This window comes from Mycobacterium sp. NPDC050041 (genome assembly GCF_049541695.1).
Lineage (GTDB): Bacteria > Actinomycetota > Actinomycetes > Mycobacteriales > Mycobacteriaceae > Mycobacterium.
Genome location: NZ_JBMVDG010000002.1, coordinates 844,706 through 901,381 on the forward strand (window position 1 = coordinate 844,706; position 56,676 = coordinate 901,381).

Annotated in this window: 55 protein-coding genes and 1 tRNA gene (2 of these 56 only partly in view); 33 read left to right on the top strand and 23 right to left on the bottom strand. The window is 69.2% G+C overall.

Annotated elements, in window-relative coordinates; genetic code table 11:
- The 3 genes from ACPCHZ_RS09470 to ACPCHZ_RS09480 all read left to right on the top strand — a co-directional run.
- Window positions 1–1,219 carry the 3' portion of a vWA domain-containing protein gene (locus tag ACPCHZ_RS09470; protein WP_423484483.1) on the top strand. 761 nt of this gene lie to the left of the window's left edge, so 1,219 of the gene's 1,980 nt are visible here — the last part of the coding sequence; its start codon lies off the left edge, out of view; the stop codon is at window positions 1,217–1,219.
- Between the two features lie 92 nt (window positions 1,220–1,311).
- Entirely contained in the window at window positions 1,312–2,679 is a 1,368-nt protein-coding gene (locus tag ACPCHZ_RS09475) for a DUF222 domain-containing protein (RefSeq protein WP_423484484.1), read from the top strand.
- Between the two features lie 44 nt (window positions 2,680–2,723).
- Window positions 2,724–3,041, top strand: coding sequence for a hypothetical protein (locus tag ACPCHZ_RS09480; protein ID WP_423484485.1), 318 nt, complete (start codon window positions 2,724–2,726; stop codon window positions 3,039–3,041).
- A gap of 30 nt (window positions 3,042–3,071) precedes the next feature.
- Here ACPCHZ_RS09480 and ACPCHZ_RS09485 read toward each other — a convergent pair whose 3' ends face one another.
- On the bottom strand, window positions 3,072–3,530 hold the full coding sequence (locus tag ACPCHZ_RS09485) for a thiol-disulfide oxidoreductase DCC family protein (RefSeq protein ID WP_423484486.1): 459 nt from the start codon (window positions 3,528–3,530) through the stop codon (window positions 3,072–3,074).
- Between the two features lie 189 nt (window positions 3,531–3,719).
- Between ACPCHZ_RS09485 and ACPCHZ_RS09490 the strand changes: the two genes are divergently transcribed.
- Window positions 3,720–5,024 (top strand): PE-PPE domain-containing protein, encoded by a 1,305-nt coding sequence (locus ACPCHZ_RS09490; protein ID WP_423484487.1) that lies wholly within the window; start codon window positions 3,720–3,722, stop codon window positions 5,022–5,024.
- Here ACPCHZ_RS09490 and ACPCHZ_RS09495 read toward each other — a convergent pair whose 3' ends face one another.
- From ACPCHZ_RS09495 to ACPCHZ_RS09525, 7 genes are all read right to left on the bottom strand, one after another.
- Window positions 5,025–5,606, bottom strand: a complete 582-nt coding sequence (locus ACPCHZ_RS09495) for a DUF1707 SHOCT-like domain-containing protein (protein WP_364975017.1) — start codon at window positions 5,604–5,606, stop codon at window positions 5,025–5,027.
- Between the two features lie 248 nt (window positions 5,607–5,854).
- Window positions 5,855–6,622, bottom strand: a complete 768-nt coding sequence (locus tag ACPCHZ_RS09500) for an enoyl-CoA hydratase family protein (protein WP_423484488.1) — start codon at window positions 6,620–6,622, stop codon at window positions 5,855–5,857.
- On the bottom strand, window positions 6,622–7,782 hold the full coding sequence (locus ACPCHZ_RS09505; RefSeq protein ID WP_423484489.1) for an acyl-CoA dehydrogenase family protein: 1,161 nt from the start codon (window positions 7,780–7,782) through the stop codon (window positions 6,622–6,624). Before ACPCHZ_RS09505 ends, ACPCHZ_RS09500 begins: the two co-directional genes overlap by 1 nt.
- Window positions 7,779–9,758 carry a biotin carboxylase N-terminal domain-containing protein gene (locus tag ACPCHZ_RS09510; RefSeq protein ID WP_423484490.1) on the bottom strand — a complete coding sequence of 660 codons (1,980 nt, stop codon included), beginning with the start codon at window positions 9,756–9,758 and terminating at the stop codon, window positions 7,779–7,781. Before ACPCHZ_RS09510 ends, ACPCHZ_RS09505 begins: the two co-directional genes overlap by 4 nt.
- A gap of 5 nt (window positions 9,759–9,763) precedes the next feature.
- Window positions 9,764–11,359: an acyl-CoA carboxylase subunit beta gene (locus ACPCHZ_RS09515; RefSeq protein WP_423484491.1), complete on the bottom strand. Its 1,596-nt coding sequence runs from the start codon at window positions 11,357–11,359 to the stop codon at window positions 9,764–9,766.
- Window positions 11,356–12,504 carry an acyl-CoA dehydrogenase family protein gene (locus ACPCHZ_RS09520; RefSeq protein ID WP_423484492.1) on the bottom strand — a complete coding sequence of 383 codons (1,149 nt, stop codon included), beginning with the start codon at window positions 12,502–12,504 and terminating at the stop codon, window positions 11,356–11,358. The genes ACPCHZ_RS09515 and ACPCHZ_RS09520 overlap by 4 nt, the downstream gene beginning before the upstream one ends.
- A gap of 73 nt (window positions 12,505–12,577) precedes the next feature.
- On the bottom strand, window positions 12,578–14,257 hold the full coding sequence (locus tag ACPCHZ_RS09525; protein WP_423484697.1) for an acyclic terpene utilization AtuA family protein: 1,680 nt from the start codon (window positions 14,255–14,257) through the stop codon (window positions 12,578–12,580).
- Between the two features lie 163 nt (window positions 14,258–14,420).
- Here ACPCHZ_RS09525 and ACPCHZ_RS09530 point away from each other — a divergent pair, with 163 nt between their 5' ends.
- The 9 genes from ACPCHZ_RS09530 (at window position 14,421) to ACPCHZ_RS09570 (ending at window position 22,295) form a co-directional block, all read left to right on the top strand.
- Entirely contained in the window at window positions 14,421–14,831 is a 411-nt protein-coding gene (locus tag ACPCHZ_RS09530) for a hypothetical protein (protein WP_423484493.1), read from the top strand.
- Window positions 14,832–14,945: 114 nt separating this feature from the next.
- A complete protein-coding gene (gene rpmF, locus ACPCHZ_RS09535) occupies window positions 14,946–15,119 on the top strand; it encodes a 50S ribosomal protein L32 (RefSeq protein ID WP_364975001.1) in 174 nt (57 codons plus the stop codon).
- A 69-nt stretch (window positions 15,120–15,188) separates the two neighbouring features.
- Window positions 15,189–15,875: a response regulator transcription factor gene (locus ACPCHZ_RS09540; protein ID WP_423484494.1), complete on the top strand. Its 687-nt coding sequence runs from the start codon at window positions 15,189–15,191 to the stop codon at window positions 15,873–15,875.
- A complete protein-coding gene (locus ACPCHZ_RS09545; RefSeq protein ID WP_423484495.1) occupies window positions 15,875–17,374 on the top strand; it encodes a HAMP domain-containing sensor histidine kinase in 1,500 nt (499 codons plus the stop codon). The genes ACPCHZ_RS09540 and ACPCHZ_RS09545 overlap by 1 nt, the downstream gene beginning before the upstream one ends.
- A 142-nt stretch (window positions 17,375–17,516) precedes the next feature.
- Window positions 17,517–18,896: a S1C family serine protease gene (locus ACPCHZ_RS09550; protein ID WP_423484496.1), complete on the top strand. Its 1,380-nt coding sequence runs from the start codon at window positions 17,517–17,519 to the stop codon at window positions 18,894–18,896.
- A 23-nt stretch (window positions 18,897–18,919) separates the two neighbouring features.
- Entirely contained in the window at window positions 18,920–19,462 is a 543-nt protein-coding gene (locus ACPCHZ_RS09555; protein WP_364976710.1) for a MogA/MoaB family molybdenum cofactor biosynthesis protein, read from the top strand.
- Window positions 19,463–19,585: 123 nt separating this feature from the next.
- Window positions 19,586–19,744 (top strand): hypothetical protein, encoded by a 159-nt coding sequence (locus ACPCHZ_RS09560; RefSeq protein ID WP_423484497.1) that lies wholly within the window; start codon window positions 19,586–19,588, stop codon window positions 19,742–19,744.
- 387 nt (window positions 19,745–20,131) lie between these two features.
- Window positions 20,132–20,773 carry an MspA family porin gene (locus tag ACPCHZ_RS09565; protein ID WP_364974987.1) on the top strand — a complete coding sequence of 214 codons (642 nt, stop codon included), beginning with the start codon at window positions 20,132–20,134 and terminating at the stop codon, window positions 20,771–20,773.
- Between the two features lie 886 nt (window positions 20,774–21,659).
- Window positions 21,660–22,295, top strand: a complete 636-nt coding sequence (locus tag ACPCHZ_RS09570; protein ID WP_364974985.1) for an MspA family porin — start codon at window positions 21,660–21,662, stop codon at window positions 22,293–22,295.
- Between the two features lie 64 nt (window positions 22,296–22,359).
- On the opposite strand, the gene mscL is transcribed toward ACPCHZ_RS09570, so the two are convergent.
- Window positions 22,360–22,785, bottom strand: a complete 426-nt coding sequence (gene mscL / locus ACPCHZ_RS09575; protein ID WP_423484698.1) for a large-conductance mechanosensitive channel protein MscL — start codon at window positions 22,783–22,785, stop codon at window positions 22,360–22,362.
- 274 nt (window positions 22,786–23,059) lie between these two features.
- Here mscL and ACPCHZ_RS09580 point away from each other — a divergent pair, with 274 nt between their 5' ends.
- Entirely contained in the window at window positions 23,060–23,467 is a 408-nt protein-coding gene (locus tag ACPCHZ_RS09580) for a hypothetical protein (protein ID WP_364974982.1), read from the top strand.
- A gap of 60 nt (window positions 23,468–23,527) precedes the next feature.
- Here ACPCHZ_RS09580 and ACPCHZ_RS09585 read toward each other — a convergent pair whose 3' ends face one another.
- From ACPCHZ_RS09585 to ACPCHZ_RS09600, 4 genes are all read right to left on the bottom strand, one after another.
- Entirely contained in the window at window positions 23,528–24,190 is a 663-nt protein-coding gene (locus tag ACPCHZ_RS09585) for an SAF domain-containing protein (RefSeq protein WP_423484498.1), read from the bottom strand.
- A gap of 64 nt (window positions 24,191–24,254) precedes the next feature.
- A complete protein-coding gene (locus ACPCHZ_RS09590) occupies window positions 24,255–24,629 on the bottom strand; it encodes an FmdB family zinc ribbon protein (RefSeq protein ID WP_423484499.1) in 375 nt (124 codons plus the stop codon).
- Window positions 24,630–24,715: 86 nt separating this feature from the next.
- Window positions 24,716–25,510, bottom strand: coding sequence for an SDR family NAD(P)-dependent oxidoreductase (locus ACPCHZ_RS09595; protein ID WP_423484500.1), 795 nt, complete (start codon window positions 25,508–25,510; stop codon window positions 24,716–24,718).
- Window positions 25,511–25,555: 45 nt separating this feature from the next.
- Entirely contained in the window at window positions 25,556–26,140 is a 585-nt protein-coding gene (locus tag ACPCHZ_RS09600; RefSeq protein ID WP_423484501.1) for a 5-formyltetrahydrofolate cyclo-ligase, read from the bottom strand.
- 68 nt (window positions 26,141–26,208) lie between these two features.
- Between ACPCHZ_RS09600 and ACPCHZ_RS09605 the strand changes: the two genes are divergently transcribed.
- The 11 genes from ACPCHZ_RS09605 to ACPCHZ_RS09655 all read left to right on the top strand — a co-directional run bounded on the left by ACPCHZ_RS09605 (window position 26,209) and on the right by ACPCHZ_RS09655 (window position 38,931).
- Window positions 26,209–27,120 (top strand): UTP--glucose-1-phosphate uridylyltransferase, encoded by a 912-nt coding sequence (locus ACPCHZ_RS09605; RefSeq protein ID WP_423484502.1) that lies wholly within the window; start codon window positions 26,209–26,211, stop codon window positions 27,118–27,120.
- 48 nt (window positions 27,121–27,168) lie between these two features.
- Entirely contained in the window at window positions 27,169–28,440 is a 1,272-nt protein-coding gene (glp, locus tag ACPCHZ_RS09610) for a gephyrin-like molybdotransferase Glp (protein ID WP_423484503.1), read from the top strand.
- Between the two features lie 10 nt (window positions 28,441–28,450).
- Window positions 28,451–29,104, top strand: a complete 654-nt coding sequence (locus ACPCHZ_RS09615; protein ID WP_423484504.1) for a GNAT family N-acetyltransferase — start codon at window positions 28,451–28,453, stop codon at window positions 29,102–29,104.
- Between the two features lie 165 nt (window positions 29,105–29,269).
- Window positions 29,270–30,379, top strand: coding sequence for a gephyrin-like molybdotransferase receptor GlpR (gene glpR, locus ACPCHZ_RS09620; RefSeq protein ID WP_423484505.1), 1,110 nt, complete (start codon window positions 29,270–29,272; stop codon window positions 30,377–30,379).
- A 47-nt stretch (window positions 30,380–30,426) separates the two neighbouring features.
- A tRNA-Ala gene (locus tag ACPCHZ_RS09625) sits at window positions 30,427–30,499 on the top strand.
- A gap of 137 nt (window positions 30,500–30,636) precedes the next feature.
- Entirely contained in the window at window positions 30,637–31,422 is a 786-nt protein-coding gene (locus tag ACPCHZ_RS09630; RefSeq protein WP_423484506.1) for a hypothetical protein, read from the top strand.
- Window positions 31,423–31,634: 212 nt separating this feature from the next.
- Window positions 31,635–33,050 (top strand): cytochrome P450, encoded by a 1,416-nt coding sequence (locus ACPCHZ_RS09635; RefSeq protein ID WP_423484699.1) that lies wholly within the window; start codon window positions 31,635–31,637, stop codon window positions 33,048–33,050.
- On the top strand, window positions 33,047–35,182 hold the full coding sequence (locus ACPCHZ_RS09640; protein ID WP_423484507.1) for an Rv1355c family protein: 2,136 nt from the start codon (window positions 33,047–33,049) through the stop codon (window positions 35,180–35,182). Before ACPCHZ_RS09635 ends, ACPCHZ_RS09640 begins: the two co-directional genes overlap by 4 nt.
- Window positions 35,183–35,206: 24 nt before the next feature.
- Entirely contained in the window at window positions 35,207–37,081 is a 1,875-nt protein-coding gene (locus ACPCHZ_RS09645) for a putative bifunctional diguanylate cyclase/phosphodiesterase (RefSeq protein WP_423484508.1), read from the top strand.
- 9 nt (window positions 37,082–37,090) lie between these two features.
- The gene (locus tag ACPCHZ_RS09650) at window positions 37,091–38,089 is read left to right on the top strand and encodes a GNAT family N-acetyltransferase (protein ID WP_423484509.1); all 999 of its coding nucleotides are present in this window, start codon (window positions 37,091–37,093) and stop codon (window positions 38,087–38,089) included.
- Entirely contained in the window at window positions 38,086–38,931 is an 846-nt protein-coding gene (locus tag ACPCHZ_RS09655; protein ID WP_423484510.1) for a shikimate 5-dehydrogenase, read from the top strand. The genes ACPCHZ_RS09650 and ACPCHZ_RS09655 overlap by 4 nt, the downstream gene beginning before the upstream one ends.
- Window positions 38,932–38,941: 10 nt before the next feature.
- On the opposite strand, the gene ACPCHZ_RS09660 is transcribed toward ACPCHZ_RS09655, so the two are convergent.
- A complete protein-coding gene (locus ACPCHZ_RS09660; protein ID WP_423484511.1) occupies window positions 38,942–39,646 on the bottom strand; it encodes an LpqN/LpqT family lipoprotein in 705 nt (234 codons plus the stop codon).
- A gap of 380 nt (window positions 39,647–40,026) precedes the next feature.
- On the opposite strand from ACPCHZ_RS09660, the gene ACPCHZ_RS09665 reads away from it, so the two are divergent.
- A complete protein-coding gene (locus ACPCHZ_RS09665) occupies window positions 40,027–41,661 on the top strand; it encodes a PE-PPE domain-containing protein (RefSeq protein WP_423484512.1) in 1,635 nt (544 codons plus the stop codon).
- Between the two features lies 1 nt (window position 41,662).
- Here the strand turns inward: ACPCHZ_RS09665 and ACPCHZ_RS09670 are convergent, their stop codons facing one another.
- Window positions 41,663–41,935, bottom strand: a complete 273-nt coding sequence (locus ACPCHZ_RS09670) for a hypothetical protein (protein ID WP_423484513.1) — start codon at window positions 41,933–41,935, stop codon at window positions 41,663–41,665.
- Window positions 41,936–42,058: 123 nt separating this feature from the next.
- Between ACPCHZ_RS09670 and ACPCHZ_RS09675 the strand changes: the two genes are divergently transcribed.
- The gene (locus tag ACPCHZ_RS09675; protein ID WP_423484514.1) at window positions 42,059–42,718 is read left to right on the top strand and encodes a DUF5642 family protein; all 660 of its coding nucleotides are present in this window, start codon (window positions 42,059–42,061) and stop codon (window positions 42,716–42,718) included.
- A gap of 28 nt (window positions 42,719–42,746) precedes the next feature.
- Window positions 42,747–43,397: a DUF5642 family protein gene (locus tag ACPCHZ_RS09680; RefSeq protein ID WP_423484515.1), complete on the top strand. Its 651-nt coding sequence runs from the start codon at window positions 42,747–42,749 to the stop codon at window positions 43,395–43,397.
- A 3-nt stretch (window positions 43,398–43,400) separates the two neighbouring features.
- Here the strand turns inward: ACPCHZ_RS09680 and ACPCHZ_RS09685 are convergent, their stop codons facing one another.
- The gene (locus ACPCHZ_RS09685) at window positions 43,401–43,997 is read right to left on the bottom strand and encodes an alpha-ketoglutarate-dependent dioxygenase AlkB (protein ID WP_423484516.1); all 597 of its coding nucleotides are present in this window, start codon (window positions 43,995–43,997) and stop codon (window positions 43,401–43,403) included.
- 33 nt (window positions 43,998–44,030) lie between these two features.
- Window positions 44,031–44,462, bottom strand: a complete 432-nt coding sequence (soxR, locus tag ACPCHZ_RS09690; RefSeq protein ID WP_364974901.1) for a redox-sensitive transcriptional activator SoxR — start codon at window positions 44,460–44,462, stop codon at window positions 44,031–44,033.
- A 45-nt stretch (window positions 44,463–44,507) separates the two neighbouring features.
- Here soxR and arcA point away from each other — a divergent pair, with 45 nt between their 5' ends.
- Entirely contained in the window at window positions 44,508–45,716 is a 1,209-nt protein-coding gene (gene arcA, locus ACPCHZ_RS09695) for an arginine deiminase (protein WP_423484517.1), read from the top strand.
- Between the two features lie 74 nt (window positions 45,717–45,790).
- Here arcA and ACPCHZ_RS09700 read toward each other — a convergent pair whose 3' ends face one another.
- Both ACPCHZ_RS09700 and ACPCHZ_RS09705 read right to left on the bottom strand, forming a co-directional pair.
- Entirely contained in the window at window positions 45,791–46,645 is an 855-nt protein-coding gene (locus tag ACPCHZ_RS09700) for a hypothetical protein (RefSeq protein ID WP_423484518.1), read from the bottom strand.
- Between the two features lie 117 nt (window positions 46,646–46,762).
- Window positions 46,763–48,304 (bottom strand): dolichyl-phosphate-mannose--protein mannosyltransferase, encoded by a 1,542-nt coding sequence (locus tag ACPCHZ_RS09705; protein WP_423484519.1) that lies wholly within the window; start codon window positions 48,302–48,304, stop codon window positions 46,763–46,765.
- A gap of 24 nt (window positions 48,305–48,328) precedes the next feature.
- Here ACPCHZ_RS09705 and rsmI point away from each other — a divergent pair, with 24 nt between their 5' ends.
- On the top strand, window positions 48,329–49,168 hold the full coding sequence (gene rsmI / locus ACPCHZ_RS09710) for a 16S rRNA (cytidine(1402)-2'-O)-methyltransferase (protein WP_423484520.1): 840 nt from the start codon (window positions 48,329–48,331) through the stop codon (window positions 49,166–49,168).
- Here the strand turns inward: rsmI and ACPCHZ_RS09715 are convergent.
- The 4 genes from ACPCHZ_RS09715 to metG all read right to left on the bottom strand — a co-directional run bounded on the left by ACPCHZ_RS09715 (window position 49,138) and on the right by metG (window position 54,133).
- Window positions 49,138–50,391 carry an aminodeoxychorismate synthase component I gene (locus ACPCHZ_RS09715; protein ID WP_423484521.1) on the bottom strand — a complete coding sequence of 418 codons (1,254 nt, stop codon included), beginning with the start codon at window positions 50,389–50,391 and terminating at the stop codon, window positions 49,138–49,140. The two genes, rsmI and ACPCHZ_RS09715, sit on opposite strands and share 31 nt — an antisense overlap.
- Window positions 50,392–50,410: 19 nt before the next feature.
- Window positions 50,411–51,313, bottom strand: coding sequence for an RNA polymerase sigma-70 factor (locus tag ACPCHZ_RS09720; RefSeq protein ID WP_423484522.1), 903 nt, complete (start codon window positions 51,311–51,313; stop codon window positions 50,411–50,413).
- Window positions 51,310–52,482 (bottom strand): NAD(P)/FAD-dependent oxidoreductase, encoded by a 1,173-nt coding sequence (locus ACPCHZ_RS09725; protein ID WP_423484523.1) that lies wholly within the window; start codon window positions 52,480–52,482, stop codon window positions 51,310–51,312. The genes ACPCHZ_RS09720 and ACPCHZ_RS09725 overlap by 4 nt, the downstream gene beginning before the upstream one ends.
- A 103-nt stretch (window positions 52,483–52,585) precedes the next feature.
- On the bottom strand, window positions 52,586–54,133 hold the full coding sequence (metG, locus tag ACPCHZ_RS09730) for a methionine--tRNA ligase (RefSeq protein ID WP_423484524.1): 1,548 nt from the start codon (window positions 54,131–54,133) through the stop codon (window positions 52,586–52,588).
- Between metG and ACPCHZ_RS09735 the strand changes: the two genes are divergently transcribed.
- From ACPCHZ_RS09735 to rsmA, 3 genes are all read left to right on the top strand, one after another.
- Entirely contained in the window at window positions 54,126–55,001 is an 876-nt protein-coding gene (locus ACPCHZ_RS09735) for a TatD family hydrolase (protein WP_423484525.1), read from the top strand. The two genes, metG and ACPCHZ_RS09735, sit on opposite strands and share 8 nt — an antisense overlap.
- Before the next feature lie 88 nt (window positions 55,002–55,089).
- Window positions 55,090–56,217, top strand: coding sequence for a transglycosylase family protein (locus ACPCHZ_RS09740; protein WP_423484526.1), 1,128 nt, complete (start codon window positions 55,090–55,092; stop codon window positions 56,215–56,217).
- A protein-coding gene (gene rsmA / locus ACPCHZ_RS09745) for a 16S rRNA (adenine(1518)-N(6)/adenine(1519)-N(6))-dimethyltransferase RsmA (RefSeq protein WP_423484700.1) crosses the window boundary here: on the top strand, window positions 56,214–56,676 show its 5' portion. 422 nt of this gene lie beyond the right edge of the window; only the first 463 of its 885 coding nucleotides appear in the window; its start codon is at window positions 56,214–56,216; the stop codon falls past the right edge of the window. Before ACPCHZ_RS09740 ends, rsmA begins: the two co-directional genes overlap by 4 nt.

Genomic DNA, 56,676 nt, shown 5'->3' on the forward strand with positions numbered 1-56,676 from the left:
GCAGGCCTTCGGGTCGCCGTCGCTGATGAACGCGCTCAACAAACTCGATTCACACCTGCAGGCCGCACGACCGGGTGAGGACTGGTCGGGTTCGTCGGAGTTCTCCGGCGACAACCCCCTCGGGATGGGGGAGGGCGCGCAGGCGCTGGCCGACATCGGCGAGCTCGAGCAGCTGGCCGAGCAGTTGTCGCAGAGCTACGCGGGCGCGTCGATGGACGACGTCGACCTCGACGCGCTGGCCCGTCAGCTCGGTGACGACGCCGCCGTCGACGCGCGCACCCTCGCCGAGTTGGAGCGGGCGCTGCTCAACCAGGGTTTCCTCGACCGCGGGTCCGATGGCCAGTGGCGGCTCTCGCCCAAGGCGATGCGTCAGCTCGGCCAGACGGCGCTGCGCGATGTGGCGCAACAGCTTTCGGGGCGTCACGGCGAACGCGACACCCGGCGAGCCGGCGCAGCCGGTGAGCTGACGGGCGCGACGCGGCCGTGGCAGTTCGGCGACACCGAGCCGTGGAACGTGACCCGCACGCTGACCAATGCCGTGCTGCGCAGCGCAGGCACGGGCGTGGCGGAACCACCGCTGCACATCACGGTGGAAGACGTCGAGATCTCAGAAACGGAGACCCGCACGCAGTCCGCGGTTGCGCTGCTGGTGGACACGTCCTTCTCGATGGTGATGGAGAACCGCTGGCTGCCGATGAAGCGCACGGCGCTGGCGCTGAACCATCTGGTGAGCACGAGGTTCCGGTCCGATGCGCTCGAGATCATCGCGTTCGGCCGGTACGCCAGGACCGTGAGCGCGGCCGAACTGACGGGCCTGGAGGGCGTTTACGAGCAGGGCACCAACCTGCACCACGCGCTCGCGCTGGCGTCGCGGCATCTGCGCCGCCACCCGAATGCCCAGCCGGTGGTGCTGGTGGTCACCGACGGTGAGCCGACGGCGCACCTCGAGGATTTCCGCGACGGCCAGGGCGGCGGCGCTCAGGTGTTCTTCGACTATCCGCCGCATCCGCGCACGATCGCACACACCGTGCGGGCGTTCGACGAGGTCGCGCGCCTCGGCACGCAGGTGACGATCTTCCGGCTGGGCAGCGATCCGGGCCTGGCGCGGTTCATCGACCAGGTGGCGCGGCGGGTCGGCGGTCGGGTCGTGGTGCCCGATCTCGACGGCCTCGGTGCCGCAGTGGTCAGCGACTATCTGTCGTCGCGCCGCCGCAGGTAGGTTTTCAAGACCTCGAAAAAACTTGCGCCACTTGCGTTTCAGCTGTCACAAACGCGGCGGATCTGTCGGTGGGTCGAACTAGTGTTCGATGCATGGACAGGGCGGATGTGGTCACGGCACTGCAGGCGTGGGATGACGCCCGCGCCGGGTTGGCCGCCCTGCCTCTTGATGCGTTGACCGGGGCGGAGTTGGTGGCGGTCTATGAGCGCCGCCAGCTCGGACTGCGCCAGGAAGCCGCGCTCGATCACACCGTGCTGGCCACCCTCGCTGAACGCTTCACCGCCGCGGACTTCGGCGGCACCGGCCTGAAAGACGTGTTGGCCCAGCGGTTGCACCTCGACACCGCCGATGCGAAGCGACGCCTCGACGCTGCCGGCACCCTCGGACCGCGGTGGACGTTCACCGGCGAGGAACTCCCCGCGCAGTGGGACCATACGTCGGCCGCCTTGGCGAAAGGGCTGATCGACCCCGCGCACGTCGAGGTGATTCGCAAGTTCTTCACCAAGCTTCCGCCATGGGTCGACGAGGCGGCCTGCGCCGACGCCGAGCGCGACCTCGCGCGGTGGGCGCAGGGCATGTGCCCGGAGGATCTGCAAAAGCTCGCCGACTATCTGGTCGAGGTCATCGACCCTGACGGCGCCGAACCCGACCACGACACCCAACAAGCCAAACGCAGTCTGAAGATGGGTCGCCAGCGCCGCGACGGGATGACCCCCATCAGTGGGCACCTCGATCCGGAAGCCCGCGCCCTGTTCGAAGTCGTATTCGCCAAGCTGGCGGCCTCCGGCACCAACCTGCCCGCCGATCCCGGTGCCGGCGAGGCGAACAGCGCCGAAGCATTCGGCGGCGACCCCCGCACCCGCGACCAGCGCCAGCACGATGCAGTGAAGACCGCCCTACGCGATGTCGTCGGATCCGGGGCGCTGGGTCAGATCAACGGGCTGCCGGCCACGATCGTGGCCACCACCACGGTCGGCGACCTCGAATCCGGTGCCGGGTACGCCCACACCGCAGGCGGTACCAAACTGCCGGTGCGCGACCTGATCCGGCTGGCCGGCCGATCCCGGCACTACCTGGCGGTGTTCGACGACCACACCGAAGAGATCCTCTACCTCGGCCGCGCTCGGCGCTGCGCCACCACCGCCCAACGGTTGGCGTTGTTCGCCCGCGACCGGGGTTGCACCCGCCCCGGTTGCACCGCCCCCGCCTACCGCACGCAGGCCCACCACGCCGCACGCGACTGGGCCGACGGCGGACGCACCGACATCGACGAACTCGCCCTGGCCTGCCAACCCGACAACAACCTCATCGAACAAACCCAATGGAGCACCCGCCGCAGAAGCGGCCGGACCGAATGGCTCCCCCCACCACCACTCGACACCGGCCAGCACCGCATCAACCACTACCACCACCCCCGCCGCCACCTCACCCACCGAGACGACGACGCCGAACCGGCATAGCCACCCGGGATTTCGGACTGTGTGTTCGGGCGTACGCTGCATTCATGAGCAGAGCGGCCGTGCAGAGCGCTACTGCGTCCGTGGCCATGGCGGCAGCGGGTGTCGTTGCGGGCTATGGCTTCTGGATCGCGACAATGTTCGCGCTGATCCCGCTACTGCTGTTTCTGGTCTTCGGTGTCGCACCGTTCGTCGCGCTGCTCGGCGCGGCCGCCATCGCTTGGTGTACCGCGCACCGCGCGTGTGCAGCGCCGCAATGGGCGCAACGGCACCGGTATGCGTTCTGGTCCGGCGCACTCGGCTTCCTGGTGTACCTGTGCGTGCAGACGGTGATCCGGCTGCCGGGCAGTGAACCGTTCTGGTGAGATTCGCGCCGATTAAGTTGAGCCGCAGCCTCAGTCGATGAAGCGCGCCCGCACCTCGGGGGCGGGTATCGGACAGGTGTCGTGCTTGCCGAACACCCGGTAGCGGATCGAGGCGAACCAGTCGTAGAAACGGTCGCGGGCCCCGGCGGGTACGGCCCGGCCGGCCAGAAACAGCTTCCACGGCCCACCCAGGTAGTCGGCGACCCGAAGAAGGCCGGCGGTGCGGATGCTGACGCGTTCCTCGGCAGAGCCCGGCTGCTCGACGAACACCATCGAGTCGACGTCGCGCAGTTCCGGGTGTCGGGCGATCACACCTTCGGCGAACTCGCCCTGCAGCGGCGCGAACCGCAGCGGTCCGTTCTTGTCGTAGCGCAGGATCGTCTGGATGCCGCGATTGCAGATCCCGCACACCCCGTCGTACAGGAGCACCGGCGCGGGCCCGCTGGTCGCGGTGTTGTCGACGGCGGCGGCGCGCGATTCTTCAGCCACTGTCCGCTCCTTTCGTTCGCTGCAACTCAGTATTCCCCGCTCCGCGCGGCGGCAACCGGGCCGAGCGTGTGACGGTGGCGACGTGTTGCTTGCGCCGGCAATCGTCTAGCTCGCACGCAATTTCCAGTTCGCTCGTTGTGGGGGTTCGTGCGGTAGTTTGCTCACAGAAATGTGCGCGAGGGGGCGGTAGTGGCAAAGCATCGGGTGAAGTCCGGCCGGCGGGGGTCGGGCCGGGTCGGACCGGCCGTGGTGGGCGGCGCGGCCGTGGTGACGGCAGCGGCGGTCAGTGGCGTCGCCGTGACGGCGCCCGGCTCGGTCGCTGCGCCGAACGTCGAGTTGGCGGCACTGGTGATCGAGGGCAGCTCCACCAACCCCACCGGGGACGGCATCCGCGGGTTCTACGGCAACAAGTTCGACCGCCCCGACGTCACCCAGGTCAGCTTCTTCACCGGGCCGTTCGGCGTCTACGACGCACTGAAGGCCAACTCCGGCGAGGACAACGTCGTGCTGTCGTCGGGCTGGGGCGCCGCGAACGTCAGCCTGCTCCTGAGCTACCTGGAGGCCACGAACTCGGCCGATCCCGACCTCACGACGCCGCTGTACATCCTCGACAACAACGTCGCCCGGCCCAACGGCGGCTTCGGCACCCGCTATCCGGTGTTCGCCGTCATCGGGGTGAACCCGATCCCGACACCGGAGCAGCCTGGCGTCAAGGTGGTCGACGTCGGCTACGAGTACGACATCAACGGCAACACACCGGCGTACGTGCTGAACCCGGTCGCGATGGCGAACTCGTTGGCCACGTACTTCGACAACCGGCTCAACCAGAACGAGGTGAATCTCCCGGTCGACGAGGACGGCGACCTGGACTACACCGATACGAACTGCGACGCGGCGTGCCAGAGCGAGGTCGCCGACGGCGCCGAGCGCGAGTTCACGCTGAAGACGGGCGAGACCGTGCGCGTCAAGAAGGTCGAGGGCACCACCTACATCAGCTATCGCACCGACGGCCTGCCGCTGCTGCAGCCGCTGCGCCAGTACGGCGGCGAGCCCGGCGACCGATTCGCCGACGCCGTCGAGCCGGCACTGAAGGCCGCCGTCGACTACGGCTATCCGGACAACGACGCGCTGGCGAACCCCGACAGGTACGAGCCCGCGCGGCTGGTGCCGACCGCGAAGGAGACGCAGACCTTCGCTCGCGACTTCAATCAGGGCGTGCGCGACGGGCTGGGGACGCTCGACAACGCACCGGACACCACGACCGGCCGCACCACGACACCCCGCACGACGCAGCTCACGACGAAGAAGGCGACGCCTCAGATCGAGGAGAGCACGGACCCGTCGCCCACCAAGGCGGATCAGAAGAAGCGCTCGAGCGATCCGGTCGGCTCAGCGATCAAGCGGACGATCCACCGGCTCACCAAGCCGTCACGCGTGAAGAACGACTCCGACACCGACGCCCGGTCGGAGAAAGACTCGTCGCCGGACGAGTGATCAGCCTTCTTTGCGCTTCCTGCGCTTGACGCCGACGCTGCCCCACAGCGAGAAGCCACGCACCCGCACACACGGCGCGCCGGGAGATCCCTCACCCTCCACGTTGTGGTCGAAGGAGCCCATCACGCCGACACCCTGCAGGTCGACGTTCACCTCCGGCGGAACCAGGATCGTCTGTCCGCCGAAGATCGAGTACGAGCGGATGTCCACCTCGGGTGCGGTGAAATCGGCGTAGCGCAGGTCGACGACTCCGCCGCCGAACAGTGCGAACGTCGTCAGCCGACGCGGCACGTTCCAGCGGCCGCGCCGCTCGAAGCCGCTCATGATCGCCATCAGCACCGTCGAGGGCGCAGGCCGGCATGGGCCGGTTCCGCGCGGGCTGACCATCGCGCCGGGGAGGTCGGCGCTCAGCAACGCCAGCTCGTCGTAGGTCTTCGCGGCGTACGCCTTGGTGAGTCGACTCTCGTACTCGCTCATCGGCAGCCGACCCTGAGAAGCCGCGTCCGTCAGGATCTGCGCCACCTGAATGCGATCGGTGTCAGCAGCACGCGTGGAGCCGTTTTGCGACGTTGGGCTGCTCATAACACCACGAGCCTACGACTAACACTGGTACATGCAAGGGTGTTGGCCGAAATGTAGTGTGACGGTTCTCGGCGAACCAGCTAGCCCATCGAACTATTTGCGGTTTCGGGTAGGTCGAATCGGAAAGACGATTCGTTTTTCCTGCTGGTCAGCGATCGATCCGCGGCGCTGTGGTAACCCAGGACTCGTCGTCGCGGCGGTGCGAAATTCACCACATCCGGCGACGGAGTGGTACCGGTGTACCGGTCTCACCGTGCCCATCGCGGCGGTCGTTTCTCCAGGAACGCCATCATTCCCTCGTGCGCCTCCTCCGAGACGAACAGTTCGGCCGACTGCGCGGTCAACATCTCGGCGTCGCGGTCGAACGCCGCGAGGATCGCCGCCGTCGTCAGCCGCTTCGAGGCGGCCAGCCCCTGCGGCGAACCCCGGCCGATCTCGGCGGCCAGCGCTGCCACCTCCACCTCGACGTCCTCGGCGGCCACACTGATCAACCCGATCTCGGCGGCCCTGGCCGCACCGAACTTCTCACCCGTCACGAAGTACCGCCCCGCCGCCCGCGGCGCCATCTTCGGAAGCAGCGTGAGCGAGATGATCGACGGCGCCACACCGATGCGCGCCTCGGTCAGCGCGAAGGTGCTCTGCGCGCCGGCCACCACGATGTCGCACGCCCCGATCAGTCCCATACCGCCGGCGCGGACGTGCCCGTCCACCGCGGCGATCACGGGGACCGGCAGTTCGAGGATGGCCCGCAGCAGATCGGTCATCTCGCGGGCCCGCCCGGCGGCGAGGTCCGAGGGGTCGCGACCGGCAGCCTCGCTCAGATCTGCGCCTGCGCAGAAGGTGCCGCCGGTGTGGCCGAGCACCACCACCCGCACATCGGCGTCGGCCGCCGCCGCGCGCATCCCTTCGTGCAGACCTGCGACCAGTGCCGTGGACAGGGCGTTGCGGTTGTGCGGCGAGTCCAGCGTCAGCCGCGCCACGCCGCCGTCGACCGCGTACCGGACGAGCTCACCCATCAGTAGGACCGCGGCAGGCCCAGCGAGGTCTGCGCAACGAAGTTGAGGATCATCTCGCGGCTCACCGGCGCGATGCGGGCCAACCGGGATGCGACCAGCACCGAGGCGATCCCGTACTCCTTGGTCAGACCGTTTCCGCCGAGGGACTGCACCGCCTGGTCGACCGCCCGCACCGACGCCTCGCCCGCGGCGTACTTGGCCATGTTGGCGGCCTCCGCGGCGCCGCCGTCGTCACCGGCGTCGTACAGACTTGCCGCCTTCTGCATCATCAGCTTGGCCAGCTCGATCTCGATGTGGTTCTGCGCCAGCGGATGTGAGATGCCCTGATGCGCGCCGATCGGCGTCTTCCACACCTGGCGGGTCTTGACGTAGGACACGGCCTTGTCGATCGCGAACCGGCCCATGCCGACCGCGCTCGCCGCACCCATGATCCGCTCAGGATTCAGGCCGGCGAACAACTGCGCGATCGCCGCGTCCTCGGATCCCACCAGCGCGTCGGCAGGCAGGCGTACGTCGTCGAGGAACAACTGGAACTGGAACTCCGGGCTGACGATCTCCATCGGGATCTTCGTGTAGCTCAGTCCGGGACTGTCGGTGGGCACCACGAACAGCGCGGGCTTGAGGTTGCCGGTCTTGGCCTCCTCGGTGCGCCCGACCACGAGCACCGCCTGCGCCTGGTCGACGCCCGAGATGTAGACCTTCTGGCCGGACAGGATCCAGTCGCTGCCGTCGCGGCGCGCGGTCGTGGTGATCCTGTGCGAGTTCGATCCGGCGTCGGGTTCGGTGATCGCGAACGCCATCGTGATCGAACCGTCGGCGATGCCGGGGATCCAGCGCTTCTTCTGTTCCTCGGTGCCGTACTTCGAGATGATCGTGCCGTTGATCGCGGGGGAGACCACCATCATCAGCAGCGCCGAGCCGCCGGCGGCCATCTCCTCCATCACCAGCGCCAACTCGTACATGCCCGCGCCGCCGCCGCCGTACTCCTCGGGCAGGTTCACGCCGATGAAGCCGAGCTGCCCGGCCTCGCGCCACAATTCGTCGGTGTGCCGGCCCGCGCGCGCCTTCTCCAGGTAGTAGTCCTGGCCGTAGTTGGCGACCATCGCGGCGACGGCCTTGCGCAGCGCCTGCTGTTCCTCGGTCTCGACGAATCCGGTCATGCTTCTCCTCCTGCGGTCTCGTCCGGCGCGGACACCCGTGCCAGTACGGCGCCCACCTCGACCTGCTGGCCGGGTTCGACGTTCAATTCGGCGAGCACACCGTCGCCGGGCGCGGCCAGCGTGTGCTCCATCTTCATCGCCTCCAGCCACACCAGCGGCTGGCCGGCTGTGACGGTGTCGCCGACCGCGGCGCCGACACGCACCACCGAGCCGGGCATCGGCGCCACCAGCGAGCCGTGCGCGATCGCGGCGCCGGGATCGGGGAAGCGTGGCAGTGCGACGAGTTCGGTTGCGCCCTGCGGAGAGTCGACGAACACGGCGTCTCCGTAGCGGGCGACGTCGAACGGCCGCTCGACACCGTCGACCTCGAGCACCACCCGTCCCGGCGTCGCGGACACCAGCGCCACGTCGTCCTGATCGGGCAGTTCCACGGCGCCGCGGCTGAACCGGTAGCGCACCTCGTGCTCGACGTCGGCCGTGTCGCGGTAACGCCGGGCCTGATGACCCGACGCCAGATTGCGCCATCCGCTGGGTGCGGCCGCGAATGCCGTCGCGGCACTGCGGTTACGGGCCGCATCGGCCAACGTGGCCGCGACCGCCGACAGCGCGGTCGTCCGGTCGTCGCCCGGCGGCGCGGCGAGCGCGGCCAGTCCGTGGGTGTCGAAGAACGCGGTGTCGGTCGCGCCGTCGACGAATGCGGGGTGGCGCAGCACGTTGACCAGCAGGTCGCGGTTGGTGCGGACACCGTGCAGTCGCGTGCGCGCGAGCGTGTCGGCCAGGATCGTCGCGGCGTGCCGACGGGTCGGCGCATAGGAGATGACCTTGGCCAGCATCGGGTCGTAGTAGATGGACACCACCGAGCCGTCGACGATCCCGGTGTCGACCCGCACCCCAGCCCGCGTCAGCCGGTCGAACTGCACCGGGGCGCCGGGCACCTCGAATCGGTGCACCGTGCCTGCCTGGGGCTGCCAGTTCTTCGCGGGGTCCTCGGCGTAGAGCCGCGCCTCGATCGAATGCCCCTGTGCGACGGGCTGTTCGGCGGGCAGCCTGCCGTCGTCGGCGACGAGGAGCTGCAGCTCGACGAGGTCGAGTCCGGTGGTCGCCTCGGTGACGGGGTGCTCGACCTGCAGGCGGGTGTTCATCTCGAGGAAGAAGAAGTCACCCTGCTCGTCGGCCATGAACTCGACGGTGCCCGCCCCCGTGTAGGCGATCGCCTCGGCGGCCAGCCGGGCCGCCTCGAACAGCTTGTCCCGCATGCCTGGGATGCGTTCGACGAGCGGCGACGGCGCCTCCTCGATGATCTTCTGGTGCCGCCGCTGAATCGAGCATTCGCGTTCGCCGACCGCCCACACCGTGCCGTGCGCGTCGGCCATCACCTGCACCTCGACGTGGTGGCCCGCGGCGAGGTAGCGCTCGCAGAACACCGTCGGGTCGCCGAAGGCCGACTGCGCCTCCCGGCGTGCCGCCTCGACCTCGCCCGGCAGGTCGGCCAGGTCGCGCACCACGCGCATACCCCGGCCGCCGCCACCCGCCGACGCCTTGATCAGCACCGGGAGTTGAGCGGCCGTCACGGTCTCCGGATCGAGCTCGTCGAGCACCGGCACGCCGGCGGCCGACATCATCTTCTTCGCCTCGATCTTGCTGCCCATGGCCTGCACCGCGGCCACCGGCGGGCCGATCCAGGTGAGGCCGGCGCCCTGCACGGCGGCAGCGAAATCCGCGTTCTCCGAGAGGAAGCCGTAGCCGGGGTGGACGGCGTCGGCGCCCGCAGCCTGCGCGGCCGCGATCAACTGGCGGGCGTCGAGGTACCCGCTCGTCCCCTCGAGCCGCACCCGTGCGTCGGCCTCGGCGACATGCGGGGCGGCGGCGTCGGGATCGGTGTACACCGCGACGGTGCCGATGCCCAGGCGGCGGCAGGTGGCGAACACCCGGCGGGCGATCTCACCGCGGTTGGCGACCAGCACTCTGGTGATCATCGCGCTCACATCCTGAAGACGCCGAAGTTCGACGTCCCCTCGATCGGCCCGTTCGCGATGGCGGACAGGCACATTCCCAACACGGTGCGGGTGTCGCGCGGGTCGATCACGCCGTCGTCGTAGAGCCTGCCCGACAGCACCATCGGCAGCGACTCGGCCTCGATTTGGCCCTCGATCGCCGCACGCAGCGCGGCGTCGGCCTCCTCGTCGACCTGCTGGCCGCGGGCTTCGGCGGCGGCACGGCTGACGATCGACAGCACCCCGGCCAGCTGCGCACCGCCCATCACCGCCGACTTCGCCGACGGCCAGGCGAACAGGAACCGGGGGTCGTACGCGCGGCCGCACATGCCGTAATGGCCTGCGCCGTAGGACGCGCCGATGAGCAGCGAGATGTGCGGCACGGTCGAGTTCGATACGGCGTTGATCATCATCGACCCGTGCTTGATCATCCCGCCCTCCTCGTACTGCCTGCCCACCATGTAGCCGGTGGTGTTGTGCAGGAACAGCAGTGGCGTGTCCGCTCGGTTGGCCAGCTGGATGAACTGGGTGGCCTTCTGCGACTCCTCGCTGAACAGCACGCCGCGGGCGTTGGCCAGGATGCCGACCGGGTAACCCCACAGCGTGGCCCACCCGGTCACCAGCGACGAGCCGTACATGGCCTTGAACTCGTCGAACTCCGAGCCGTCGACGATGCGGGCGATCACGTCGCGGGGATCGAACGGGATGCGCAGATCGGGCGGCACGATGCCGAGCAGTTCCTCGCTGTCGAACAGCGGTTCGCGCACGGCCGCCGGCGTCGGCCCCTCCTTGCGCCAGTTCAACCGGGCGACGATGCGGCGGCCGATGCGGATCGCGTCGAGCTCGTCGGCAGCGAAGTAGTCGGCCAGACCCGATGTGCGGGCATGCATCTCGGCGCCGCCGAGTGACTCGTCGTCGGACTCCTCACCGGTGGCCATCTTGACCAGCGGCGGGCCGGCCAGGAAGACCTTGGATCGCTCCTTGATCATCACGACGTGGTCGGACATGCCGGGGATGTAGGCGCCGCCGGCCGTCGAGTTGCCGAACACCAGCGCGATGGTCGGGATGCCTGCGGCCGAGAGCCGGGTCAGGTCGCGGAACATCTGCCCGCCGGGGATGAAGATCTCCTTCTGCGTGGGCAGATCGGCGCCGCCGGACTCCACCAGCGAGATCACCGGGAGCCGGTTCTGCAGCGCGATCTGGTTGGCGCGCAGGATCTTCTTCAGCGTCCACGGATTGCTGGTGCCGCCCTTGACCGTCGGGTCGTTGGACACGATCAGACACTCGACGCCCTCGACCGCACCGATCCCCGCCACCACACTGGCGCCGACGGTGAAGTCGCTGCCCCATGCGGCGAGCGGGCTGAGTTCCAGGAACGGCGAATCGGGGTCGACCAGCATCTCGATGCGTTCGCGGGCGGTCAGCTTGCCGCGGTCGTGGTGACGCGTGACGTACTTCTCGCCGCCACCGGCGAGCGCCTTGGCGTGCTCGGCGTCGAGTTCGGCGAGTTTCTGCGTCATCGCCGTGGCGGCCTCGGCGTAGGCCGGCGATGCGGCGTCGAGCGTCGAGCGCAGGGCCGTCATGACTGGTATCCCAGCGTCTTGGCGGCCAGTGAGGTGAGGATTTCGGTTGTTCCGCCGCCGATGCCGAGGATTCGCATGTCCCGGTACTGCCGCTCGACCTCCGACTCGGCCATGTAGCCCATCCCGCCGAACAGCTGGACCGCCTGGTTGGCCACCCACTCGCCGGCCTCGACGGCGGTGTTCTTGGCGAAGCACACCTCGGTGATCAGGTTCGGGTCGCCCGCGAGCTGGCGCTCCACCACGCTGTGCGTGTACACGCGGGCCACGTCGACGCGGCGGGCCATCTCGGCCAGCGTGTTCTGCACCGCCTGCCGCGAGATCAGCGGCCGGCCGAAGGTCTCCCGGTCGCGGCACCACTGCACCGTCAGGTCGAGGCAGCGCTGCGCGCTGGCGTAGGCCTGTGCCGCCAGCCCGACGCGCTCCGACACGAACGCCGCGGCGATCTGGAAGAAGCCGCTGTTCTCGGCGCCGATCAGGTTCTCGACCGGCACCCTCACGTCGGTGTAGGCGAGTTCGGCGGTGTCCGAGGACCGCCACCCCATCTTGTCGAGCTTGCGGGTCACCTCGAATCCCGGTGTGCCCTTGTCGACGACGATCAGCGACACGCCCGCGGCGCCGGGCCCGCCGGTGCGTGCGGCGGTCACCACGTAGTCGGCGCGCACGCCGGAGGTGATGTAGGTCTTCGCGCCGTTGATGACGTATTCGTCGCCCTCCCTGACGGCGCGGGTGGTGAGGTGCCCGACGTCCGACCCGCCACCGGGTTCGGTGATCGCGAGTGAGCCGATCTTCTCGCCGCTCAGCGTCGGCCGCACATAGGTGTCGATCAACCGCTCGTCACCCGAGGCGATCATGTGCGGCACCGCGATCCCGCAGGTGAACAGCGACGCGAACACCCCGCCGGGCGCACCGGACTGGTGCATCTCCTCGCAGATGATCACCGCGTCGGCGCCGTCGCCACCGCCACCGCCGACCGCTTCCGGGAAGCCGGCGCCCAGCAGACCCGCCTCGGCGGCCTTGCGGTGCAGATCGCGCGGCAGCTCGCCGGCCTTCTCCCACTCGTCGACGTGCGGCAGCACCTCGCGTTCGGCGAACGCGCGCACCGTCTTCCGCAGCGCCTCACGCTCGGGCGTGGTCCAAATGCTCATGCCTCGACTCCCACTCGCTCCGGTCCTCGCTCGTGCCTCGCTGCGATCCTCACTCGCGCTCGTCTTCGGATGCTCACAGCAGTTCCTCCGGGATGTCCACGTGTCGGCTGCGCAACCATTCGCCCAGCCCCTTGGCCTGCGGGTCGAAGCGGGCCTGGTAGGCCACGCCCTCGCCGAGGATGTCCTCGATGACGAAGTTGACGGCACGCAGATTGGGCAGCACGTGCCGGGTCACCGGCAGATCGGCGGCCTCGGGCAGCAGCTCCCGCAGCCGGTCGACGGTCAGTTCGTTGGCGAGCCAACGGAACTGCTCATCGGTGCGCACCCACACCCCGACGTTGGCGCTGCCGCCCTTGTCGCCGCTGCGGGCCCCGGCGATCGTGCCGAGCGGCAGGCGGCGCGTCGAACCGTGCTCGCCCGCAGGCACCTGCGGGTTCGGCACCGGTTTAAGGCCGAGGGTTTCGGCGGCGGGGGTGATGTCGGTGCGGGTGCCGTCGGCGTGCACGGCGACGTGGGGCACCGTGCCGGCGTCGACGAACCCCGCGGTGAAGACGCCGCACACCTGGCCCTCGCCGGGAGGTGCGGTGGTGGTGAAACCCGGGTAGCTGGCCAACGCCAATTCCACCGCGGCCGAGGAGAACCGGCGACCCACGTTCGCCGGATCGGGGTCGCGGACCACGCAGCGCAGCAGCGCGCTCGCTGCTTCCTCGGTGTCCGCGTCGGCGTGGTCGGTGCGCGCCAGCGTCCACTCCAGCTCCGCCGGCTTGACCGTCAGATTCGATTCGAGCTGGCGGCGGATGAGGTCGGCCTTGCCGTCGATGTCGAGACCGGTCAGCACGAACGTCATCGCGTTGCGGAACCCGCCGACGCTGTTGAGCGACACCTTGAGCGTCGGCGGCGGCGGTTCACCCCTGACGTCGTCGATCCGGACCCGGTCCCGGCCGTCGTCGGACAGCCGCAGCGAGTCGACGCGCAGGGTGACGTCGGGATTGGCGTAGCGCGGCCCGCCGATCTCGTACAGGAGCTGGGCGGTCACCGTGCCGACGGTCACGGCGCCACCGGTGCCGGGATGCTTGGTGATCACCGATGAACCGTCGGCGTGGATCTCGGCGAGCGGGAAGCCCGGCCGCAGCGGGTCGGCGATCTCGGAGAAGAAGGCGTAGTTGCCGCCGGTGGCCTGCGTCCCGCACTCGATCACGTGTCCTGCGGCGACGGCGCCGGCCAGCGCATCGTAATCGTCTCGGCGCCAACCGAAGTGAGCCGCGGCCGGGCCGACGATCACCGAGGCGTCGGTCACCCGGCCGGTCACCACCACGTCGGCGCCCCGGTTCAGGCAGTCGACGATGCCCCACGCGCCCAGGTAGGCGTTGGCGGCCAGCACCTGACCGAATCCGAGTTCGCCGGCGCGGCCGACGAGGTCGTCGCCTTCGACGTGGGCGACGTTCACCTGCAGGCCGAGCCGGTCGGCGAGGGCGCGGACGGCTGCCGCCAGGCCGGCGGGGTTGAGTCCACCCGCGTTGGCGACGATCCGCACGCCCTTGTCGAGCGCGGACCCGAGGCAGTCCTCGAGCTGGGTGAGGAAGGTCTTGGCGTAGCCGCGGTCCGGGTTCTTCGCCCGGTCGCGGGCCAGGATCAGCATCGTGAGCTCGGCGAGGTAGTCACCGGTCAGGAAGTCCAGTTCACCGCCGTCGACCATCTCCCGCATGGCGGCCAGGCGGTCGCCGTAGAACCCCGAGCAGTTGCCGATGCGCACCGGATCAGGCACTGCACTCCCTTGCTGTCGACGCGAGCCGACGACCATCGCCGTCAACGACCAACCAACCGGTAGGTTAGACGGTACTGCGGGTACCGCGTCAAGGGCGCCGACGGCGCGATTCGTGTTCCGGCCACCCTGGGCGTGGCTCGATACTTGATCCATGGAATACCGCATCGCCCATGCCGTCGTCGGTGCGTTGTGGCTGGTGTGCGGCATCGGCATCACCTTCAATCCGTGGTTGCCTGCCGTCGGCGAGCAGTGGACGGTCATCCTCGGCTGCACGCTCGCGGGATTCGGCGGTGCACTGGTGATCGACGCGCTACGGCCGGATCGCGCGCTGAAGCCAGGCGGGCCCCGTCATGCGAACGGCAGGGACGCCAGCCGCGGTGACGCCCTACGCCTGCTGGTCGTCGGCCTGACTGTGCTGGCCACAGGTATCGGGGCGACCATGTGGGGTGTCGCGGCCGGCGAGGACGCGATGACCTGCGTGGGTGTCGCCGTTCTCGGCGTCCTGGTGTTCCAGGCGCCGCACATCGCGGACTGGATGGACAGCGGCAGCCCCTCGTCCTGACCGTCGGCTTTTGGAGGCTGACCAGCGCACCGGCTATCCTTGACGACAATTGCCTACGACCCGGCTGTCCCGGGACCTGCCTGGCACTACCCCGCAAGAGGAGAAGTCTCGATCATGGCCGTCCCCAAGCGCAGAATGTCGCGTTCGAACACCCGCAGCCGTCGCGCGCAGTGGAAGGCGAAGAGCACCGGTCTGGTGGGCGTGACCGTGGCCGGTCAGCAGCACAAGGTGCCGCGTCGCCTGCTCAAGGCCGCCCGCCTCGGCCTGATCGACCTCGACCGCCGCTGATCGGACCCATAGGGAGTCTCTCGGCGCGCCTCTCAGTTCACTCTCAGGCGTCGGGGTGAGACTGGGGCTGTGCGCATACTTGTCGTCGACGACGATCGCGCGGTCCGCGAATCGCTGCGCCGGTCCTTGTCTTTCAACAGTTACACCGTCGCGCTCGCCCAGGACGGCGTCGAGGCGCTCGACCTGATCGCCAACGACCGGCCCGACGCAGTCGTACTCGACGTGATGATGCCGCGGCTGGACGGGCTGGAAGTCTGCCGTCAGTTGCGCAGCACGGGTGACGATCTCCCGATCCTGGTGCTGACCGCCCGGGATTCGGTGTCCGAGCGGGTCGCCGGCCTCGACGCCGGCGCCGACGACTACCTGCCGAAGCCGTTCGCGCTCGAGGAACTGCTGGCGCGGCTGCGGGCGTTGTTGCGTCGCACCGGGCCCGAAGACGGGGTCGATTCGCCCGCGATGGTCTTCCTCGACCTCAGCCTCGACCCGGTGACCCGCGAGGTCATCCGCGGACAGCGCCAGATCAGCCTGACCCGCACGGAGTTCTCGCTGCTGGAGATGCTCATCGCCAATCCGCGTCGGGTCCTCACCCGCAGCCGCATCCTCGAGGAGGTCTGGGGCTTCGACTTCCCGACCTCGGGCAATGCCCTCGAGGTGTACATCGGCTACCTGCGTCGCAAGACCGAGGCCGAAGGGGAACCGCGACTCATCCACACCGTGCGCGGCGTGGGCTACGTCCTGCGCGAAACCCCGCCCTGATGTCGTTCTTCACCCAGAACACGTCGTGGCGCCCGCCGTCGCCGCCGAACACCAGCTCACTGTCCTTGCGCTGGCGGGTGATGCTGCTCGCGATGTCGATGGTGGCCATGGTCGTCGTGCTGATGGCGGTCGCGGTGTACGCGGTGGTGTCCCGCGCGCTCTACGACGACCTCGACAACCAGCTGCACAGCCGGGCGAGGCTGCTGATTGAGAGCGGCTCGCTGGCGGCCGACCCCGCCAAGGCCATCGAGGGCACCGCATACTCCGACGTGAACGCGATGCTGATCATCCCGGGACGCGTCAAGTACACCGCCAACCAGCAGGGCCAGACGCTGCCGTACGGCTCCGCCGAGCAGGACGTCGTCTCCGGTGAACTGCTGCTGTCGCTGCGCACGGCCAACCACCAGCGGGTGCTCGCGGTGCATCTGGCCAACGGCAGCTCACTGCTGCTGTCGAAGAGCCTGGCGCCGACCGGCCAGGTGCTGCGGCGGCTGGGCACAGTGCTGCTCATCGTGGGTGGCATCGGCGTCCTGGTCGCCGCGATCGCCGGCGGGATGGTGGCCCGCGCCGGACTGCGCCCGGTGGGACGGTTGACCAAAGCGGCCGAACGGGTGGCCCGTACCGATGACCTACGGCCGATCCCGGTGTACGGCAGCGATGAACTGGCCCGGCTGACCGAAGCCTTCAACCTGATGCTGCGGGCGCTGACCGAGTCCCGTGACAGACAGGCGCGGCTGGTGTCCGACGCCGGTCACGAACTGCGCACCCCGCTGACCTCGCTGCGGACCAACGTGGAACTGCTGATGGCATCGCAGGTTCCCGGCGCGCCGCGGCTCCCCGAAGAGGAGATGGCCGGCCTGCGTGCCGACGTGATCGCCCAGATCGAGGAACTGTCCACCCTCGTCGGCGATCTGGTCGACCTGACCCGCGACGAGGCGGGCGGTGTGATGCACGAGCCGGTCGAGCTGGCCGAGGTCGTCGACCGCAGCCTCGAACGGGTGCGGCGGCGTCGCAGCGATGTCACGTTCGACGTGCGCGCGCAGCCCTGGCAGGTGTACGGCGACGCCGCGGGGCTGGCCCGAGCCGTGCTGAATCTCCTCGACAACGCCGCCAAGTGGAGCCCGCCGGACGGCCGCGTCACCGTGCGGCTGACCCAGATCGACCCGGTGCACGCGGAACTGGTGATCGCCGACCAGGGGCCGGGGATCCCGCCACACGAGAAGCCGCTCGTCTTCGAGCGCTTCTACCGTTCGACGGCGGCCCGCGCCATGCCGGGCTCGGGGCTCGGCCTGGCCATCGTCAAGCAGGTGGTGCTCAAACACGGTGGCGCGCTGCGGGTGGACGACGCGGTGCCAGGAGGGGATCCGCCGGGGTCGGCATTCCGGGTCGTGCTGCCGGGCCGGCCGGTCGCCGATGCGGTGATTCAGACGTCGCCGATTCCGGCGACACGCCCCGCCGGGCGCATGGACGAACGAGCGGCCGGAGCAGAGAATGTGTGACCGACGCGACATGGCGCACGCCAAGTCTCGGCCGGCACCGAATCATCTCTAAGTGGATTCTCAGCCCACATGGGCACTGTGAGCCTACGAAGCGCGTTGGAGAAGATGTCGGATCCCTTCACGAGGAAGAGCTCATCAGCGAATGACGAACCACCCGAGGTACTCGCCACCGCAGCCGGGCCGTGGGCCTGGTGGCAATGAGCCCGCGGCGCCCGGATACCCGGGAGCTCATCGGCCGGATCCGTACCACCAGCAGACCCACCAGCAGACCTACGACTGGCGTTACGCCACTCAGCAGGCCGGGCAGCAGCAGTTCCGCTCCCCGTACGACCCGTACCGCTCGGCGCCCGTTGCGGTGCCGGGCAACCGTCCCCGAAAGCGTTCCCGCGCAGGGATCTTGACCGCAGGCGCGTTGGCGATCGCCGTCGTCTCGGCGGGTGTCGGCGGTGGCGTCGCGGTGCTGGCCCAGCCCGATCGGCCGAGCCTGGGTTCGAGCCTCGGCGGCGCAGCGCCGACGGTCCCCGCGGCGGCGTTGCCCGCCGGATCGGTGGAGCAGGTGGCGGCCAAGGTGGTGCCCAGCGTCGTCAAGCTCGAAACCGACCTCGGCCGGGCATCCGAAGAGGGGTCGGGAATCATCCTGACCTCGGACGGCCTGATCCTGACCAACAATCACGTGGTGGCCGCCGCGACGGGGAACCCCGGCGGTCGTGGCGCGCCGGGCTTCCCGGGCCTGCCGGGCAATGCCGGGTCTCAGCCGCCCGCGCAGACCAAGGTGACGTTCTTCGACGGTCGCACGGCCTCGTTCACCGTCGTGGGTACTGATCCCAGCAGCGACATCGCGGTGGTGCGTGCCGAAGGCGTGTCCGACTTGACGCCGATCTCACTCGGCTCGTCGGGCAGCCTGCGGGTGGGCCAGGACGTGGTCGCGGTCGGTTCGCCGCTCGGCCTCGAGGGCACCGTGACCACCGGCATCATCAGCGCGCTGAACCGTCCGGTGGCCGCAGGAGGCGACACCCGGAACCAGAACACCGTGCTCGACGCCATCCAGACCGACGCGGCGATCAACCCGGGTAACTCCGGTGGTGCGCTGGTCAACATGAACGGCGAACTCGTGGGCGTCAACTCGGCCATCGCGACGATGGGCGGCGACTCCCCGGAGGCGCGGAGCGGCTCGATCGGACTCGGCTTCGCGATCCCTGTCGACCAGGCCAAGCGCATCGCAGACGAACTGATCCAGAACGGCAGCGCCTCGCACGCCTCGCTCGGTGTCCAGGTCAGCGACGACACCGCGACCGACGGCGCCAAGATCGTTGAGGTCACCGGCGGCGGCGCGGCGGCGGCGGCCGGCCTGCCCAGCGGCGTGGTGGTCACCAAGGTCGACGATCGGGTGATCAACAGTGCCGACGCGCTGGTCGCGGCGGTCAGATCGAAAGCCCCGGGCGAGAAGGTCACGCTGACCTACCTCGACCCGTCCGGCAAGCCGCAGACCGCGCAGGTCACCTTGGGCAAGGCCGAGCAGTGACGTCGGGCGACGGTCTGGAGACCGTGCTGGTGGCTGCGCCGCTGTCCGGCCCCGGATATACGGTTGCACTCATGGAACAGCCAGGGGAGTTGGTGGGCCGCGCGCTGGTCGTCGTCGTCGACGACCGGACCGCGCACGGCGAAGAGGATCACAGCGGGCCGTTGGTCACCGAACTGCTCGGCGAGGCCGGCTTCGTGGTCGACGGTGTCGTCGTGGTCGCCGCGGACGAGGTCGAGATCCGCAATGCACTGAACACCGCGGTCATCGGCGGTGTCGACCTGGTGGTCTCCGTGGGAGGCACCGGTGTGACGCCTCGCGACGTCACCCCCGAGGCCACACTCGACATCCTCGACCGCGAACTGCTGGGTATCTCCGAGGCGCTGCGTTCCTCCGGGCTGTCGGCCGGGATCGTCGACGCGGGCCTGTCTCGCGGACTGGCCGGTGTCTCGGGCAGCACGCTGGTGGTCAACATCGCCGGTTCACGTGCCGCGGTGCGCGACGGAATGGCCACGCTCAACCCGCTGGCGGTCCAGATCATCGGGCAGCTCTCCAGCCTGGAAATCTGACCTGCGAGGTCACAGCCGTGCATGGTGACGATGCGACGCCGAGTTCTTCGCAGACGTCAAATTACGGGCGGATGAACTGCACTGACCTGCCATGTGTGATCTTGGTCACAGTAGGCTGTGGCCATGATTGAAGGTTCACGAGAACCGGTGCCGTCAGTTAACGAGGTCTTCGGTGACGTGCTCCCCGACACCAGTGCCGACGAGCGGGAGCAGGGCGTGCCCGACGCCGGCATGGACCACGACGACTGGCTGATCGAGAATCGTCCCCCGCACCACGGCTGACCTGCCCGGATTTGTATTTTCGTGGCACGTGTCCGCGGACTGTTCGAATGGCGCCGACGTCGGTCCCGAGGTGCGTGGTCGTGCCTGCCCATCCGACCGGTGCGTGCCGCACACCCTCCCCCACGAGTCCAGTCGTTGATCATGGCTGCCGGCAGCTAATCGTGGCGTGCGCCGCGGGTTCGGCGCGCGACATCGCTATGCGTTGCCGGGTCGATGCGGCCCCGTTATGTTCCTCCTGTCAACGATGAGCAAGCCGTAAGAACCGAATGTGAAGTTTCTAATTCGCCTCACATGAAGATCTTGCGAGGTGTGTGGTGTACGGACGGCCAGGCACCGACAACAGACTGGTGGGTTCTTGGACTCGCCCTCGAACAAGCTAGGGGGAACATGAAGGCAATCAGTCGGGTGCTGATCGCGTTGGTCGCGGCCATCGCGGGTCTCTTCGCGAGCACTGGCACCTCAAACGCAGGTCTGGACAACGAGCTGAGCCTGCTCGACGGTGCCGGCCGGACCCTGACCATCCAGCAGTGGGACACCTACCTCAACGGTGTGTTCCCGCTCGACCGCAACCGGCTGACCCGTGAGTGGTTCCACTCCGGCAAGGCGACCTACATCGTGGCCGGTGAGGGCGCTGACGACTTCGAGGGCTCCCTGGAGCTCGGCTACCAGGTGGGCTTCCCCTGGTCGCTCGGTGTCGGCATCAACTTCAGCTACACCACCCCGAACATCGCGTTCGACGGTCTGGACACCGATGTGGGCGACACGTCCGCCCTGCTCGAGGGCATCCAGACACCGCCGCTGTTCCCCGGTGTGTCGATCTCGGCTGACCTGGGCAACGGCCCCGGCATCCAGGAAGTCGCGACGTTCTCGGTGGACGTGGCCGGCGCCGGCGGCTCGGTCGCGGTGTCCAACGCCCACGGCACGGTGACCGGTGCGGCAGGCGGTGTGCTGCTGCGTCCGTTCGCCCGGCTGATCGCCTCGACCGGTGACAGCGTCACCACCTACGGCGAACCGTGGAACATGAACTGACCCTGTTCTGACGAAACGGCCCCCGGTGTCATCCACCGGGGGCCGTTCTCGTTTCGTTTCGTTCCACTGCTCGAAGAGCCCGCGCACGTCGCGTTTCAGGCGTCGGTCGTTGATGCGCGCGACGACTCGGCCGCAGGCCCTCGTTCAGCGGCGGTCAGGTCGTCTCACAGCCATGCAGGATGTGCATCGGACGATGCACATCTGGAATAGCTGCTGGCCGAGTCCCTCCGTCGCCGCCCTATTCCTGACGCCGGGGAGGCGCGTGGGCGTCCGCTTAAGTTACAAGCCGGTGAACTGCGCATACGCCGCAAATGTGATACTCGTCACAGTAGGGTCGCCATACCGCGCGTCGGACATGGCGCCACGGGTGGACAGTTAACACCGGGCCGTCCGGCCTATCGCCCGGACGTCCTCTGTTCCGGACGAAGTGGGGCGGTCGTCAGGCGGCGCATTCGGCGGCGTTCGCTGATTGACGAATCGCCCGCTGCACCGTTTCTGAGCTGGTGTTTTCTGAGTACGGACACACGTGCGTGGCGTTCCGGACATCGCGATCACCAGGTCGATGCGGCCGCGACGCGCGCGTGGAACCGGTGCGACACGACCGGTGTGTTTTCGCAAATCGCCCCGACCGTCGCCCCGGCTCCTCTCCCAGCAAATTCCCAGAACCCCGTCGCCGGTTCGGCGCGCGACGATCGCTTGCGTTGCCGGGGTGGTGCCGCCCCGTTATGTTTCCCGTGTCAACGATGAGCAAGCCGTAAGAACCGAATGTGAAGTTTCTAATTCGCCTCACATGAAGATCTTGCGAGGTGTGTGGTGTACGGACGGCCAGGCACCGACAACAGACTGGTGGGTTCTTGGACTCGCCCTCGAACAAGCTAGGGAGAACATGAAGGCAATCAGTCGGGTGCTGATCGCGTTGGTCGCGGCCATCGCGGGTCTCTTCGCGAGCACTGGCACCTCTAATGCAGGTCTGGACAACGAGCTGAGCCTGCTCGACGGCCAGGGCCGCAACCTGACCATCCAGCAGTGGGACACCTACCTCAACGGTGTGTTCCCGCTCGACCGCAACCGGCTGACCCGTGAGTGGTTCCACTCCGGCAAGGCGACCTACATCGTGGCCGGTGAGGGCGCTGACGACTTCGAGGGCTCCCTGGAGCTCGGCTACCAGGTCGGCTTCCCTTGGTCGCTCGGTGTCGGCATCAACTTCAGCTACACCACCCCGAACATCGCGTTCGACGGTCTGGATTCCGATTTCGGTGGGGGCGTCATCGAGGGCATCCAGACGCCGCCGCTGTTCCCCGGTGTGTCGATCTCGGCTGACCTGGGCAACGGCCCCGGCATCCAGGAAGTCGCGACGTTCTCGGTGGACGTGGCCGGCGCCGGCGGCTCGGTCGCGGTGTCCAACGCCCACGGCACGGTGACCGGTGCGGCAGGCGGTGTGCTGCTGCGTCCGTTCGCCCGGCTGATCGCCTCGACCGGTGACAGCGTCACCACCTACGGCGAACCGTGGAACATGAACTGACCCAGTTCTGACGAAACGGCCCCCGGTGTCATCCACCGGGGGCCGTTCTCGTGTGCGGAGCTTGTCACTCCTCGGAATGGTCCTCCCGCTGGCTGTGCGCGCCCGCCGTGCCTGTCGCATCGGCGCGGAGCAGATCACGGATCTCGGTCAGCAGCGTCAACTCGGTCTCGCTCGTAGCGACCTTCGCGTCACGCTCCTTGAGCTTCTTGAACGGCAGGACGATGACGAAATAGATCACCGCGGCGACGATGAGGAAGTTGATCGCGGCCGACAGCACGGCGTTGAGGTCGACGAACTGATCACCTCCGAGCGGGATGCGCAGGACGCCGTACTCGGCGTCCGGGCCCGCGCCGATGCGATCGATCAGCGGTTGGACGACGTTCGCCGTGAACGCGGTGACGAGGCCGGTGAAGGCCGCGCCGATGACCACCGCGACCGCGAGGTCTATGACGTTGCCCCGAGCGATGAATTCCTTGAAACCCTTGAGCATGATCGTGGCCCTTTCGTCGTTTCCTGTGACTCGCTCCACGGGAACGGTAGCGGGCCACGCCCGCCTTCGGACGGCGAAACGGCCCCGCCGGAGCTCCCGTCATCGACGCCCGAGAAACGCGCGACGACGTGCGCGGGAGCCATCGCCCACATGCACCGGCGCCGTTCGAAATTCGGTGGTCGGCTGGGCAGGCGAGACAGCCTCGGCACTGCTAGTCTTTGGGGGTCGCGAACCTACCGGGCTCCGTCCCGTCAACCAACAAAGGGGAATGCTGATGGCAGCACACGCCAAGGCGCTCACTCGTCGTGCGAAGCAGCTGGGCATCGTGGGAGCCGGGTCGTTTGCCGTCGCCGCGGCCGCCCTGACGCTCGGCCTCGGCACCGCCAGTGCCGAAGTCGAAGAGGTCGCACCGTCGCCAGAGGTGACGAGTCGCGCGGCCGTCGCGGTCAACGAGGACGGTATCCGCCTCACCGATATCGGTGCCGCCCGCGGACAGGGTGGAGAGGCGCGCACCGCCGATCCGACGATCGTCCACGCACAGACGAACGGCGAGAATGCCGGCGTCCGGGATTCCGTGAAAGCGGTCTCCGGTTCGGCCACCGGCCCGCTGTTCGAGGGTGAGTTCACGCCGGCCGGCGAAGGCCCGCTGACGGGCGGCGGACCCGCCCTCGGCGACTGGTGATCTGACAGTCTGACGATCCGCCCCCGGCCCTGCGGCCGGGGGCGGATTGCTTTCCCAGGCCTAGTGGAACGTCAGGGTGATCGCCTGCGTCAGCGCGGCACCCGCCACCTCGTTGGCGTCGTGCGCCGGCAGCGCCACCAGCACCACGCGGTCGCCGGCGCCCGGCCCCTGCTGCTTCCCGGACACCAGCACCACCACCGCCTCACCGGCCACCAGCCGCGGCCGGGCGTCGTCGCCGGGACCCGGACCCGGATCGGGGGCGGCCAGCACGTCGACCACATCACCCGGCCGGACGAGGTCGAGTAACGCGGTGTCGGTCAGATGCAGCGGCACGATGCGCGCATTCGGACCCGCCGCCGACTCGGCCAGACGCGGCCCGAGCAGGCGCACGTCGGTGAGCACCTCGCCACGCCGGGCCGGTCCGGCCAGGGTCTTCCCGACCGCAGTCGCCGAATCGGCGACGGCACCCTCGGGAACTGTTGTCGCCGAACGGCTCTCAGATCGCAGATCGGCGGCTGTCAGCGGCCGGCCGGGAGGCAGATCATGTGTGGCGACGAGGACGTCGACATGATCGCCGCGCGGGTCTGAGCGCACCGCGATCAGGGCCGCCAGCAGAACGAGCACACCCGCGGCGATCCGGCGGGCCGCCACGGTGCGCGACCAGTCCGGCCGCAGTGCGGCGGTGAGCCGATGAAGCGGCGTCGGATCTAGCGATTCCCCCATCCCGCCACGCTAGGCAGGACAGGGGCCGATCCGCGCGGTCAGTCCGGCGGGCTGTGGATAACCGTCAGCTCGACGCGGCGGCGGCCGGTGCAGAACTCGACGAGCTGGAGCCCGACGTCGAACTCGAGCTCTTGCCGGAGTCGCTCGACGAGCTCGACGAGCTGGAGCTCGAGGAGTCGGTCGACGAGGACGTGGAGCCGGCCGATCCAGCGCCTGCCGACTCGGAGCTCTTCGCTGAGCCGTTGCTCGCGCTCTTGGTGGCCTCGCGGCTGTCGGTGCGGTAGAAGCCACTGCCCTTGAACACGACACCGACTTTGCCGAAGAGTTTGCGCAGCCGTCCGTCGCACTTCGGGCACTGCGACAGCGCGTCGTCGCTGAAGGCCTGCACCACATCGAACTTGTTGTCACACGCGGTGCACGCATACGAGTAGGTAGGCAAGGAAACCTCCGAGACGGTCACAAAGTTCTTTAGCACTCTATCGTGCCAAGTGCTAGAACCGCTACGCGGCCGCCGTCATTCCGCGGTCAGCGCGGCTGGTGCGCCACACCGCTGAGGGCCAACGCCGTGATCCTCCGGGGAGTCTCGACGAGGCCCGAGAACATCGCCGCACGCCGGGGATGTCGCACATTCCGCCTGCCCTTGCGCACGGCCTCCACGACCGCCGCGGCGACCTTCTCCCGAGGCACGTCGGCGAGCATGTGCAGCCGGTACATCCGCCGGAAGCTGTCGCGCGTCGGCCAATAGTCGTCGGCCTTGGCCAGGAGGTCGGTGGGTACCGGACCGAGTTCGACCAGCGTCACACCGATCGGCAGACCCCTCAGGTCGACGCGCAACCCCGAGGTGAAGGCGGACAGCGCCGCCTTGGACGCGCCGTAGCTGACGAGGCCGGGGAAGACCGAAATGGCGGCCAGCGAGGAGATGTTGACGATGTGGCCGCCGCCGCGGCTCAGCATCCGCGGAGTGGCGCGCCGGCAGAGTTCCGCCGGCGTCAGGTAGTTGACCTGCGTCACCCGCTGGAGTTCGCCGTCCGGTGCGTCGGCGAATCCCGCGGTGCTCTCGATGCCCGCGTTGTTGACCAGGACGTCTACCGGGCCCGCCTCGTCCTCGACCCGGCCGATCAGGGCGTCCACCTGCGCGGGGTCGGCGAGATCTGCGGCGTGCGCGGTGCCCCCGAGGCCGTCGGCGAGCGCCTGCAACGCGTCGGCGCTGCGTGCGACGAGCGCGACCGTGGCACCGGCTTCGGCGAACGACCGGGCCATCGCCTCGCCGATTCCACGTGACGCGCCGGTGATCAGTACTCGTTTGCCCCCGAGATCCATGGCCGAAGCTTAAAGCGCCCTGATCTTGAGCAGGCGGGATTGCACTCAGCCGAGCGCGGTGAGTCCGCCCCGCGGCGTGAGGGCATGCGTCATCCGCACATCGTGGGGTTCGGCGGGCAGCCGGTCCACCAGCTCGTCGTCACGGACCACTGCCGCGAGCCGGGCTGCCGGGTCGGCCAGCGGCAGCGTCCGGTCGTAGAAGCCGGCGCCACGGCCCAGCCTCGTCCCGGTGCGGTCGACGGCGAGGGCGGGCACCAGCACCAGCGCCGCGGTCGCGACGGCGTCGGCGGGCAGCCACGGCGGCGCCGGCTCACGCAGCCCATATCGCGCTTCGACCAGGCCGTCCATCCGATACTCGCCCCAGTTCAGCGGCAGCGGAACACCCGCGGAGTCCTGCCGGGCCACCGGGAGGAGCACCCGCACCCCGAGTGCCGCCAGGGCATCGATCGTCGCGACCGATCCCGGCTCCGAGCCGACCGGCACGTACGCGCACACCGTCTGGCCCGCGGCGACCAGCGTCAGGAGATGGCCTGTCAGCGCGTGCGCCTCGGCGTCGTGCACCGCTGCGGGCACGGCGCGGCGAGCCGAAAGGATCCGGGCGCGCAGCTCGGCCTTGGACGCGGTGGGCACGTGTCCACCATGACATCCGAGGACATCCGGCAGGGTTTCAACGGCGCGGACGCGGCTAGTGTGTCAGCGTGACTCGTCCCGAGGTGCCCATCCCGTCCACCGCGGTCGTGCCCGCCGCGGGGCTGGGAACGCGATTCCTGCCGGCCACCAAGACCGTGCCCAAGGAGCTGCTGCCGGTGGTCGACACACCGGGCATCGAGCTGGTGGCCGCCGAGGCCGCCGAGGCGGGCGCCGACCGGCTGATCATCATCACCTCCGAGGGCAAGGACGGCGTCGTCGCGCACTTCGTCGAGGATTTGGTGCTCGAGAGCACGCTCGAGGAGCGCGGCAAGGACAAGATGCTCGAAAAGGTCCGTCGCGCACCCGAACTCATCAAGGTCGAGTCGGTGGTGCAAGAAGAGCCGCTCGGCCTCGGCCACGCGATCGGCTGCGTCGAGCAGGTGCTCGGACCCGGCGAGGACGCCATCGCGGTGCTGCTGCCCGACGACCTCGTGCTGCCCACCGGGGTGCTGGAGTCGATGTCGAAGGTGCGCGCGAAGCGGGGCGGATCCGTGTTGTGTGCCATCGAGGTCGAGCCCGAGAAGATCAGCGCCTACGGCGTCTTCGACGTCGAGACCGTGCCCGACGCCGCCAACCCCGACGTGCTGCGGGTCAAGGGCATGGTCGAGAAACCCAAGGCGGAGGACGCGCCGTCGCCCTACGCCGCCGCCGGCCGCTACGTGCTGGACCGGGCGATCTTCGACGCGCTGCGACGGGTCGAACCCGGGGCGGGCGGCGAGATCCAGATCGCCGACGCGATCGCGCTGCTGATCGAGGAGGGCCATCCCGTGCACGTGGTCGTGCATCGCGGATCTCGACACGACCTGGGAAATCCCGGCGGCTACCTCAAGGCTGCGGTTGACTTTGCGTTGGAACGCGACGACTACGGTCCCGAACTGCGGGAGTGGTTGATCGAACGACTAGGGCTGACCCGACCGTAGGCGAGCACTGCTGCGCGGCACGGCCCGCGGATGGCAGAAAGGCGTGTTGTGCGTTCGGTTGAGGAGCAGCAGGCCCGGGTGGCCGCCGCCGCGGTGGCGCCCCGTCCGGTTCGGGTGGCGATCGCCGAGTCGCAGGGCCTGATGTGCGCCGAGGAGGTCGTGACCGAACGGCCGATGCCGGGGTTCGACCAGGCCGCGATCGACGGCTACGCGGTGCGCAGCGTCGACGTGCTGGGGCTCGGCCTCGGTGATCGGCCCGGCGCCGACGACGAGGACGGCGAGCGCGAGGTCAGCCTGCCGGTGATGGCGGAGATCGAGGCGGGGGCGCGCACGCCCAGCCGGCTGCAGCCTCGCCAGGCCGCACGCGTGCAGACCGGCGCGCCGATGCCCACCCTCGCCGATGCGGTGCTTCCGCTGCGGTGGACCGACGGCGGCAAGAACCGGGTGCGGGTGCTGCGCGGGGTCCGATCGGGCGCCTATGTGCGCCGCACCGGCGACGACGTGCAACCCGGTGACGTCGCCGTACGCGCGGGCACGATCATCGGCGCCGCGCAGGTCGGCCTGCTCGCCGCGGTGGGCCGCGAGCGTGTGCTCGTCCACCCACGGCCGCGGCTGTCGATCATGTGCGTGGGCGGCGAACTGGTCGACATCTCCCGCACGCCGGGCAACGGGCAGGTCTACGACGTCAACTCGTATGCGCTCGCCGCCGCCGCGCGCGACGCAGGCGCCGAGGTGAACCGGGTCGGCATCGTCGACACCACCGATCCCGCGGAGTTGCGGCAGATCGTCGAGGGACAGCTCAACCGGGCCGAGGTGGTGGTGATCGCCGGCGCAGTGGGCGGTGTGGCTGCCGAACAGGTGCGTGCCGTGCTCTCCGAGCTCGGCGAGATGGAGGTGACCCGCATCGCCATGCACCCCGGGTCGGTGCAGGGCTTCGGCCAGTTGGGCCGCGACGGTGTCCCGGTCTTCCTGCTGCCGGCCAACCCGGTGAGCGCCCTGGTGGTGTTCGAGGTGATGGTGCGGCCGCTGATCCGGCTCTCGCTGGGGAAGCGCGCGCCGATGCGCCGCGTGGTGCCTGCCCGCACGCTGTCGCCGATCACGTCGGTGCCCGGCCGCAAGGGATTCCTGCGCGGTCAGTTGATGCGCGACCAGGACACCGGTGAGTACCTGGTGCAGGCGCTCGGCGGCGCCCCGGGTTCGTCGTCGCATCTGCTCGCAACGCTGGCGGAGGCGAACTGTCTGGTGACGGTGCCGGCCGACACCGAGGAGGTCCGTACCGGCGAGGTCGTCGACGTGGCATTCCTGGCGCAGCGCGGCTGACCGGCGGGCGATGAGTTTCCTGCGTGCGAGTCCGATGCATCCGGGCTGGCCGACGCCGGCAGGGCCGTTGCAGGTGCCCGCCGGGGTGGTGCGGCTGCGACCGATCCGGCTGCGCGACGCCGCCCAATGGAGCCGGTTGCGGTTGGCCGACCGGACACAGCTCGAGCCGTGGGAGCCGACGGCGGCGGTGGATTGGCAAGTGCGGCACGCACTCTCGGCGTGGCCCACGGTCTGCTCGAGTCTGCGTGCCGAAGCCCGCAGGGGCCGGATGCTGCCGTACGTGATCGAAGTCGACGGCCAGTTCGCCGGACAGCTGACGATCGGCAACGTCACCCACGGCGCGCTGCGGTCGGCGTGGATCGGTTACTGGGTGACAAGCCAGCGCACGGGCGGGGGAGTGGCGACCGCGGCCTTGGCGCTCGGACTCGACCACTGCTTCGGCCAGGTGATGCTGCACCGTGTCGAGGCGACGGTTCGCCCGGAGAACGCCGCCAGTCGCGCGGTGCTGGGCAAGGTGGGCTTCCGTCAGGAGGGGCTGCTCAAGCGCTACCTCGAGGTCGACGGTGCCTGGCGGGACCACCTCCTGGTGGCGATCACCATCGAGGAGATGAAGGGGACGGCGGCGGCCGCGCTGGTGCGCAGCGGCCGCGCGCAGTGGGCCTGACGGAGAGGCCGCTGCCACTTTCGCCGGCGAATCCGTGACGCGTGTGACACGTGTTACTCGTGGTGCTTGTATCCTGCGAATTACAGGTGTGTAATTGTCCTCGGCGCGTCATCCCCGGACGCGCTGGTCACGGACCTAGCCTGAACGGGGAAAGGAGCCGGCGTCATGCCAAGCATCCCCCAATCTCTCCTGTGGATCTCTCTCGTCGTGCTCTGGCTCTTCGTGTTGGTTCCGATGTTGATCAGCAAGCGCGACGCGGTTCGCCGCACCAGCGACGTGGCGCTGGCCACGCGGGTGCTCGACACCGGGCGCCGCTCGAAACTGCGTCGCAGCGGCCCGGCCGCCGGCCACAACAGTGACCCGCACTGGCGGCCCGACGAGAACGGCCTCGACGAGGACGCACTCGACGACCTCGACGAACAAGAGGCCCGGCCGCAGCGCGCGATGGTGCTCGCGGCCGCCACCGTCGTGACCGACGAACCCGACTACCTCGACGTCGACGTCGTCGACGAGGCATCCGGCGCACTGCCGGTGGGCGGATCCGTATTCGACGAACCCGAGCTGCCGTTGGAGTTCAACGCCCCTGAGCCGGTGGCCGAAGACGAAGCCCTCGATGACGAAGCTCTCGAGGACGAAGACGAAGACGAAGACGAAGACGAAGACGAAGACGTCGAAGTCGTGGCCGAGGACGGGGCCGTCGAGGACGAAGCCCTCGAAGACGAGACCGACGACACCGACGACGACGAGGACGACGGCACCGACGACGAATACGAGTACGTCGCCGACTCTTCCGGCCTGGAAGCGCCGTCGGAATCAGACCTGCACGTCGCCGACTCGATGAGCGCTGCCCGCCGGCGCAGGAACGAGTCGAAGACCGCGGCCGCGGTCAGCGCGCGCAAGTACCGGTTCCGCATGCGCATGCTGGTGTCGATGGCCGTGGCGATCGTGGCGACGGCCGCCGCCGCGTATCTCGTCGCGCCGTGGGCGTGGTGGCCGTGCGCGATCATCGGTTCCGTCACCCTGATGTACCTCATGTACCTGCGCCGCCAGACCCGCATCGAGCAACGACTGCGACGCCGGCGGGCGCAGCGGATGATGCGGTCGCGGCTCGGTGTGGAGAACGCCGAGGATCACAAACTCGACGTGGTCCCGGCTCGGTTGCGGCGGCCGGGTGCGGCGGTGCTGGAGATCGACGACGAGGATCCGGCGTTCGAGCACCTCGACTACACGACGTTCGCGCGGCACTACGACCTCCCGCGCGCTGCGGGCCAGTAGTCGATTTTCGGCACTCGCGGCGCGACTGGTAGCCTTTCGTTCCGCAAGGGGCTATAGCGCAGTTGGTAGCGCGTCTCGTTCGCATCGAGAAGGTCAGGGGTTCGATTCCCCTTAGCTCCACAGAGTATGTGCAGGTCAGACGGGTTGCCGTAAGGGAATCGCCGTCGAGGGCCTTTGATTCCTCCCGCGTCACTCGCATTCGCATGACCACGCTTAGAGTCGACAAGCCGCGCCCGGTGCAGTGCTAGGAGAGCCGAATGGTCAGTCTGTGGCTGGTGAGCAACCTTCCCTCGTGGTTGCTGCTGCTGGGCCTCATCGTGGTCGTCGCCGGCGGGGCGGTGCTCGTCCAGACACTGGTGCGCCGGAAGTTCCCCAGCCTCAACGGCGAAGAGCACAACGACGTGATCAGATTCGCGTTCGGGGTGGTCGGGTTCGTCTTCGCCTTTTTCCTCGGCTTCGTCGTCTCCGCAATGTGGGGGCAGATCGGCGACGCGGACGGAAGAGCGCGGACCGAAGGCGCGGCGGGCGTGCAGCTCGCCAGATACGCCACGGCGTTCGACCAGCCGGACAGCGACCGGATCCGCACGGCGCTGCTCGAGTACCACCAGGCGGCGGTGGTCGAGTGGAACGAGAATGCCAGGGGACGGTCCTACCCCGAGGCCGACGAGGCTCTGACGCGCCTCTATGCGGCGTATGAAGGCGTCCAGGCCCGCACCGATACGCAGAAGACCTTGCTCTCAAGCTCTTTCAGCGATCTCGACAGCCTCAGTCAGGCCCGGACGCAGCGGGTGCTGCAGGCGCGCACCGATGTCGGCCCGCCATGGTCGCTGTGGGCGGTCATCTGGCTGACGAGTGCCCTGCTGCTGCTGTGCGCGATCATCTACGACGTCGAGAAACCCTCGACGCACTACTCGATGGTGGCGATCCTGGGCGTGCTGGTGGCGGTGAACCTGTTCCTGGTGATGGAACTCTCGCACCCGTTCCTCGGCGACATCGGAACGTCCTCGCAGCCATTGGAAGAGGTCGTCCGGCAGCTGTCGTAGGAGGCGACGACTGTAGTCAGCGGTCGCACTCCGCTCCCTTCGCCTGGGAATGCCCCAATACCGCACTGTGTTGGTGAGTCACGCGAGACAATATTGACGCGTGTCCTGAATAGTTGAAACGCGAAGAATTAGCCCTGCTAAGCTCAGGTCGGGTCATCTCTCGTCGCTCCGGCCCGGAGTCTCGGGATCCGCTGTGCCGCATGCCTTCCGGTATGCGTTTCGGTGTGCGATGGAAAGGGTCGAGCGTGGCTGATCAGTCGTCGGCCCGGCTGGCGTCGCTGCCACCGGTGCCCGACAATCCACTGCCCTTCTCGCAACGGGTGCGCGCCCTGAGGACCTTCCACACCGGTATCGAGCAGCTGCGCGACGCCGGCGGCCCGGTCACCCGGTTCACCGTCGGCCCGCGGTGGCTGATGCCCCCGGTCGTCGCGGTCACCTCGCCGCAGGGCATCCGCGACATCCTCAGCAACAAGGACGGGTCGATAGACAAGACCACCCGGGTGTTCACCGAGTTCTGCCGGGTGATCGGCGGCAACCTGTTCGATCTGCCGCACGAGGCCTGGCTGCCGCGACGACGCACCCTGCAGCCCGTGTTCACCAAGCAGCAGGTCCGCCGCTTCGGCGGGCACATGTCGGCGGCCGCCGAGTCGGTGGCGTCGACCTGGCGCGACGGCGCCACCATCGATCTCGACGCGGAGTGCCGCACACTCACCCTGCGCGCGCTGGGTCACTCGGTGCTCGGTCGCGACCTCACCGATCACACCGACGAGGTCGCCGACCCGCTGCGGATCGCCGTCACCTACGTCGCGGACCGCGCGCTGAAGCCGGTGCGGACGCCGGCATGGCTGCCCACTCGACGGCAACGGCAGGCCAGGGCGGCCAGCGCGACGCTGCACCGCCTGGCCCGCGAGATCCTGCGCACCTGCCGCGCCGACCCCACCACCGACGCTCCACTGGTCCAGGCATTGATCGCCGCGACGGATCCCGAGACCGGGCAGACCCTGTCGGACCGCGAGATCGCCGAGGAACTCATCGTGTTCCTGTTCGCCGGGCACGACACCACCGCGACGACGCTGACCTATGCCATGTGGCAGCTGGGCCGCAACCCCGACATCCAGAAGCGGGTGGCCGCCGAGGTGGACGCGCTGCCCGGCCGGGAACTCGAACCCGGCGACATCGCCGACCTGCCGTACACGGTGCAGGTGCTGCGCGAGGCGCTGCGGCTGTGCCCGCCCGGCCCCACCGGCTCGAGAATGGCGACACGCGACGTCGAGGTGGGCGGCTTCCGGGTCGAGCGCGGCACCATGCTGATCTTCGGCCGGATGGCCGTGCAGCGCGACCCCACGCTGTGGGACGACCCGCTGACCTTCGACCCCGACCGGTTCACGCCCGAGGCGATGAAGAGCCGGGATCGCTGGCAGTACGTGCCGTTCGGCGGCGGCCCGAGGTCCTGTATCGGCGACCACTTCGCCATGCTGGAGGCGACTCTCGGGCTGGCCACCTTCATCCGGCGCGTCGAGGTCACGTCTGTGGGTGACGACTTCCCGGTCGCCGTACCGTTCACCATGGTCGCCGACGACCACATCTGGGCCCGGGTCCGGCACCGCGAGCCAGGGGTGTCCCGATGAGCGTCGACGACGACGGCCTCAACATCTACGCCGCCCACCTCCTGAACCCCGAGGACTCCGCTGACCGCGCGATGCTCGACCGGCTGCGCGCCGACCCCCGCATCGAGTTCCTCGACCGGCGCGGCCAGCAACTCGACGATCTGCACCGGCTGCGGCCCGCGCCCGACGCGGCCGTGCTCGACGAACCCGGCCGGTGGGCGTACTTCCCGTGGCGACGCAGCGTGGTCGCCGTCCTGGGACCGAAGGCCTTTCGCGCCGTGCGGCTCGACCGCAACCGCAACATCATCACCGCCGCGGAGCAGCAGCGGCTCGGCGCCCTGCGCATCGGCGTGGCCGGACTCAGTGTCGGACACGTCATCGCCCACACGCTCGCCGCCCAGGGGCTCTGCGGGCAACTGCACCTCGCCGACTTCGACGGCCTCGAGCTGTCCAACCTGAACCGGGTGCCCGCCACGGTGCTCGACCTCGGCGTGAACAAGGCTCACGTCGCGGCCCGCCGGATCGCCGAGGTGGACCCGTACCTGCCGGTCCGCGTCTTCGAGGCGGGGCTCACCACCGACACCGTCGACGAGTTCCTCGACGGGCTGGACGTCGTTGTCGAGGAATGTGATTCGCTCGACATGAAGGCGGTGCTCCGGCTCGGCGCGCGTGCGCGCGGTATCCCCGTCGTGATGGCCACCAGCGACCGCGGGCTGATCGACGTCGAGCGGTTCGACCTGGAACCGCAGCGCCCGATCCTGCACGGACTGCTCGGCGAACTCGACGTGTCGCTGCTGCCGGGAATGAGCAGCCGCGACAAGGTGCCGCACATCCTGCGCCACCTCGAGGCGTCGCGGTTGTCATCGCGCACCGCGGCGTCACTGGTGGAGGTCGACCGGTCGATCTCCACGTGGCCGCAGCTCGCAGGCGATGTCGCGCTGGGCGCCACGGCGCTGGCCGAGGCGGTTCGCCGGATCGGGCTCGGCGAGGAGCTGCGGTCCGGGCGGGTGCGCATCGACGTCAGCGGCGCGCTCGACCGCCTCGCCGAACCCGAGATGGCGCGGCAAGCCCCCGAGCCGCCGCCCGATCAGGACGACGCCGACCTGCCGGGCCTGACCGGCGTGCTCGCCGCCGCCGCGATCCGGGCGCCGTCGGGCGGCAACGTGCAGCCGTGGCGCATCGACGTCACCCACGAAGCGCTCACCATTCGTGTTGCCTCCGAACACACCTCGGCGATGGATGTCGGGCACCGCGGCAGCGCCGTCGCGCTGGGCGCTGCGCTGTTCAACGCCAGGGTCGCGGCCGCCGCGCACGACGTGCTCGGCCCCGTCGCCGTGACCGAGCACACCGACGGGGTCCCGCTTCAGGCGACGCTGCGGCTCGGCGACGACAGTGACGCCGACCTGGCGGCGCTGTACCGTCCCATGCTCGCCCGCGAGAGCAACCGTCACCACGGCACGCCCGGCCCCCTCGACCCCGCCACCGCAGAGGCACTGCGCGCGACCGCCACCCGCCACGGCGCCACCCTGCGGTTGCTCACCACCGACGCCGAACTCGCAGACGCCGCAGGCATTCTCGCCGCCGCCGACCGCACCCGGTACCTGACCCCGCGGCTGCACGCCGAGATGATCTCCGAGCTCCGCTGGCCTGGCGACCCGGACTTCGACGAGGGCATCGACGTGCGCAGCCTCGAGATGGACGCCGGTGACCTCGCCGTGCTCGACATCCTCCGACGGCCCGAGGTGATGGCTCACCTGGCGGACTGGGGGGCGGGCGGCGCACTCGGCGAGGACACCTACGACCGGGTGCGGGCGAGCTGCGCACTCGCGGTGGTGACCGTGGCGGGCCACAGCCTGCGCGACTACGCGGCGGGAGGGGAGGCGATGGAGGCGGTGTGGGTCGCCGCACAAACGCACGGGCTCGGCGTGCAGCCGGTCTCGCCGGTGTTCCTGTACGCCCGGTCCCACGACGAACTGCGGGGCCTGTCACCGCAGTTCGCCGACGAGCTCGCCGGCCTGGCATCGGACTTCGCGCGGCTGGCCGGCACCGGCCCTGACGACGCCGTCGTCCTGCTTCTGCGACTGGCCGCCACGGGTCCGGCATCGGTGCGGAGCAGGCGCAGTCTCGACCGTGTTCGGGCACTGTCCCGGTGAACGCGCTGTCGTAAGGTTTGACACGTGTCGCGCACACTCGAGGAGGTCGTCACCTCGGTCGCCGCCGAACTCATGGCGGCGAACGTCACGTCGGTCGTGCGCAGCAGCGAACGGGTGCTGGAGATCCTGGTCGGGCAGCTCGGTGTCGACATCAGCTTCCTGCGCCACAACGACCACACCATCCATGCCACCAAACTCATCGCGCAGTGGCCGCCCCGGCCGTACATCCCGGACCCCGATCCGATCGGGGTTGTGCACTTCGTCGACGCCGACCCGGTGTTCGCGGCGGCGGAGCACCTCAAGACCCCGCTGGTGATGCGGCCCGAGCCGGCGAACGACGACTACCAGCGCCGGATCGAGGAGGGTACCGCGGTGCCGGCCAGCTCGATGGCCTGTGTGCCGTTGCTGTCCGGTGAGACCACAACCGGCACTTTGGGATTCGTCAAGTTCGGCGATCGCGAATGGACGCCGGAGGAGCTCAACGCGCTGCAGACCATCGCCACCCTGTTCGCGCAGCTGCAGGCCCGCATCGTGGCCGAGGAGCAGCTGCACTTCCTGGCCGAGCGCGACGACCTGACCGGCCTGCTGAACCGCCGCTCGCTCACCGAGCACCTGGACCGGCGGCTGGCCTCCGGCCGGGAGGAGTCGGTGCCCGTCCTGTTCATCGACCTCGACCGGCTCAAGGCGGTGAACGACTACCTGGGGCACAAGGCCGGCGACGCGTTCATCAAGGTGTTCGCCGATCGCCTGCGCGAAGCGGTGGAGGGTCCGGCCACCCTCGCGCGCATCGGCGGCGACGAATTCCTGGTGATGCCGAACGCGTCGATGGACGCCGACGGCGCGGAGGTCTACGCCCGGGAACTGCAGACGAGGCTGCAGAAGCGGGTGGTGATCGACGGCGAGACGCTCACCCGCACCGTCAGCATCGGCGTCGCCGTCGGGGTGGCAGGGCGCGACAGCACGTCCGACGTGCTGCGCTGGGCCGACCAGGCCGCGCTGTCGGCGAAGAGCGCAGGCGGCAACAACGTCTCGGTGCTCACCCCCGCCCAGTCCGAGAAGCAGGCCTTGATCAACGACGTCGAGCTGCGCCTCGAAGAGGTGATCGACGTCGACGGCGCCCTGGTGCTGCACTACCTGCCCGAGATCGACATGCGCACCGGCGAGATCCTGGCCACAGAGGCCCTCGTGCGATGGCAGCACCCGACGCGCGGGCTGCTGCTGCCCGACGCGTTCATCGGCGTCGCCGAATCCATCAACCTGGCCGGCCGGCTCGGGCGCCGGGTGCTGCGGATGGCGTGTGAGGAGTTCACCGGCTGGCGGCGCAACGGGCTGGGCCTCGACCTCGTGTTGCGCGTCAACGTCTCACCGGTGCAACTGGTCTCGCACGGCTTCGTCGACATCGTCGCCGCGACGCTCGACCACTGCGGGCTCGACGCAGGCAACCTCTGCCTGGAGATCACCGAAAGCGTTGTGGTACAGGACATCGAGGCCACCCGTAACACGTTGGCCGGCCTGCGCGACGTCGGCGTGAAGATCGCGATCGACGACTTCGGCACCGGGTACAGCGTGCTGACGCACCTCAAGTCGCTGCCCGTCGACACGGTCAAGATCGACCGCGGTTTCGTCCGCGACCTGGGCAGCAATCCGCACGACCTGGCGATCGTCCGGGCGATCATGGCGCTGGCCGACGCGTTCGGCCTCGACGTCGTCGCCGAAGGCGTCGAGACCGAGTTCGCCGCCAGGACCCTGATGGATCTCGGGTGTTCGAGGGCGCAGGGCTTCCTGTTCTCGAGGCCCGTCCCGGGTGAGGCGATGGCGGCGCTGCTGGCCGCCGGTGCGGTACCGATCACCCAGACAGATGTGCGCACACCTCTCGACGACGGTCGGCCTTCCCCGTAGCCTCGGGGCGTGGCCGGTGCGACAGCCGTCCGCGTAGACGAACTCGCGGCACTGGAAATCTTTGCCGGCTGCCCCATTGACGCTCTGGCGCCGCTGGCGGCCCAGTTGCGGCCGCTGACCGCCACGCCCGGCCAGGTCCTCATGCGCCAGGGTGAGCAGGCGGTGTCCTTCCTGCTGATCGGCTCCGGCCGGGCCCAGGTCACCCACGCGGCCGCCGACACCCATCCGCTCGTCGTCGAGGTGGCGCCGGGCATGATCGTCGGCGAGATCGCGCTGCTGCGGAACACCCCGCGCACCGCGACGGTGGTGGCGATCGACGAACTGACCGGCTGGGTGGGTGGCCACGAGGCGTTCACCACGATGCTCGACCTGCCGCCGATGATGGCCAAGCTGGTGCGCATCGCCCGGCAGCGGCTGGCCGCCTTCACCGACCCCATCCCGGTGCGGGTGCGCGACGGCACCGAACTGTTCCTGCGTCCGGTGCTCCCCGGCGACAACGAGCGCACGATCAACGGGCCGGTCGAGTTCTCCAGCGAGACGCTGTACCGGCGGTTCCAGTCGGTCCGTCGCCCCACGGTCACGCTGATGGCGTACCTCTTCGAGGTGGACTACCTCGACCATTTCGTGTGGGTGGTGACCGACGGCGCCGACGGGCCGGTGGTCGCCGACGCCCGGTTCGTGCGCGACGAACAGGACCCCACCACCGCCGAGGTCGCGTTCACGGTGGGGGACGCCTATCAGGGTCGCGGGATCGGCACGTTCCTGATGGAGGCGCTCGCCGTGTCCGCGGCCTACGACGGTGTGCAACGGTTCTCGGCGCGCGTGCTGTCGGACAATTTCCCCATGCGCAAGATCCTCGACCGGTTCGGCGCGTTCTGGCACCGTGAGGATCTCGGCGTGGTCACCACCGTGGTCGACGTCCCCGATGCGTCCCGACTGTCGCTGAAACCCCTTCTCGTCGAGCAGATCCGCGCCGTCACCCGCCAGGTGATCCGGGCGGTCGGATGACCGGCGCCGAACGCAGACCACCGCTGAGCAAGGACACCCGGTTGTGCATCTCGCTGGCCGGCCGGCCCAGCAACATCGGCACCCGGTTCCACAACCATCTCTACGACGTGCTCGGCCTGGACTTCATCTACAAGGCGTTCACCACCACGGACATCGTCGCCGCGATCGGTGGGGTGCGCGCCCTTGGCATCCGCGGTTGCTCGGTGTCGATGCCGTTCAAGCAGGACGTGCTGGCCCTCGTCGACGAGGTGGAACCCTCCGCCCGCGCGATCGACGCGGTGAACACCATCGTCAACGACGTCACCGTGTCCGGCGGGCGTCTCACGGCGTCCAACACCGATTACCTTGCGGTGCAGCGGCTGATCGCCGATCACGCGCTCGATCCCGCCGCCCCGGTGCTGATCCGGGGCAGCGGTGGCATGGCCGCGGCGGTCGGAACCGCTTTCCGGGACGCGGGTTTCGGCACCGGCACCATCGTGGCGCGTAACCGCGACACCGGTGCGGCACTGGCGGACCGGCTCGGCTACGGCTACGCGGGCGACGTCGGGTCGCGCACCGCCGCGGTGATCGTCAACGTGACCCCGGTGGGCATGGCCGGCGGCCCCGAGGAGCGCGACAGTGCCTTCGACACCGCGACTGTCACACGGGCCCAGACGGTGTTCGACGTGGTGGCGATGCCGTCCGAGACCCCGCTGATCAGGGCCGCCAGGGACGCGGGGGTGCCGGTCATCACCGGTGCCGAGGTGATCGCGCTGCAGGCCGCCGAGCAGTTCGAGCGCTACACCGGCGTGCGACCGACGCCCGAGCAGATCGCCGAGGCGTCCGCGATCTCCCGCGCCTGACCGCCCGCCGTCAGGGGGTGACGGTGGTCTGCTCGTCGATGAGGTTCATCGCGTCCATCATCGGCCCCTCCTGCCCTTCTGGGCCGTCGGCGTTGAGCTGCAGCACGTACATGCCGTCCTGGCCGGGGATCACGACGGTCTTCTGGCCGATCAAGCGGGTGGCGCCGTCCTTGACGTAGGTGCCGCTCAGCTGCCAGGCGTCGAAGCCACTCATCGTGCTGGACTGCCCGTCGCTGCCGTCCCAGCCGTCGAGGTTCTTCAGCTCGTTCGGCGCGAATTCGATGATCTTCGCCGGGTCGACGTTGCCGGTGAGCTTCGACATCAGCGCGATGACGCTCGGCGGGTCAGCCGCGGCGGCGGGGTCGCTGAACACGATGGCGCCCCAAGCCCATTCGGGTGCGTTGGCGCCGGCGTCCTCCCATCCGGGCGGGATGGGCAGGTCGAGGGTCGGCGAGCCCGGATCGCCGCGGTGGATCGGCGTCTCGACGATCTGGTTCTCCTTGATGTAGTCCACGATCGTGTAGTTGGCGCCCTCGGCCGGTGCGGGCGAGGTCTCGGGAGCGGACTTGGTCGCTTCCGCCTTCGACGTCGCTTTCGACGTCGTCTCCTTGGACGTGCTCGGCTCGGTGGCGGTGTCGGACCCGCACCCTACGAGTGCCAGTCCGAGGGCGACCGCCGCGATGGCGACGCCGCTCGCCCGCCGTGAATTCCTCATGAGTTCTCCCGTCGATTGAGATGTCGGCCAGAGCCTACGGCTGGCAAATGCCCGCCGAAGGCCGAATCGCCGGGCACGTTAACCGGCGATGATTGGAACTCGATTGGAGGCCGTCGGGCTCCGCGACGGTCCGCCGGCGCTTCTGAACCGATTCCGAAATCCGGGCGAGATTCGCTTGCTGTGGCTGGTCGCGGGCGGTCGGTTATTTCCTGCGGCAACTACTTGAATCTGGTAGCCGAAAACTTCGCCATTGCCCGTTGGCAACCTGAGAATCCGATGAGAAACTGGTCGTGCCCAGCAGGAAGCAGCTGTCTCTTGACACCCGCGTCATCACTGGGCGCCGGGGAATCATTGCTGTTACTGCATGGGGGAAGTCGCGTATGCGCAATCAACTTCGTTCGCTGGGCGTGGCCGGGGGAGCCGTCGCGGCGGCGGTCACATTCGGTCTGGCGTCACCGCTGCCGTCGATGGTCCAACTGCTGGCCACCACCGCGCTCATCATGGGGGGCACCGAGCATCCGCTGGTGCAGTCCGATCACGACGGCGTCAGCAATGATCCGTTGACCGCGGACGAGCAGTGGGTGAGGGACTATCTCGACGCGATGCAGGAGAACTACCTCGAGCCGACCGAAGGCGACCGGGACGCTCAATCGAACGAGCCCTACCGCCTGGTGGCCGTGTACACGCCGGAGGAGTTCTTCCCGGTCGTCGGCTCCAAGACGTTCGACGACTCGGTGCAGGAAGGTGCGGACAACCTCGACGGCTGTATGACCACCGGCTGTGACTCGAATGTGGTGACCGACCCCGAACCCGGGGTCAACGACGAGTGGGTGATCGTCGGCTACTCCCAGAGTGCCCGCATCGCGTCCATGGAGAAGCAGCGGCTGATCGACGAGTACCGCGACGACTGGATCGCCGGTGAAGAGACTCCCGACGTCTCGTTCCTGCTCCTGTCGAACCCGAACCGTCCCAACGGCGGTGTGCTCATGCGTTTCAACGGGCTCTCGATCCCGATCCTCGGAGTGACCATGGACGGCGCGTCGCCGACCGACAGCTGTGTCCGCGGCACGTGCCATCTGCCGACCGTCGACGTGGCGCAGCAGTACGACGCCCTCGGCGGTGACTTCCCGCTCTACCCGCTCAATCTGCTGGCGACGCTGAACTCGATCGCCGCCTATCTGCTGCTGCACGGCGACATGCCGTACGCCGGCATGGACGAAGTCGACGAGGATCAGGGGCAGTTCGGCGACACCCACTACTACATGGTCGGCGCGGACATCCTGCCGCTGCTCATGCCGCTCGAGCGGATCGGTGTGCCGCGTGCGCTGCTGCGGGTCATCGACGCACCGCTGCGTGTGATCATCGAGACCGCATACCGTCGCGACATCAGCCCCGGCGAGCCGGTGCCGGCGCAGCTCGTGCCCGTGCTCAACCCGAGGTTCCTGGCCAACCTGCTGGCCTCCATCCCCGTCGGCATCGACGACGCCATCGAAGAGGAAACCGGCGAGCGGCCGCTCGGCACAGAACCGGCCGGGATCTACGGCGTCGGCGGCGAGGACGAGGACCTCGAGGGCACACCGGTGGGGTTCGTCCCGCTGGGCCGGCCCGATCCCACGACGTCGACGGAAGTGGCAACCACAGCCGCGCCCGACTCGCCGGCGGCGGGTGCCGAGAGCGCCGACTCCCAGCGGACCACCGAGCTGACGGCCCTCCCCGCGGCCGGGAGCACACCCGAGACCCCGAACGCGGAAGTGCCGAAGGCGCAAGCCGATCCGCAGTCGAACGGCAACCTGCAGACGTTCTTCCGGCAACGCGACAACGCCGACGACGAGCAGCAGAATCCCAAGCCGCGCTCCGAGCACCGCCCGGGCAGTCACCTACGCAACTTCGTGAAGCGGCTGACCGGTCAGCGTCAGGAACGCCCGAACGCCGCGGACCCCTCCCCGTCGTCCGACGACGCGCCGGACAAGGACCCGTCGCCTTCGGCGGACAACGACACCAAGGACGCCGCCTGAGTCAGCACTTCGCCGTGAGCAGCAGCGCGCCGCGGCGCCCGGAGCTCATCGGCTGGGTCGCTCCTCCGCCCGCTTGCACGGCGGCCACCGAGCACTGATCGAGCGGCCGATCGCCGACTTTGTCGACGACCACCTGGTAGCCACTGCGCTCGAGGGCAGCGGCGGTGTCCTCGGCCGATCCGACGCCGGCGGGCGCGGCCGAGGCGGCCGGAATCCCGAGTGTGAGTACGGTCATCGCTCCGCCCGCCATCACGGCGAGCAGCAACTTCTTCATTCGTGGTGCCTTTCGATATCTGATCTTGTCAACGTGCGATCAATCGAATTGATTCCGAACGAGTTTGGGAGACGCGGGCCGCTCGGCACCGTCCGGCGCGTCAACTGTGGTATCAACGGCGACGTGCGCCACTACGCGGCCCTCGCAGCGGCGGTGCTGTGTCTGGCGGCCTGTGCCGCGCCGGCCGAGGCGCCACCCGCCGTCACCCCGTCGTCCTCCACGACGGTCGGGGTGGTCAACCCGGCGCGGGTCGATCGCGTCCGCGGCGAATTGCCCCCCGGCTACGAGGTTGCCGACCTCATCGACCGGCCGACCCCGGTGGCGCTGTGGGGATTCGGCCCCGGGTGGAGCGCCGAACCACCGCAGTGCGCTGCGCTCGCCGATCCTGTGCTCGACCCCGCCTCGCTGCGGGGATGGTCGGCGTCGGGCGAGGGCGGCATCGTCTACACCTTCGCGGCGGGCGGCGCGGTCGCACCGGATCCGGCGGTCGTCGACGGCTGCGCCGCATGGACGGTGACGTCAGGGCCCACCTCCGGCACGGTCGGCCGCCTCGACGCGCCGACGGTCGACGGCGCCATCACGCTCGGCATGGCCGCCGACGTGGTCACGACCGTCGAGGGCGGCACCGCCACCCGTTCACACGCCGACACGTACTACGCCTTCGCCGAAGGCCGTGTCGTGGTGGTCGCCGTGGTCACCGATCCGGGTGCCGCCCAGGCTGCACTCGACCCGGCGTTCGCCGCCGACCTGCTGACGAAAACCGTGGCGGCGTTACGGGGTTGACCGCCCCGACACGGGTAGATTGACGCCGGTGTTGCTTCTGAGGGCGACGGCCGTCGCCGGCTGTGCCGTGCTGCTCGCCGCGTGTGGAACCGAAGAGCCCACCGGCGACATCAACCGGATCGACCAGCTCACGTCGAACTTCGGGCCCGAGTTCAAGGTCACCAGCGTGCCGTCGAGCGGTATCGATCCGAAGCTGCTGGCCCCGCAGAAGCTGCCTGCGGGCATCACGTTCACACCGGCGGACTGCGCGAAGTTCGCCGAAGGCCAGGTGCTGCCCGACGGGCTCAAGGGCAACATGGCCGCCACCTTCGCCGAGGGGCAGGGCAACCGCTTCATCGCGATGGCGGTGGAGACCTCCGAGCCGGTGCCTGCCGCCGACCCGGGGGAGAACTGCAAGAAGGTCGAGTTCGCGGGTGGGCAGTTCCGCGGATTGGCCGAGTCGGTCGAGGCACCGCAGATCGACGGCGTGACGACGCGCGGCACCCACCGCGTGCTGCAGACGATCGTCGACAAGCAGCCGCGCACCGGCGAGCTCTACAACTACGTCGCCAGCTTCGGTGACTACCTGGTGATCGTGACCGCCAACCCGTTGGTGGTGCCGAACAAGCCGGTGGCCCCGGTGGACACGCAGCGGGCCCGCGACCTGCTGACCGCGGCCGTCGCCGCCGTGCGCGGCTGAGGTTCACCGCACGTCGTGTGGGCGGAACTGGATGCTGATCCGCGGGCCCGTCGGCCTGGTGGTCTTCGGCACCGCGTGCTCCCAGGTCCGCTGACAGGAGCCGCCCATCACCAGGAGGTCGCCGTGGTGGTGTTGCAGCCGGAGTGACCGTCCGCCACCGCGCGGGCGCAACGCGAACACCCGGGTGGCGCCGAGGCCGACGATCGCGACCATGGTGTCCTGGCTGCTGCTGCGGCCGATGGTGTCGCCGTGCCAGGCCACGCTGTCGTTGCCGTCGCGATACAGGCACAGCCCGGCGGTGGTGAACGGTTCGCCGAGCTCACCGCCGTAGGTGTCGTTGAGACGTCGGCGCAGCTGTTTGAGCCGCGGATGGGGGGCCGGCCCGTCGACCAGATTGTGGAAGCTGAGCAGCCGGGGCACGTCGAGCACGCGGTCGTACATCTGCCTGCGCTCGGCTCGCCACGGCACGGCGTCGAGGAGTTCGTCGAAGAGGGTGTCGGCGTCGGTCAACCAGCCGGATCGCACGTCGAGCCAGGCGCCGTTCCCGAGCTGGCGGCGTTCGGCGTGCTCGAACAGCGAGTCCTGAAGAGCCACCTCCATGTTCGCGAGTGTATCGCACACCCGTTCGAATTTTCAGAGTCGGACCGCTCCCGGCCCGTGTTCGGCCAGCACGTCGCCCGGGTTGGACAGGACGCAGGTCTTCAGGCTGAGGCAGCCGCAGCCGATGCACCCGGCGAGGTTGTCGCGCAGTCGCTCCAGGTGCAGGATGCGGTCGTCGATGTCCTGCCGCCAGCCCGCCGAGAGACGGGCCCAGTCCTTACTGGTCGGAACGCGGTCGGTGGGCAGTGTCCGCAGTGCTTCCCGGATGCGGGCGAGCGGGATGCCCAGCCGCTGCGACATCCGGATGAACGCGACGCGCCGCAGGGTCTCACGCGCGTAGCGCCGCTGGTTCCCCGACGTACGCCGGCTCTGGATGAGGCCCTCGCGCTCGTAGAAGTGCAGTGCCGACACCGCGACGCCGCTGCGCTCGGCCATCTCGCCCGGGGTCAACTCGTGCGTGTCCATACCTGAACAATAGTTGAGGTGACCTTTGGCGCTACGGTGCTAGGTGTGACCGGCACCGTATTGGGCTCCTACTCCGAGGTCGGCCCGCTGCGCGTCGTCATCCTGCACCGCCCGGGCGCGGAGTTGCAGCGGCTCACTCCGCGCAACAACGACGCGTTGCTCTTCGACGGGCTGCCGTGGGTCGCCAAGGCGCAGCAGGAGCACGATGCCTTCGCCGACCTACTGCGCTCGCGCGGGGTAGAGGTGCTGCTGCTGGCCGAACTGCTGTCCGAGGCGCTGGTGAGCGGCGCCGCCCGGATGCACGGGATCGCGGCCGCCGTCGACCCGCGACGGCTGGGCATCCCGCTGGCGCACGAACTGTCGGCGTATCTGCGCACACTCGAACCGGCGGCGCTGGCGCATGTGCTGATGGCGGGGATGACGTTCAACGAGTTGCCGCTGGCCGGCGGCGAGTTCTCGCTGGTGCGCCGCATGCATCACGGCGGTGATTTCGTCATCGACCCGCTTCCCAATCTGCTGTTCACCCGCGACTCGTCGTTCTGGATCGGGCCGCGGGTGGCGATCACGTCGCTGGCACTGCCCGCGCGGGTGCGGGAGACGTCGCTGACCGACCTCATCTACGCGCACCATCCGCGGTTCCTCGGGGTGCGACGGGCTTACGAGTCGCGCTCGGCGCCGATCGAGGGCGGTGACGTGCTCCTGCTGGCGAAGGGCGTCGTCGCCGTCGGCGTGGGGGAGCGGACCACACCGGCCGGAGCGGAAGCGCTGGCGCGCAGCCTGTTCGACGACGATCTGGCGCACACCGTGCTGGCGGTGCCGATCGCCCAGGAGCGTGCGCAGATGCATCTCGACACGGTGTGCACGATGGTCGACGTCGACGCCGTCGTGATGTACCCCAACATCAAGGACTCGTTGTCGGCGTTCACGATTCACCGCAACGGCAGCGGAGGGGTGCGGATCGACGACGCCGCGCCGTTCGTCACCGCCGCCGCGGCTGCCATGGGCATCGAGCGGTTGCGGGTGATCGACACCGGCCTGGACCCGGTGACCGCCGAGCGTGAGCAGTGGGACGACGGCAACAACACCCTCGCCGTCGCCCCCGGCGTGCTGGTGGCCTACGAGCGCAACGTCGAAACCAATGCGCGCCTCGCGGATTCGGGCATCGAGGTGCTGCCGATCGCGGCGTCAGAGCTCGGCACCGGTCGCGGCGGCCCGCGCTGCATGTCGTGCCCGGCGGCCCGCGACCCGGTGTAGCCGCGTTTTTGGCGTGTTTTGTAGCTTCTGCGCGTTTTTGCGTGGAGGGCTGTTGTCGCGTCGAAACCACAGCCCTACGCGCAGAAACGAGGCGTCCACTCGCGTCGTGCCAAGGCGTCGCGGACCCGTCGCAGTGTGAAGAGCCTGCTGTGCTCCTTCACCACCTTGATGTCGATCCAGCCCTGACGCTCGATGAGTTCGGCTCTTCCGATGTCGTACACGTACTGACCGCGATCATCGAGGTGGTGGGCGCCCTCGTAGTCGAGGCCCACTTTCGGCTCCTCGTAGCCCATGTCGATGTAGGCGTCCGCGAATCCGTCGCTGACCAGGATCTGGGTCTGCGGGCGGGGCAGGCCGTCATCGATGAGCATCAGCCGCAGCGCCGTCTCTCTCGGTGACTGTGCGCCGCCGTCCATCAGGTCCAGCGCCACCCGCGCTCGCGGCAGCCCCCTCGCCCTGGGATGGCGCTCGGCCGCCTCGAGAGCGTCGACCGCGGTGACTCCGGACGCATGGGCGAGGGCGTCGAGGTGTCGGACGGCAGCGTCTCGCGGGAGACATCTCGCCAGATCGAGCGCCGTGCGATGCACGCTCGTGACGGGTAGCCCGGCAATGCGGACGACCTCGTCGGCGTCGAGGCGCTCATTGCGCACCGTGATGCCCGGTGGCGGCCGGCCGGAGCGCCAGATCAATTCGATCGGCGTGGCAGCGTCCACCCATCGCGCTCCGTGCAGCGCCGCGGCTGCACGACCCGCGATCACGCCGTTGCGTCCTGACCACAACCAGGCGCCGACGGTTCTCGTCTGCAGCGAGGGCGTCGCGGCCTTCGGCGCGTAGACACCGGGGAAGAGCGCACGGTAGTTCCACCGGAGCTGACCGCGGGTGAGCGTGCCGAGGGCCAGCACCTCGCCGCCGATCACGACTTCCTGCATGCCGCGATGGTCGCCGTCGCGGCCGACAGTTCGGCCAGCCTGAGCGCATTTTTGCGTCTATGGCTGTGGATAACCGCCCGCAACAGCCCAGGACGCAAAAACGAGCGCATGAACCCGCTAGCGCCAGCTGGGCAGCCAGATCTGCAGGTTCCACGTCGACTGCGAGATCGGAATCCCGGTCAGGATCGGGTACATCCACGCGAAGTTGGTGATCACCAGCGCCACGTAGATGCTCACGACGAGCAGCCCCAGCGTTCGCCGCTCGGCGTTCTGGCGGGGCTTGTGCAGGATGTCGCCGAGGATCATCGCGATGGCCAACACCAGGAACGGCGCCATCACCGCGGCGTAGAAGAAGTACATCTGCCGGTCGATGTCGGCGAACCACGGCAGGAAGCCCGCCGAGTAGCCCACCAGGATCACCGCGTAACGCCAGTCCCGCTTCACGAACGCCCGCCACACCGCCCAGCCGAGCACCGGCACCGCGATGAACCACATCGCGGGTGTCCCGACGAGCATCACGGCCTTGACGCATGACTGCGCGCCGCAGCCCGGCACGTCCTGGTTGTCGATCGCATACAGCACCGGCCGCAACGACATCGGCCACGCCCACGGCTTGGACTCCCACGGATGGTGGTTGCCGTCGGCGTTGGTGAGCCCGGAGTGGAATCGGTACGCGGCGTGGGTGTAGTACCACAGCGACCGCAGCGCATCCGGGATCGGCAGCACGCTGTCCTCGCCGATCGCCTGTCCCACCTGGTGCCGGTTCACCCCGGTCTCGGAGGCGAACCACGGCGTGTACGACGCCAGGTAGACGCCGAACGGAATCAGCACCAGCGCGTACAGCGACGGCCCCAGGTCGCGGCGAAGCGCCCCCCGCCACGGCCGCCGCACCCGGTACTGCCTGCGCGCGGCGATGTCGAACGCCAGCGTCATCACGCCGAAGAACATGACGAAGTACAGGCCCGACCACTTTGTCGCACAGGCCAACCCGAGCAGCACACCGGCGCCGAACCGCCACCAGCGCACGCCGAGCCGCGGGCCCCACGCCGTCTCCCCGATCCGGCCCTCGAGCATCGCGATGTGCATCCGCTCGCGCACCTGGTCGCGGTCGACGATCAGGCAGCCGAACGCCGCCACCACGAACACCACCAGGAACCCGTCGAGCAGTGCGGTCCGGGACGCGACGAAGCTCACCCCGTCGGCGATGAGCAGCAGACCGGCGATACCGCCGACGATCGTGGACCGGCTGATGCGCCGTCCGATCCGCGCCACCAGCAGCACCACGATCACACCGCACAGCGCGCCGGAGAACCGCCAGCCCAGGCCGTTGTAACCGAACAGCGCCTCGCCGATCGCGATCAGTTGTTTGCCGACCGGCGGATGCACCACCAGCCCGTAGCCGGGGTTGTCCTCGATGCCGTGGTTGTGCAGCATCTGCCAGGCCTGCGGCGCGTAGTGCTTCTCGTCGAAGATCGGGGTGCCCGCGTCGGTGGGCGAGCCGAGGTTGAGGAACCGCGTCACCGCGGCGAGCGCCGTGACCACGGCGGTCATCGCCCACCCCGACAGCCGGTCCAGTGGACCGAAGTCCGCCGGGGGTGTCAGCGGGGCCGGACTGATGACCGGGACCGCGCGCGGCGCTTCGGTGGCGGGGGCGGTCACGACAGCGATCGTAGGCTGTCGGTTGTGACGAATCCTGGTCGACTACTGCTGGGCGCCACGCCCCTGGGTTTGCCCACGGATGCGTCCGCCCGCCTGATCACCGCGTTGAGCAGCGTCGACATCGTCGCTGCCGAGGACACCCGGCGGGTGCGGACCCTCGCCCAGGCGCTCGAGGTCCGGATCGCAGGCAAGGTGGTGAGCCTGTTCGACCAGAACGAGGCGACGCGCATTCCCGGCCTGCTCGACGCGATCCGCTCCGGGGCGACGGTTCTGGTGGTCAGCGACGCGGGCATGCCGCTGATCAACGATCCCGGATACCGGCTGGTGTCGGCCTGTGTCGACGCCGGTCTCCCGGTGAGCTGCCTGCCCGGGCCGTCGGCCGTGACGACGGCGCTCGCGGTGTCCGGGCTGCCGTCCGACCGGTTCTGTTTCGAGGGATTCGCCCCGCGCAAGCACGCCGCGCGGGTGTCGTGGTTCGCCGCCCTGGCCGCCGAACCGCGCACCTGCGTGTTCTTCGAGTCGCCGCGGCGCCTGGCCGACACCCTGCGCGACGCGGCCGAGGCGCTCGGCGGACAGCGTCGCGCGGTGGTGTGCCGGGAGCTGACCAAGACCCACGAGGAGATCGTGCGCGGGTCGCTGAGCGAACTCGTCGAATGGGCCGGGGACGGCGTGCTCGGCGAGATCACCGTGGTGCTGGCGGGTGCGGTGCCGCGGGCCGACGAGGCGATACTGGTCGCCGAGGTGAGCGCACTCGTCGACGAGGGGATGCGGGTGAAGGACGCCTGCGCGCAGGTGGTCGCCGCGCATCCTGGCTCGCCGTCGCGGCGAGAGCTCTACGACGCGGTCTTGCGCTCGCGGGAGTGAGCGGCGTCCACGATCGACGCGGCCTTGTGCAGGCATTCGTCCCACTCGAGGTCGGGGAGCGAGTCGGCGGTGATGCCGCCGCCGACGCCGAGCACCGCGTTGCCCGCGGCGTCGATCTCGACGGTGCGGATCGCCACATTGAGCTCGCAACCGCCCAGTGGTGACGCCAGACCGATTGTCCCGCAGTAGATGCCGCGACGCGCAGACTCCCAGGACCGCAACAGCCGGCGTGCCCGCTCCTTCGGAGTGCCGGTCACCGACGCCGGCGGGAACGCGGCCTCCAGCAGCGCAGCCATCGGCACGTCTAGGCCGACCTGCGCCGCCACCGTCGACACCAGATGCCACACGCCCGGGGCCGGCCGGACGGACAGCAGGTCGGGCACGGTGACGGTGCCGATGTCGGCGACCCGCCCCAGGTCGTTGCGCACCAGGTCGACGATCATGATGTTCTCGGCGACGTCCTTGACCGACGACCGAAGCGCGGCAGGGTCCGCGTCGCGCGGCAGCGTGCCCTTGATCGGACTGGATGTCACCGTGGTCCCGTGTCGGCGCAGGAACAGTTCGGGTGACAACGACGCCACCGCACCCCATTCGCCGGCCACGTACGCCGCCCGCGCGGGTGACGTCCTCGTGACCGCGTCGACGAAGAAATCCAGTGCGGCGCCGCGCAGTCGGCCGCTGAACTGCGTGCACACGCAGGCCTGGTACACCTCACCCGCGGCGATCGCCTCGAGGCAGGCCAGCACACCGGCGCGGTGGGCTTCACGGTCGGGCGCACGCCAGGTGATGTCGGCGGGTGTCGCCGGGACGGGGCCGTGCAGGGCCTCCGTGATCCACGCCGGAAGTGCTGCGTCGGTGAGAGATTCGTACCGCCACGTGCCGTCGCGGTCGTGGCGGAGCGCGCAGTCCGACCAGCCGCCCGCCGCCTCCGGGATGCGCGGACCGAGCCCGTCGGCGCCCGGATCGGGATAGGACAGATAGCCGAACCAGCCACCGCCGATCGTCGAACCGTCGCCCACCGCACCGTCGAACACCGCACCGTCGAACACCGAATCGGCCGGCACCGGCCGTATGTCGACGCTCGGCGCGATCACCGCGCGCGAGCCGAACCAGTCGCCGATCAGCGCGGCGGGCGGCGGCAGGCCGCGGCGCGCGGCGGCGGCGCCGACGGCGGCAAGCACCGTTGGCGCGTCGCCGAGTCGCCCGAGCCGCTCGATCCGCACCCGCCAAGCGTGACAGAGGCTAGCGGCTGATCTCCCGGCGGATGTCGACACCGGCCAGCTTGTCCGGGTTGCGCATCGCGTAGAAGTGCGCGATGCGGCCGTCGACGATCTCCACGGTGATCACGCCCTCGAAGCTGTCGCCGAGGTAGAGCCGCAGCGCGGGGGCGTTGTTGTACATGGCCGGTTCGATACGGCCACCCTCGCCTGCCAGCCGGATCAATCCCATGACCAGCTTGGCGACGCGCTCCGCACCCGCCACGGGTCTCCTTGCCGCCGAACGCTTGCCGTCGCTGTCGGCGGTCCACACGACGTCGGGGGCCAGCATCGCCATCAGGTCCTCGAGGTCGCCGCTGGCGGCCGCAGCGAAGAACCTGGTGGTGAGCGCCTCGGACGTCCTCGAGTCGACGGGCTCGAACCGCTTGCGCCGCGACTGCACGTGCTCCCTGGCGCGGTGCGCCATCTGCCGCACCGCCACCGTGGACTTGCCGACGGCCGAGGCGATCTCGTCGTGGTCGAAGCCGAACACCTCGCGCAGCACGAACACCGCGCGCTCGTCGGGGGTCAGCGTCTCGAGCACCACCAGCATCGCCATCGACACCGACTCGGCGAGGACGACGTCGGCAGCGGGGTCCCGGGTGTCCAGCAGCAGGGGTTCGGGCAGCCACGGCCCGACATAGTCCTCGCGCCTGCGGGACTGGGTGCGCAGGGCGTTGAGGGCCTGCCGGGTGACGAGCTGGGCGAGGTAGGCCTTGGTGTCACGCACCGTGTCCAGGTCCACCTCGGCCCAGCGCAGGTAACTCTCCTGCAGCACATCGTCGGCTTCCGTTGCGCTGCCCAGCATCTCGTAGGCGATCGTGAACAGCAGCGGGCGCAGCAACGTGAACCGTTCGGCGTGCTCCGAAGCACCCGGCGCGGCCGTCACCGGACCGCCACCGCCTCGGCGAGCCGCTTCTGCCGCTTGCCGCCCTTGAGCCAGAAGTAGCTTCCCGGCTTGCGCGCCTCCCGGGCCAGGAAGGCGACCGTGCCCTTGCACACCGCTTCCTTGATCGACGCCGCCGCCCGTCCGCCGATGTGCAACGGCATCACCCTGTCGTCGAGGTGGGCGAGCTGGATGAGTCCGGCGTTGCGCCCGATGCTGATGCACTGCCCTGTGAACGCCTGATTGAGCACGGCGGGTTCGGCGCCCGCGATCCGGGCCAGCACCGTGTTCGCGGCCTGTGCGCCGAGCGGGATCGCCGCCTGGCAGCTCATCCGCAGTGGGAGGTCCGACGGTGCCGACGCGTCGCCGGCGGCGACGATGCGGGGGTCGTCGACGCTGGTCAACGTCTCGTCGGTGAGCAGCCGGCCGATCCGGTCGGTGGTCAGGCCGCTGCGCGCAGCGAGGTCGGGCACTCCGAAGCCCGCCGTCCAGATCGTGACGGCGCTGGGCAGTTCGCGGCCGTCGGCCAGCGTGACCGCAGCCGGGCCGACCGCCGTCACCACCGCGCCCGGGCCGTCGAGCACGGTCACGCCGAGCTTGGCGAACCGTTTGGCCGCCGAGCGCCGGCCCGCGGTGCTCAGGTAGGGGCCGAGCACGCTGCCGCACACCAGAGTGACGTGGCGGCCCTGCTCGGCCAGTTCGGCGGCCACCTCGATGCCCGTCGGTCCGGCGCCCACGACGACGATCGGCGCGTCGGCGGCGGCGCCGGCGACGGCGGCGCGCAGCGGCTCGGCGTGCTCGAACTCCGAGATCGGATATGCGTGCTCGGCGGCGCCGGGCACGGTCACCGCGGCGCCGGTGCTGCCGACCGCGTAGATCAAATAGTCGTAGTCGAGCGTTTCGCCGGAGCCGAGTTCGACCTGCCGTAACGGGGCGTCGATCCGGGTCGCCGAGTCGACGACGAGCCGGATGCCCGCACCGAGGATGCTTTCGTAGTCCACGACGGAATCGTCGGACCCGGTGACGACCTGGTGCAGCCGGATCCGCTCCACGAACGTGGGCCGCGGGTTGATCAGGGTGACGTCGACCGTCTCGTCGAGTCGCAGGTGGTTGGCGGCCATCACGCCGGCGTAACCGCCGCCGACCACGACCACCCTGTGCTGTTCGGTCATCTCACACTCCTCGGTTCATCCGGCGTTGCGATCGAGCCGGGTTGCCTTGGAGACACCGCACACGCCGCGAGTGTGACAGGCGACCGCGTCGATGTGGCGCAGATCACTCCACCTGGTGACGCGGGAACACCCCGCTGGGCGGCGGCAAGGGCGTGCCCACCGCGATGCGGGTGCCGATCGCGGCGAAGTCGCGCTCGTCTGCGGGCTGCCCCAGCAGGTCGAGCAGCGCGCCTGCCGCCGTCGGCATGACCGGCTGGGTGAGCAGTGCCGCGATGCGCACCACCTCCAGGGTCGTGTAGAGCACGGTCTTGAAGCGCTGCTGGGATTCGTCGGTGGAGCCTTTCCGCAGCACCCACGGCTCCTGAGCCGAGAAGTACCTGTTGGCGGCGGCGAGCACCGACCAGATCGCCTCCAGCCCGAGGTGAAGGGCCTGCCCGTCGTAGTGCTCCCGCACCCGGGCCAGGAGTGCGCCCGCCGCGTCGAGCAGCGCGGTGTCCTCGGCGGTGAACGCCCCGGGTTCGGGCACGGCGCCGTCGAGGTTCTTGGCGACCATCGACAGCGAGCGTTGCGCCAGGTTGCCCAGTTCGTTGGCGAGGTCGGCGTTGATCCGGGCGATGATCCCGTCCTCGGTGTAGTTGCCGTCCTGCCCGAACGGCACCTCACGGAGCAGGAAGTAGCGCACCTGGTCGACGCCGAACGTGTCGACGAGTGCGACCGGGTCCACCACGTTGCCGACCGACTTGCTCATCTTCTCGCCGCCGCTGAGCAGGTGGCCGTGGGCGAACACCCGTCGGGGCAGTTCGATGCCCGCCGACATCAGGAATGCCGGCCAGTACACGGTGTGGAACCGGATGATGTCCTTGCCGATCATGTGCAGGTCGGCCGGCCAGTACTTCGTGAACGCCGCCGAGTCGGTGTCGGGAAATCCGACGCCGGTCAGGTAGTTGGTGAGCGCGTCGACCCACACGTACATGACGTGGTCGGGGTGGCCGGGCACCGGAACGCCCCAGTCGAAGGTGGTCCGCGAGATCGACAGGTCGCGTAGGCCGCCGGAGACGAAGCTGACCACTTCGTTGCGCCGCACGTCCGGCCCGATGAACTCGGGGTGGGCCTCGTAATGGGCCAGCAATCGGTCGGCGTAGGCCGACAGCCGGAAGAAGTAGGTCTCCTCCTCGGTCCAGGTGAGCGGTGCGCCGGTCTCGGTGGCGATCCGGGTGCCGTCATCGCGGACCGTCGTCTCGCCCTCGGTGAAGAACCGCTCGTCACGCACGGAGTACCAGCCGGAGTACGCGTCGAGGTAGATGTCGCCGGCGGCGTCCATCCGGTTCCAGATGTCGATCGAGGCGTCGATGTGGTCGGCGTCGGTGGTGCGGATGAACCGTTCGAACGAGATGTCGAGCTTCTCGTAGAGGCGCTGGAACACGTCGGAATTGCGCCGGGCGAAATCGGGGGTGGGCAGACCCTCACGGGTGGCGGTCTCGGCCATTTTCAGGCCGTGTTCGTCGGTGCCGGTGAGGAAGCGGACGTCGAAGCCGTCGAGCCGTTTGAACCGCGCGATGGCGTCGGTCGCGATCTTCTCGTAGGCGTGCCCGATGTGTGGTGCGCCGTTCGGATAGTCGATCGCCGTGGTGATGTAGAACGGGATGCTCATTTGGACACAACCTTATGGTGTTGCGGTGAGTAGTAAGCGCTCAGCCGGACGTGAGGCGCCGCCGCCGCCGGAACCCCTGACCCCGCTGATCGACGCGCACACCCACCTCGACGCCTGTGGGGCCGAGGACGCCGAGGACGTGCGCGCGATCGTGGACCGGGCCGAGGCCGTCGGGGTACAGACCGTGGTCACCATCGCCGACGATCTGGCCTCGGCGCGGTGGGCCACCCGGGCCGCCGAGTGGGACCCGCGGGTGTACGCCGCGGTCGCGTTGCACCCGACGCGCGCCAACGCGCTCACCGACGACGCCAGGGCGGAGCTCGAACGCCTCGCGGCGCATCCGCGGGTGGTGTCCGTCGGCGAGACCGGCATGGATTTGTACTGGCCGGGCCGGCTGGAGGGCTGCGCCACGCCCGCCGAGCAGCGCGAGGCCTTCGCCTGGCACATCGACCTGGCCAAACGCATCGACAAGCCGCTGATGATTCACAACCGCGATGCCGACGCCGACGTGCTCGACGTGCTGCGCGCCGAGGGCGCCCCCGACACCGTGATCTTCCACTGCTTCTCGTCGGACGCCGCGATGGCGCGGGCCTGCGTCGACGCCGGCTGGCTGTTGAGCCTCTCGGGCACCGTCAGCTTCCGCAACGCCCGGGCGCTTCGCGAGGCGGTTCCGCTGATCCCGGCCGACCAGCTGCTGATCGAGACGGACGCCCCGTTTCTCACCCCGCACCCGTTCCGGGGTGCGCCGAACGAGCCATACTGTCTGCCGTACACCGTGCGTGCGCTCGCCGAGGTCGTCGGGCGCCCGGCCCAACAACTCGCCGGCGAAACCACGGCAAACGCGAGAAGGGCCTACCGCGTGGCCTAAGTTGCTGCCCGGACACCTTTTCGTTACCGTCTTGTGATCCAGTACGGCTGAGCCCAATGCCGTCCGACAGTCGGGGACTGACTCCATCTTGAATGCTCTGACCAAGCTCCATGAATCGCGCTCGCCTGTCCTGCGACTCCTCGTGGGGACGTTGCTGCTCACGTTGACGTTCGCCGGCGGCTACGCCGTCACGGCGCACAAGACCGTCACCCTGAACGTCGACGGCACCTCCACGACGGTCACCACGATGAAGTCCCGGGTGATCGACGTGGTGGAGGAGAACGGTTTCGACGTCGAGGACCGCGACGATCTGCGCCCCGCCGGCGACCAGAAGATCCGCCAGTCCGAGACCATCGAACTGCGCCGCAGCCGGCCGCTGCAGATCTCCCTCGACGGCCAGCACAGCACCCAGGTGTGGACCACGGCGTCCACCGTCGACGAGGCGCTCAGCCAGCTGCAGATGACCGACAAGGCGCCCGCCGCGGCATCGCGCGGGAGCCGCGTCCCGCTGGCCGGCATGTCATTGCCCGTGGTCAGCCCCAAAACCGTGCACATCGACGAGGGTGGCGTCGTGCGCACCGTGCGTCTGGCTGCGCCGAACGTGGCCGGCCTGCTCGACGCCGCGGGCGCTCCGCTGCAGCAGCGCGACAAGGTGACCCCGCCCGCTGCCGCGCCGGTCGTCGACGGCATGGCGATCCAGGTGACCCGGATCCGCATCGAGCGGGTCACCGAGCGGCTGCCGCTCGCACCGGCCAACCAGCGCATCGAGGACGTCTCGCTGAACATGAGCCGTTCGGTGGTCGAAGACCCCGGCGCACCCGGCTCGCAGGACGTGACATTCGCCATCGCGAAGGTGAACGGTGTCGAAACGGGCAGGTTGCCAGTAGCCAATGTCGTCGTGACACCGGCCCGTCCCGGGGTGCTGCGGGTGGGTGCCAAACCTGGTACCGAAGTGCCTCCGGTCAGCAACGGGAGCCAGTGGAACGCGCTTGCGCAGTGCGAAGCCGGAGGTAACTGGGGCATCAATACCGGCAACGGATATTTCGGTGGAGTCCAATTTGATCAAAACACCTGGGAGCGCAACGGCGGTCTGAGGTATGCTGAGCGCGCAGATCTGGCCACAAGAGAAGAGCAGATCGCGATTGCTGAGGTCACTCGGGCGCGTCAAGGATGGGGCGCGTGGCCCGTGTGTAGTGCGAGAGTGGGGGCGTCCTGACGATTCGGCTACTCGGGCGGACCGAGATACGACGCTTGGCGAAAGACATCGACTTTCGGCCACGCAAGTCCTTTGGACAGAACTTCGTCCATGATGCGAACACCGTTCGCCGGATCGTCTCGGCGTCGGGCATCCACCGGCACGACCACGTCCTAGAGGTCGGACCCGGGCTGGGTTCGCTCACATTGGCGCTGTTGGACAAGGGTGCGCACGTCACCGCGGTGGAGATCGACCCGCTGCTGGCGCGCCAGTTGCCCAAGACCATCGCCGATCACTCGCACAGCGAGATCAATCGGCTCACCGTGCTCAACCGCGACATCCTGACGCTGCAGCCGACGGACCTGGACAACGAGCCCACCGCGCTCGTCGCCAACCTGCCGTACAACGTCGCGGTGCCCGCACTGCTGCACCTGCTCGCGGAGTTCCCGACGATCAAGTCGGTGATGGTGATGGTGCAGG

Bases quoted from the DNA above. Each gene is read 5' to 3' on its own strand.
- ACPCHZ_RS09580 (WP_364974982.1), top strand. From the start codon at position 23,060: ATGGCAGCACACGCCAAGGCGCTCACTCGTCGTGCGAAGCAGCTGGGC.
- ACPCHZ_RS09595 (WP_423484500.1), bottom strand. From the start codon at position 25,510: ATGGATCTCGGGGGCAAACGAGTACTGATCACCGGCGCGTCACGTGGA.
- ACPCHZ_RS09700 (WP_423484518.1), bottom strand. From the start codon at position 46,645: ATGCAGGAAGTCGTGATCGGCGGCGAGGTGCTGGCCCTCGGCACGCTC.
- ACPCHZ_RS09500 (WP_423484488.1), bottom strand. From the start codon at position 6,622: ATGGGTGAGCTCGTCCGGTACGCGGTCGACGGCGGCGTGGCGCGGCTG.
- ACPCHZ_RS09475 (WP_423484484.1), top strand. From the start codon at position 1,312: ATGGACAGGGCGGATGTGGTCACGGCACTGCAGGCGTGGGATGACGCC.
- ACPCHZ_RS09530 (WP_423484493.1), top strand. From the start codon at position 14,421: ATGGAATACCGCATCGCCCATGCCGTCGTCGGTGCGTTGTGGCTGGTG.
- ACPCHZ_RS09660 (WP_423484511.1), bottom strand. From the start codon at position 39,646: ATGAGGAATTCACGGCGGGCGAGCGGCGTCGCCATCGCGGCGGTCGCC.
- ACPCHZ_RS09615 (WP_423484504.1), top strand. From the start codon at position 28,451: ATGAGTTTCCTGCGTGCGAGTCCGATGCATCCGGGCTGGCCGACGCCG.
- ACPCHZ_RS09640 (WP_423484507.1), top strand. From the start codon at position 33,047: ATGAGCGTCGACGACGACGGCCTCAACATCTACGCCGCCCACCTCCTG.
- ACPCHZ_RS09585 (WP_423484498.1), bottom strand. From the start codon at position 24,190: ATGGGGGAATCGCTAGATCCGACGCCGCTTCATCGGCTCACCGCCGCA.
- ACPCHZ_RS09505 (WP_423484489.1), bottom strand. From the start codon at position 7,782: ATGACCGGATTCGTCGAGACCGAGGAACAGCAGGCGCTGCGCAAGGCC.
- ACPCHZ_RS09655 (WP_423484510.1), top strand. From the start codon at position 38,086: ATGACCGGCGCCGAACGCAGACCACCGCTGAGCAAGGACACCCGGTTG.
- ACPCHZ_RS09665 (WP_423484512.1), top strand. From the start codon at position 40,027: ATGCGCAATCAACTTCGTTCGCTGGGCGTGGCCGGGGGAGCCGTCGCG.
- rpmF (WP_364975001.1), top strand. From the start codon at position 14,946: ATGGCCGTCCCCAAGCGCAGAATGTCGCGTTCGAACACCCGCAGCCGT.
- mscL (WP_423484698.1), bottom strand. From the start codon at position 22,785: ATGCTCAAGGGTTTCAAGGAATTCATCGCTCGGGGCAACGTCATAGAC.
- ACPCHZ_RS09495 (WP_364975017.1), bottom strand. From the start codon at position 5,606: ATGAGCAGCCCAACGTCGCAAAACGGCTCCACGCGTGCTGCTGACACC.
- metG (WP_423484524.1), bottom strand. From the start codon at position 54,133: ATGAGCATCCCGTTCTACATCACCACGGCGATCGACTATCCGAACGGC.
- ACPCHZ_RS09545 (WP_423484495.1), top strand. From the start codon at position 15,875: ATGTCGTTCTTCACCCAGAACACGTCGTGGCGCCCGCCGTCGCCGCCG.
- soxR (WP_364974901.1), bottom strand. From the start codon at position 44,462: ATGGACACGCACGAGTTGACCCCGGGCGAGATGGCCGAGCGCAGCGGC.
- ACPCHZ_RS09685 (WP_423484516.1), bottom strand. From the start codon at position 43,997: ATGGAGGTGGCTCTTCAGGACTCGCTGTTCGAGCACGCCGAACGCCGC.
- ACPCHZ_RS09725 (WP_423484523.1), bottom strand. From the start codon at position 52,482: ATGACCGAACAGCACAGGGTGGTCGTGGTCGGCGGCGGTTACGCCGGC.
- ACPCHZ_RS09550 (WP_423484496.1), top strand. From the start codon at position 17,517: ATGACGAACCACCCGAGGTACTCGCCACCGCAGCCGGGCCGTGGGCCT.
- ACPCHZ_RS09570 (WP_364974985.1), top strand. From the start codon at position 21,660: ATGAAGGCAATCAGTCGGGTGCTGATCGCGTTGGTCGCGGCCATCGCG.
- ACPCHZ_RS09560 (WP_423484497.1), top strand. From the start codon at position 19,586: ATGATTGAAGGTTCACGAGAACCGGTGCCGTCAGTTAACGAGGTCTTC.
- ACPCHZ_RS09510 (WP_423484490.1), bottom strand. From the start codon at position 9,758: ATGATCACCAGAGTGCTGGTCGCCAACCGCGGTGAGATCGCCCGCCGG.
- ACPCHZ_RS09670 (WP_423484513.1), bottom strand. From the start codon at position 41,935: ATGAAGAAGTTGCTGCTCGCCGTGATGGCGGGCGGAGCGATGACCGTA.
- ACPCHZ_RS09735 (WP_423484525.1), top strand. From the start codon at position 54,126: ATGCTCATTTGGACACAACCTTATGGTGTTGCGGTGAGTAGTAAGCGC.
- ACPCHZ_RS09565 (WP_364974987.1), top strand. From the start codon at position 20,132: ATGAAGGCAATCAGTCGGGTGCTGATCGCGTTGGTCGCGGCCATCGCG.
- glpR (WP_423484505.1), top strand. From the start codon at position 29,270: ATGCCAAGCATCCCCCAATCTCTCCTGTGGATCTCTCTCGTCGTGCTC.
- ACPCHZ_RS09520 (WP_423484492.1), bottom strand. From the start codon at position 12,504: ATGAGCATTTGGACCACGCCCGAGCGTGAGGCGCTGCGGAAGACGGTG.
- ACPCHZ_RS09480 (WP_423484485.1), top strand. From the start codon at position 2,724: ATGAGCAGAGCGGCCGTGCAGAGCGCTACTGCGTCCGTGGCCATGGCG.
- ACPCHZ_RS09630 (WP_423484506.1), top strand. From the start codon at position 30,637: ATGGTCAGTCTGTGGCTGGTGAGCAACCTTCCCTCGTGGTTGCTGCTG.
- ACPCHZ_RS09515 (WP_423484491.1), bottom strand. From the start codon at position 11,359: ATGACGGCCCTGCGCTCGACGCTCGACGCCGCATCGCCGGCCTACGCC.
- ACPCHZ_RS09635 (WP_423484699.1), top strand. From the start codon at position 31,635: ATGCGTTTCGGTGTGCGATGGAAAGGGTCGAGCGTGGCTGATCAGTCG.